This window comes from Lysinibacillus sp. FSL M8-0216, assembly GCF_038595555.1.
Lineage (GTDB): Bacteria > Bacillota > Bacilli > Bacillales_A > Planococcaceae > Lysinibacillus > Lysinibacillus fusiformis.
Genome location: NZ_CP152007.1, coordinates 576715 through 634385 on the forward strand (window position 1 = coordinate 576715; position 57671 = coordinate 634385).

A 57671-nucleotide genomic window follows, 5' to 3' on the forward strand; every position below is an offset into this window, starting at 1 on the left:
AGCACCATACATCAAAGGTGGTAAAATCGGTCTCTTCGGTGGTGCCGGCGTAGGTAAAACAGTATTAATCCAAGAATTAATCAATAACATCGCACAAGAGCACTCTGGTATCTCTGTATTCGCTGGTGTAGGTGAGCGTACTCGTGAAGGGAACGACTTATTCTTCGAGATGAGCGATTCAGGCGTTATCAAGCAAACAGCGATGGTATTCGGTCAAATGAACGAGCCACCAGGTGCACGTATGCGTGTAGCTTTAACTGGTCTTACAATGGCAGAGTACTTCCGTGATGAGCAAGGTGCTGACGTACTTTTATTCATCGACAATATCTTCCGTTTCACGCAAGCAGGTTCTGAGGTTTCTGCCCTATTAGGTCGTATGCCTTCAGCGGTAGGTTACCAACCAACACTTGCTACAGAAATGGGTAAACTACAAGAGCGTATTACGTCTACGAACAAAGGATCTGTAACTTCTATCCAAGCGATCTATGTACCAGCCGATGACTATACTGACCCGGCTCCAGCTACAACTTTCGCCCACTTAGATGCAACTACTAACCTTGAGCGTAAATTATCAGAAATGGGTATCTACCCTGCGGTTGACCCATTAGCTTCGACTTCACGTGCATTATCACCTGAAATCGTAGGCGCTGAGCACTATGCAATTGCTACTGGTGTACAACGTACAATCCAACGTTACCGTGAATTACAAGATATCATTGCCATTTTAGGTATGGATGAGTTATCTGATGAAGATAAACAAACAGTAGAACGTGCTCGTCGTATTCAATTCTTCTTATCACAAAACTTCCACGTAGCGGAACAATTCACTGGTCAAAAAGGTTCTTATGTACCTGTAAAAGAAACTGTTCGTTCATTCAAGGAAATCCTTGATGGCAAATGGGATCACCTACCAGAAGATGCTTTCCGTCTAGTTGGTTCAATTGATGAAGTAGTTGAAAAAGCGAAAAGCATGGGCGTAGAGGTTTAATACTAGGGACGAGGAGGAAAAAATATGAAGACAGTTCTAGTCAATATTGTCACTCCCGACGGCCCGGTATACGATTCTGAAGTATCAATGGTAATCGCTAAAACAACTTCAGGAGAAATCGGTGTTCTTGCAGGCCATATTCCAATGGTTGCTCCACTTGCAATTGGTGCAGTGAAGCTTAAAAAAGCAGACGGTTCTACTGACATTGTTGCTGTTAGCGGTGGTTTCATTGAAGTTCGTCCAGAAAAGATCTCTATTTTAGCGCCTTCTGCTGAAGTTGCTGTAAATATTGATGTTCAACGTGCAAAAGAAGCCGTTAAACGTGCTGAAGGACGTCTTCAAGGTAAACAAGACAACATTGATTTCAAACGTGCTGACCTAGCATTAAAACGTGCGTTGAATCGTATCAACGTTCATGAGGGTAATATCTAATTCATTTTTAACGGGCAGATATAGCATCTGCCCGTTTTTTAAAGTGCTTAAATTATAGGACAGTTGGAGGGGGAAAAATGGAGCTTTATGAAGCAATAGGACAAGAAGCTTTATTAGGCATATTATCGCATTTGTTTTTTATAGCTATTACATTTTACGCATTACAGGCTTTTATGACAGAAAAATTATTCAAGAAGAATAGAGTATTTCAGATTCAACTTATTTATATTTTATTGAGTATTACAATTGGTTCTGCGGTATCCAATTTCTTTCTACAAATATCTAACTGGTCTGGGAAACTTCCATACTTATTTTAAAGCCTCGACAATATCAATTCGAATCTTGCACCTTAACACTACATACTTCAAAGGACTTTATAATAACATTTATGTGGCCCTTTGAACTATGTATAAAAAAACTTCTAAAAGTTGTTTTTTGTTCATACATCTTTGGGTATGTATTAGAAGCGAACTGGTTATTGGTCATTCACAAAAAAAAATTGATAGCGTACAATAAATAAATAGCAAAATATCTAATAATGCCTTAAAATAGTGATTTGGACGCTTGAATGGGCGTTAAAAAAGTTGTACTATAGAGTTGTTTGTTTACTGATTATGACATTATACTTCTTTATTAAAATAAAAATTCGGTAGGTTAATAGATTGAATTCGGAGGGACATAGGGTGGATAAAATAATAGTGACTGGCGGCCAAAAACTACAGGGAAAAGTACGTGTAGAGGGCGCAAAAAATGCAGTGTTACCAATCCTGGCAGCAGCTTTACTTGCTTCAAAGGGAGAAAATGTAATTAAAGAAGTCCCTAACTTAGCAGACGTCTTTACAATAAACGAAGTACTTAAAAGTTTAAACGCAGCAGTTACATATATACCTGAAGATAATGCCGTATATATAGATGCAACAAAAGAACTTTCTAGTGAAGCACAGTTTGAGTTTGTTAGTAAAATGCGTGCATCTATTTTAGTAATGGGATCATTGCTTGCGCGTAATGGCTATGCTCGTGTTGCGTTACCAGGAGGATGTGCAATCGGTTCTCGCCCAATTGAATTACACTTAAAAGGTTTCGAAGCAATGGGGGCGAAGATTTCATTTGGTCATGGCTATGTAGAGGCAAAGACAGAGGGTCGTTTAAAAGGAGCAAATGTATATTTAGACTTCCCAAGTGTTGGGGCAACTGAAAATATTATGACAGCAGCATCTCTAGCAGAAGGGACAACTGTGATCGAAAATGCTGCAAAGGAGCCTGAAATCGTTGACCTTGCTAACTTCATTAATAGTATGGGTGGTCGTGTAATTGGTGCTGGTACAAATACGATTCGTATCGAAGGAGTCGATACATTATATGGAGTAGAGCATCATATTATTCCCGACCGCATTGAGGCTGGTACATTTATGGTAGCAGCAGCTATTACTAAGGGTGATGTGGTCATCGAAAACGCAGTTCCAGAGCATATGACAGCTTTGATTGCGAAGATGCGCGAAATGGGCGTAGAAATTATAGAATTGGATGAAGGTATTCGTGTACGTGTTCCTCAGACATTAAAAGCTGTGGATATTAAAACAATGCCACATCCAGGCTTCCCGACAGATATGCAATCACAAATGATGGCCTTAATGTTGACTGCAGAAGGTACGAGTATCATTACAGAGACAGTATTTGAAAATCGTTTTATGCATGTTGAGGAGTTCCGTCGCATGAATGCGGGTGCTAAAATAGAAGGACGCTCTGTGTTTATTGAGGGGCCAGTACAGCTTCAGGGGGCTGAAGTAATGGCAACGGATTTACGAGCTGCGGCTGCACTGATTTTAGCAGGTTTAGTATCAGAAGGAATTACACGTGTTACAAAGCTTCACCATTTAGATCGTGGATATGTTGATTTCCATGGTAAATTGGCTTCTCTTGGGGCAAATATTGAACGTATTACGGATGAAGAAGTTGTGACGACTGAAGACATTTCTGTTGAATTACCTACAAACTAATATGATGTTAAAACCCTTTGCTTACAGAAGCAGAGGGTTTTTTATTTCTCATAACTAAATAGTATTAAGCATATTATTCCTTATGAAAAAATGGATGATTAGTATAGGTGTCCTTTGTTTATTGGGGGCGTTATATGTGCTTCCTGTTTTAGGATTAAGCGAAAGACGGGAGGAAGTGCAACCTCCAACAGCAGATGAAAAAGCTTGTGAACTATTTATAGAAGTGGAGGGACAAAAGGAAAAAATTCCTTTAGAGACGTATATAACCGGGGTAGTAGCGGCAGAAATGCCTGTTTCTTTTAAAAAGGAGGCATTGAAGGCACAGGCTATTGCAGCACGTACTTATGCGTTAAAAACGACAAATTACGGTAAAAAAGCAATCGCACCGACTGTAGCAAAGCAAGTTTTCTATGATGAGAGTCAAAGAAAAGCGAATTGGGCTAGCAATTTCCTGGGAAATGAAAAGAAAATTGTCGAAGCCATCAATGAAACGAAAGGACAAGTTCTTCTTTATAATAATGATTTAATTACAGCTATGTTTCATTCAACAAGTAATGGACAAACAGAAAGTGCCTACGGCTATAGTGGAAATAATATTCCATATTTGCAAAGTGTTGCAAGTGTTTCAGATCAAACATCTCCGAAATTTGAGGCAGAGCAAGAGTGGTCACTAGCACAATGGAATAAATTATGGCCAATACAATGGCAAGCTAGTGATTTTAATCGTATACAGCTATTTTACAATGACTCAGGGCGTGTGGAGCGTCTACAGTTAGGGAATAATGTTTGGACAGGGAGAGAGGTTCGAACGTTTCTTGGAATACCATCCACTGACTTTTCAATTGTTTATAATGATAATACTAGAAAGGTTCATGTGAAAACTAAAGGATATGGTCATGGAGTAGGAATGAGTCAATATGGAGCAGAGGCTATGGCAAATGAAGGGAAAACGGCTGCTGAAATTTTACACTATTATTATAAAGATATTGAAATAAAAAAAATAGATGCATGTTTAAAATAACTTCTAGTTGTTCACACTGCAACTAGAGGTGATGAAAATGAGAGAGGATAAAAATAATAAAGCTTCTCAAAACCAGAATCCAAATCAAAAGGAAAATGGTCAGTTACAAAAGAAACCATGGTTTTGGCCAGTAGTTTACACAGGTGGTGCACTGGTTCTAGCAGGATTGTTATTTGGTTACAATAGTCTCGTATCTAAAGTAGAAGATGCACCGTTACCAGATTTAGCAGAAGTTGATTCAGGTCCTGTTGTAGAAACAAATGCACGTACTGAAAACATGATGTATCCATTCAAAGAAGAGAGCCTTAGTAAAGTACAAATCTTACAAGAGTTTTATGAGCTAGAAGCGAATGAAGAGTCTCGTGAAAATGCACTAATGGTATTTAATCAAACATTTACAACGTCTTCTGGTATCTCTATTGCTATGAATGGTGAAGAATTTGAAGTACTAGCTGCTATGACTGGTAAAGTACTAGAAGTAAAACTAGACGCATTTACAGGCAATAAAATTGTCATCGAGCATCCAAATGGCATGCAAACACATTATAGCTCTGTAAAAGATATCGCTGTAAAAGAAGGCGATGAGGTTACTCAAGGTCAAGCTTTAGGAAAAGCGACTGATAACGAGTGGAATCAAGCGGCTGGCGTCCACATGCATTTCGAAGTAGTTGAAGACGGAAAATATATTAATCCGAAAAAATTACTAGCTTTTTAATTCTAAAAGCTAGTAACGCATAAAAAATCAGCATTTTATTAGGAAAATGCAAAACGTGTTCTGAATAGCTTTGTCCTCACATAAGGTGAAGAAATGCGCAAATGTGCATCTGATTGCCAAAGCATTTTGTGAAATTGTGTGGAAAGGACGAAGAACGTGCATGAGCACATTCGGAAGCGCTGCATACGCCTCGGTGAATTACTGATTGAGACGCGTGAGACTGTGCGAGTCCTCGCGAAAATGACTGGTTATTCAAAAAGTACGGTGCACAAGGATTTAACAGAGCGATTACCAACAATTCATGAAGGATTAGCTGACCAAGTGAAAGAAATACTCGCCTACCATAAGGCCGTACGTCATATTCGCGGAGGAGAAGCAACGAAAAACAAGTGGAAAGAAAGAGCGAGTCAAGATTGATTCGTTCTTTTTTGTTGTGTGAACAGGCATATAATAAGTTTGTTTAAGGTAAAGTAATACTATATTATTGCCGTTCAGAACGTGAAAAGAAAACAGTCTTAATCATTAAATACAGGGTGAAATTACCAATAGAATATGATAAAATATTCTAGATAAAGAGATAAAATGAACGTTATGTAGTTTGAACTGGCGGGAAGGAGAAATTATAAAATGTTTTCGAAAGATATCGGCATTGACTTAGGTACTGCGAACGTATTAATCCACGTTAAAGGTAAGGGGATTGTCCTTAATGAACCATCTGTAGTGGCTATTGATAAAAAGACAAATAAAGTATTAGCGGTAGGGGAAGAAGCTCGCCAAATGGTAGGGAGAACGCCAGGTAATATTACAGCAATTCGCCCACTTAGAGATGGAGTCATTGCAGATTTTGATGTGACTGAAGCGATGTTAAGACATTTCATCAATAAATTAAATGTCAAAGGATTTTTAGCAAAGCCACGTATTCTAATTTGTTGTCCAACGAATATTACAAGTGTTGAGCAAAAGGCAATTCGTGAAGCGGCAGAGAAATCAGGCGGTAAAAAAGTATATTTAGAGGAAGAGCCAAAAGTAGCAGCGATTGGTGCAGGCATGGACATCTTCCAACCAAGCGGGAATATGGTAGTTGATATCGGCGGTGGAACAACAGATATTGCTGTTCTTTCAATGGGTGATATTGTCACAAGTGAATCCATTAAAGTGGCAGGAGATGTGTTTGATAACGATATTTTACAATATATTAAAAAAGAATATAAATTGCTAATTGGTGAACGCACAGCAGAAGCCATCAAAATGACAATCGGAACAGTTTTCAAAGGTAGTCGTAATGATACAATGGATATCCGAGGTCGTGACATGGTGACAGGTTTACCACGTACAATTTCTATTCATTCTGAAGAGATCGAACGTGCATTACACGAATCTGTAGCAATGATCGTTCAATCTGCAAAAAATGTTTTAGAAAAAACACCACCGGAGCTATCGGCTGATATCATCGATCGCGGCGTTATTATTACTGGTGGCGGAGCACTTTTACATGGTATGGACCAACTATTAATTGAAGAATTAAAGGTACCTGTCTTCATTGCTGAAAGACCAATGGATTGTGTAGCTATTGGAACAGGCATTATGCTTGAAAATATAGATCGTGTACCAGCGTCCTTATAAAATTAAAATGAGGTGATCTCTTTGTTTAAAGGTTTTTATACAGTTGCAACCGGTATGATCACGCAACAAAGAAGAACAGAATTACTATCCAACAATTTAGCTAATGCGAATACACCGGGATTTAAGGCAGACCAATCAACGATTCGTTCATTCCCAGATATGCTGATGTCTAGCATCGGAAAAACAAATGCGCCTGCCAATCAACAAGCAGGTGCCGAATATATGAATCAAGTAGGCGCTTTAAATACGGGGACATATTTACAAGAAACATTACCAAATTACATACAGGGCCAAATCTATAGCACTGATTTTACAACAGATATGGCATTGATTGATGGAAACTTACCACAAAATGAAGATGGTGTATCTGGCTCAATATTCTTCAGACTCGCACATCCAGATGGTGGAGAAGCCTATACACGTAATGGTAATTTTACTTTGGATGGCCAAGGTTATTTAGTAAATGGGCAAGGCCTTTACGTGTTAAATGATGCTGGACAACGAATCCAGTTACCTAATGATGATTTTCGCCTCGATGAAAGTGGCGCCATTTACGTTAATAATCAGCAAGTAGCGCGAGTAGGCGTATCGTATGCTGCCAATCCGAATATGCTACAGAAACAAGATAACGGTCTTATTCGGACAGAAAATGGCGTAAACCTGCCATCAGCCTATGGGGCGAATGGTGTTTCCTTTACACTACGTCAAAACTTCTTAGAGGGATCAAACGTAGATTCTGGTCGTGCCATGACAGATTTAATGACAGCGTACCGAGCATTTGAAGCCAATCAAAAAGTATTACAAGCTTATGATCGCAGCATGGAAAAGGCTGTTAATGAAATCGGTAAAATTTAATGGACGAAACAGAACAGGAGGCTTTTTATAAATGCTACGTACAATGATTACAGCAACTAATACAATGGGCCAATTACAAAATAAACTTGATACGATTAGTAATAACATCGCCAATAGCAATACGACAGGCTTTAAAGCGAAGGAAGCATCTTTCAATGAGTTACTCTATCAACAGTTTAATAATGACAAACTGGATCGTGCTGAGCGACAAACGCCTGTTGGTATTCGCTATGGATCAGGCGCAATGCTTGGTCAAATTAAATCCAATCAAAAGCAAGGTTCTTTGCAAACGACTAATCGAGATTTGGACTTAGCCTTTACAACAGCAAAACAATATTTCAATATTTTAATGCCAAATGGTGAAAATGGGACTGAAACAGTGTATACTCGACAAGGTGACTTTTATTTATCGCCGCTAAATAATGGAACAGTTATGCTAGTAACTGCTGAGGGATACCCAGTGGCAAATGCTGCTGGACAAGCTATTACATTACCAGATAATGTGCAAGGATTTTCAGTACGAGATGGTGGTATACTAGAAGCATCTTATCCAAATGGCGATATCATTCGTACGGATTTAGCGGTTACTGAATTCCAAAAACCGCAACTAATGGAACATGTTTCAGGTTCTTATGTTGGATTACCAGACAACCTTGCTGAACTTGGCTTTACACAAGCTGAGGTTCTAACAGAGCTAGTAGGTGCTAATCGTCAGCAAATTGGCATGCAAGGTGGTACTTTAGAAATGTCCAACGTTAACCTTTCGAAGGAAATGACAGAACTAATTCAAACACAACGTTCCTATCAATTCAATGCAAGAACGGTTACATTAGCAGACCAAATGCTTGGTCTTATTAATGGTATTCGATAGGAAGTCATCCTAAAAAGCAAGGAATGAAGAGGAGTACAATTTATGACAAACGATTCACGTCGACGTTCTGTGCCGACACAAGAAACCGATACGCAACCAGAAAAGAAAGAACGCCGCTCAAATGGAGAGCAACGCGAGGTTCGATGGGTGCAAATCCGACTGATTCCGATTTGGTTACGCATTGTAATTGTTCTCATCTTAGTTGTTGCTGCCGCAACATTAGGCGCAATGGTTGGCTTTAGTGTTATTGGAGAAGGAAATGCTATGGATATTTTCAAAAGAGAAACATGGCAACATATATTTGATATTATGCATGGTAAAGAATAATTTTATTCTTTACCTTACTTTGTGTATACATACTTTATTTTGAGGGGGATATGACATGTTAACAGCAGAGCAAATTCAAGCAATTTTACCACACCGCTATCCATTTTTATTTGTAGATCGCATTATTGAATTAGAAGAAGGAAAACGTGCAGTAGGCTTAAAGAATGTTTCTATGAATGAGGATTTCTTTAATGGGCACTTCCCAGGATATCCAGTAATGCCAGGTGTGCTAATTGTAGAGGCATTAGCACAAGTAGGTGGAGTAGCTCTTTTAAATGCAGAAGAATTTAAAGGGCGTTTGGCATTTTTAACGGGTGTTGATAACTGTCGTTTCAAACGTCAAGTAGTACCTGGAGACCAACTTAAATTGGAAGTGGAGTTTGTAAAACTTCGTGGTTCGATGGGTAAAGGACATGGAATAGCAACTGTAGATGGAGAACTTGTATGTGAAGCCGATATTCTATTTGCAATTGGACCTGAGCAGCCAAAGCAAGCATAATTTGCATTTATAGACCACAAGATATAAAATAGATAAAGTCAAGTCAAAAAAATTGAGACTAGTAGGTTCTTAAATTGCGATGGCGATTAAGCGATTGTGAATTGAAATAGATGTAATTTTTAGGTTTTACAAACGTAGGAGGATTATTAAGATGTATAAGGAATTGTCTTCAGGTATTAAAATTAGCATTACTCGTTCTATTTCAACATCTTTTGAAACATACTTAGCAAGTATTGGTTGGGATGAAGAGCGCTTTTCTATGGAAGACTTCATTGCAAGCTGGCAGACTTATTTCCAAGAGAATGCAGCATGGATCGAAAAAATTCCAGCCGAAATATTGATGAGTGCAGAGTTTCATGAAGAGATGGCACAAAAAATTGATGAGGTCATTGCCAAAATTTTAAATGAAGAACCAACAGCACAGCAAGTTGAAACAATCGAGGCATTGCAAAAAGAGCTAGGCACAGACTATAGCTATGACTGTAAAGCAGAAGCAGCATATATTGAACAGTTATTAAAAGAAAAACAAAAATAGTTTGATCAAAAATCGGATAGTTCCCTCCTTTCTCGGGCAATCTATGTTAGATCACAAATACACATGATGTATTTGATGACATAGTACCAAGAAAGGAGGTTTTTTGCTATGTGGAAAATGTCATTTTTAACCATTATTCTTGCTACTGTATTCCTTGGAGGATGTAACTGGGGAAATAAAGCAGTTGAAGATCATCCTGTGAGAAACGCAGAGACTGATGTTCGTAATGGTGTTGATCGTGTCGAGGATGCATTAGATCCGAATAGACGAGACGATGCATACGATCGAAATGTAAATGGTGTTGAACGAGGTACTGTAAATGAAAATACAACATTACCTGAAGCAACAACACCTGGTTCAAATGCTGATATTAACGGCACAAATGGCTATGACAACGTACCAAATGCGAATGGCGTAAACGGTGTTGAGCGTAATGACAACATGGTGGATGAAAAAGCCAACGACACTGAGAAGTATCGTGACGGTATGAACAACCGATAATATCAAAAGAGTGTTTCCTACATGGAAAACACTCTTTTTTTATGAGTCAGGGAAGCGGAGTAACTATAGAAATATAATATTTTACGCTATTCATGATCTTGCTCACTAAAGACTGGTGTCTACAAGCCCTCATCTAACAGAAAAATCTCCAAGATATTGCAATTGTTTCTTATAAAAAACGATGCAAAAATTTTGCATCGTCAGTCATTCTTTAATTTTGGTCGCTGTTTCATATCTTTTGTAAAGCGTTCCAGTAAATGTTCTAAAGAAACACCTTCAGCTAGTAGTTCAGAAAGCAATTGTTCAGCATATTTAGAGCGTTTTATCTTGAGTGTACCTTTTAAAAGTACGGATACATGGTCACCGATTTCTTGAACAGTATGTACGATTACCTGGAAAGGAGCGGGTTCATTATCGGGAAATGAAATAACGGCACGTACATTAAAAATAGTAGCATTCGCTAAGAGCTCATCAAAGGTTGAGCGATATTGTTTTTCCATAAACAATTCGAGTACCCAAGACTGATGGCTATTTTCCTGATTAATAATAATGCCATCGACTAAAGGGAATGGTTGCACGCCATCTTTTGTGACAAGGTCAAAGGAAAGCATTTTAAATGTTTTCATTATGTATATTCCTCCTAAGTCTGTCATTCTTTTAGTATAACACATACGGCTACGGTTGTTGGTCATACGCACCTGCTCGTTAATTTCAATAAATGCGAAATTACTGATTTCATGAAATAGCATTTGCCATTACTGCCTAAAGCATTCTGGTGAAAAAATAAGAAATAAAAGAAAAATAAAACAGGTTATTTACCTATTTTATGCTGAAGAATTGATGCAAATTATCACTTTCTGATTTTGCTAATATTGGAGTCGTTTTGTAAGATGAGAGCAATCCAAAGCAAAGGAGGTGAATGAATGAATCAAGTCGGACTGGTCGGAAGGTTTACGAAAGATCCGGTATTACGCTACTTATCTGGAAATCGTGTGCAGACTCATTTTTCACTTGCCATTAATCGCAATTTCAAAAATAGTCATGGGGAAGTAGATACAGATTTCATATTCTGTACAGTTTGGGGAAGGCTTGCAGAACATATTGTCAAGTATTGCGGGAAAGGCTCATTAATTGGTGCAAACGGCCGTATTCAAACAAGGTCATTTGTAAATGAAGAAAACACTAAAATTTTTATGACAGAGGTAGTGGTCGAAGATGTTCGATTTTATCAGCTTAAACAAAGGGACAGTGACGAAGCTTCTATTGTGACGCCACCTCCTCCGAATGAACAGGAAGACTTAAAAGACTTTGTATTACCATAGCATGCTACATACGGCGCAGGAAAAATTATTGTCTGATCCGCCATTCTCCTTAATCTTCTTGCACCGTTGTAACAGAAAGGAATGATGTGGACTAACATTTACTGAAGAGTTGCTGTAGACCGCACAGCAATGAAATTTTTAACACAACTGAATATGTTTATGAAGTAAGTAGGGAAGAGAAGAGAAGTAAACATGGTTCCACTGAAAAGCGCCAAGAACTTTTGCCCTTGGCGCTTGTCATTAATATATATCTAATGAAATGAGGTCACGAAGTTCTTGATCCTCTAATTCAGTCAACCACTGGCTTGATTGAATAAGTTCTTCTGATAGTGCTGATTTTTGCGCTAGCATTTTATCTATCTTTTCTTCAATTGTGCCAAGTGTTACAAATTTATGGACTTGCACAAATTGTGTTTGCCCGATGCGATAAGCACGATCGGTTGCTTGATTTTCGACAGCTGGATTCCACCAGCGATCTGCATGTAAGACATGATTAGCAGCTGTTAAATTAAGTCCTGTTCCACCTGCTTTTAAGGAGAGAATAAATATCGGGAAATCTCCTGCCTGAAACGCCTCTACTAAGCGGTCTCGTTGCTGCTTAGGCATGGCACCGGTTAAAAAAGGTGCATCTACATTGTATAATTCACTTAAGCAATGCTGTAGCAATTGTCCCATTCCAATATACTGTGTAAAAATCAGACATTGCTCGCCATTGTCCACAATTTCAGCCGCCATTTGCACAATGCGCTCTAGCTTTGCCGAACGTGCAAGCATTGTTTCGGCATCCTCGAAAGGTTCCTTTAAATATAGGGCAGGATGATTACATAGTTGCTTTAATTTACTGAGCATTTTTAAGACGCGTCCCTTTTTTTGAAAGCCTGTTAACTCTTCTAGCTGATCAAGCGTCTCTAAAATATAACCTTCATAAAGAGAAGCTTGCTCGGCTGTTAATGGGCAATACTCATTTGATTCTAGCTTATCTGGCAAGTTCAGCTGCAAATGCGGATCACGTTTTGTCCTACGTAATAAGAACGGTTGAATTTTCGTACGTAGCTTTTGTTTATGGGATTCAGATTCATCTCGTTCAATGGGCAATATAAATTCTTCATTAAAGCGACCAAAGCTGCCTAAATAGCCTTTATGAATAAAATCAAAGATAGCCCAAAGCTCAGATAGACGGTTTTCTACAGGCGTGCCAGTCAGGGCAATGTGATGATCACCCAGTAATTTACGAATGGCTTTTGATTGTAAGGTCTGCATGTTTTTAATATTTTGAGCTTCATCTAATACAACAGTTGCCCAATCAATATCCTGTAAAAATTCAGTATCCTGTGACACAGTACCATAGGTTGATAAAATGACATGTGGCTTATCAATCGATATCATTTTTTTGAAATCATCATCTTTTGCACGGTTAGTTTGGTAATGAGTATGGACAATTAGTGAAGGAGCGAATCGAGCAAGCTCCTTCTGCCAGTTACCAAGCACTGAGGTTGGGCAAATAATAATGGATGGTTTTGTATAATCAGCTACTGCTTCATATATATGAAGTAAATAGGCTATCATCTGTACCGTTTTACCAAGACCCATATCATCGGCTAGGCACGCACCGAAACCTTGCTGACGCATAAAGACTAGCCATTCAAAGCCTTCAATTTGATAAGGACGTAATTCTGTTTGTAATGACTCTGGAATTGGCACAGTAGGTAAACCCTTTTTATCTAAGAGTTGTTCCATATAAGCCTTTAACGATTGTTGTATCTCCAATGCAAAGATAGGATCATCCCTAAGCGCATCGTCAGCATCCTCTTCTTCAAGAGGTGCAGATAAATCTTCGGGCAATTCTCTGAATAATAATTCTCGGACAGTCCAGCTCTCATCTTCTGCCTGCTGCATTAGAGCACGCATTTCTTGCATCCAGTTAGCGTCAACACGGAACCATTCTGTTCCTATTCGAATAAATTCACGCTTTTCTTCCACCAACTTTTTAAATTGCTCAGGTGAAATCATCTGTCCATTCATCGAAAATTGCCACTTGAACGTTAAAATATCATCTAATCCAGCGACTTTTTTTGTGGATGCATTACTAGTTGTGACACGGACACGGAATTTGGATTGTTTTAAATCCTTTAGCCAGGCAGGAAGTACCACATCAAAGCCAAGTGCCTGTAATCTGGCAAGATCCTCACGTAAAAAAGATCGTACCTCCATGTCTTCAAGTGTCATACGAATAAAGGTTTCGCTACTGATCGCATCTTTAGATAGTAGATCGACTATTTGTTGTTGTTGCTGCTCAATCTCAGTTGCAAACATTCGCCATTTTGTAGGTAGAGCATCTTCGATAAGTAATGACTGCTTACGAATGGCAGGTGTCCAGTAATTTTTTGTAGTAGGGGTACTAAGGACCGTTTCTAATAGCCAAACATCTGAATCTTCTTCTGGTTCACTTAATCGTAAAGAGACTGTAATGGCACCAATTTGGCGAGCTTGATCTAATGGCCAGCCACCTCGCAAGAAAAAGGGCAATAGCTTTGGTAAATCAGAAAGTATTAGGCCTACTTGTGAAAGCTTTTGCTGCACCGCCATTTCTAATAATGCAGAATCTATATCATCTATAGGAAAGGATAGTGAAGAAAAATCCTCTGCAATGACAGCATGTGACCAAAGAGAGGGCTCCTGCCAATAATCTTGTAACGCCAATACTTTACCTAGCCATTCTTTACTATCTTCATTTACACCAACCCAGCTGATAAAGGGATGTTGATAGCTTGTTGAAAAAATATCAAGAAGCTCAGCAGTGGACACCTCAATTGTTAAATCAGCCTGGTTGGTTAGTAAGCCGTAGATATTTGCCTCATACGTAAAGAACAATGAAGATTTGAATGTTTCTACGTCGATTGTTGTACCATTTGCAGTATAGCCCCGCAACGTAAAATATCCTTCCCGAGCTACATCAATACGAAGCTGTTGAGTTTTAGAAAAAGGGGAAGGAGCATTGGTATTTATTGTCATCATACTAAGTTTCCTTTCTCGATTTCTTCCTGTAACGCACGGAGTCGCTTATATTCTGAACGAATTGTTTGTATATACGTTTCAAAATAAGGCATTTTACCAGCGCGTTTTGCGGCACTACGCATACTTTTCCAAATGCGCACCGCCTGTTTATAATTCATGCGTGATTTTTGGGCAATTTCCGCCATTGCATATACATGATATAAAGGTAAAACCGTAGCTGGTTCAACTTGTAACACATCCTTTAATCCACACATCTCTAAATAAGATAGTGAAGAAGGATTTAATTGATGAAGAGCTGCCCAATCTCGATAACGTCCTTTTTTAATTAAGAACGAAGAGAATGGTTGAAGGCCGTAAACTCCAAAGGCGCTGTATAGAATAGCTTCCTCTTCCTCGGTAAGCTGTATTTCATCAAATAAAAGCTGAAATTGACGAACATACTGAGCCCGTTGTACAACTGGTACGACTTCCTGTAAAAAGGCCTCTGTCATTGGCAGTATTGCTCGTAAAATAATAGCCATCGCATGTGATTCGCCAGCACGTTGAGCAAAAGTAGCGAGTTCAAATAGATCTTGGATATGTTGCAATTTAATATGTTTCAAATTTTCAAGCAGTAAGTCCTCTTTTTGTAAGAGTACATAAAATAATAACCTTAATGATTCTAAGGATATTTCTGCTGAAGGGTTTTCAAGATTATTTATATAATCTAATTCCTGCTCACGTCGAGGCTTTTCATAAAAAAGCACCGCCCAAAGTAGCATGTACAGGCGAAGTCGATTTTGAAATAATCCATGTCGTTCTAATAAAAACGTCCGTACTTCCTCTTGAAGAGCATCATAAAACGGGTCAGTCGCGAAAAGTCGAGACCGATTAGTCAGCTCTGTAAGTATGGTTTCAAAAGATTGACTGCTTTGATCAATAAAGTATTTCATATAAGGTGAATCCAATGAATGACCAGGTGTTTCATTTAAATGTCGCCAAATTGTATTGAAAATAGCTAACTCCATATACAGTTTATAAAGAGGTTGCCATTCACGCTCAAAGGGCATATGTCGACGAAGACGCTCCAAGGCATCAGTCCTTATAGCAGAAAGGCCATAGCCTTCTAAAACCCGACCTGGTGGCAATAATCGTTTCATTACTTCCTCAACCATCATGGACCAACTTTGTGGGCTACGTTCATCAGCTAATGATTTTAACTGGACAGATTTTTGAGCACGCCAAGCACTCGACCAATTTTGAACTGAATCAAAGTACTGGTAGAGAGCAAGTAAAGTCCCTACCTGATGTCGACACCATTTTTGCTGAGGACAGCTACAGCGTAGCTCTTCCTTGGCGAAATCAATTTCAACAGAAGCGGGTCTGACATCCTGGACAGTTGCATATAATATAGAACTGGCTCCATTAAAACGGTCAAAAATAATGGACTTATTTCTAACCGAAAAGACAGCACGACGGACTAGTTCTTCATCTTCCGTAGAGGAAGGATGTAAATCATGTTCAGCTTCTTTTAATTTAGTTAACACGAATTCTTGATGTTCTTTAGCCAATTGCGATATTGACAATGCCATCACCTCACTCCTTTCTTCATATATGGCTATGTTTAATATGGATTAATTGTAGTAAAGGAAAAAAGACTGTCCTTCCATTATACGATTAAAATGCGGCAATGATAAGCTGAATGATCAGAAAGAAAGAAATTGATTCAAAGATAGTTAACAAGACTTTTGATTTATGTTAAAATCTGAATAATCAGATAATCGGGAGGGATGAAGGATGATGCAAGTTCAATACATGAAGCCGTTTTATACAAAGATTACTGGAGACAAATTACGTCTCGTATTTGCTTATCAATATTTCTCTATTTTAAAAGAGAATGAGATTTTCCATTTCATTCCCATAGAAGGTAAAGAGATGATTATCAACATGAAGACACAGCAAATTGAAAATTTATCTGAGGTGTTTGTTTTCCAAAAGGGCAATCGATTTATTCGATTACCACTTTATCAGCTACTCCTTATTACGAATGTCCATGATCATCTGGCACCTATACTTGAAAGCGCAACACCGAAGCAACAACTTCCGCTTGTTTCGACTGTGACTGTAGGCGAAATTGATCAACTTATTGCAGAGATTGAAAATAAAAATCTAGATAACTTAATCGATCAAGCATTATTAGAGAACAATAAATTACTCTTTTTTAATCTATTACAGCAAAAGAACCATCAACTTGGAGGTTTCAAAATTGAATAGATGGTATGCCCATTAAGCACCCACTTTTCTTACTAGAAAAAGGGGTGCTTTTATTATCCCGGATAGGTCAAAAGTATAGGGGGAGAAATAACTTTTCTACAAATAGTTAATAAATCCTGATATATTGGAAACTATTCCTAAACCAAATATTAAAAAAATGGAGGATAGACCGATATAAGTGACAGAAGGTGGTGAGTAAATGCTAGGTAATTGGTCGGCTACGGGTATGTCGATTTTGAATAATATGAATCGACATTATGGTGCTATGAGTAAAGCAATGCTACGAATTTCTACAGGTTACCGAATTAATAGTGCAGCAGATGATCCAGCGGGTCTTGCCATTTCTGAAAAAATGCGTGCTCAAATTCGCGGATTGAATATGGGGGCAAAGAATATTCAGGATGGCATCTCATTAGTGCAGACAGCAGAGGGTGCATTAAATGAGACACATGCGATGATTCAGCGTATGCGAGAACTGGCAGTGGAGGCAGCTAATGATACATTAACGGATGAGGATCGGAAACAACTGGATTTGGAGTTCCAAGAGCTGAAGAAGGAAATTCAGCGTATATCAACCGATACTGAATTTAATACAAAAACATTACTGAATGGCGATTATGAAACAAATGGGATTAAAATTCAGGCAGGTGCCAATGCAGGGCAGAGCATTGAACTGTTGATCAATGGCGTCGGTTCAGAAGCACTCGGTTTGAAAGATGTTTCGATTGCTACGAGGGATGAGGCAGATAAGGCTATTTCTTCTATGGAAGACGCTTTAAAACGAGTATCCAATGAACGTTCTCGTCTTGGTGCCTATCAAAACCGTTTGGAACATGCCTATAATGCCAATGTGAACACTGCAGAAAATTTACAAGCAGCAGAGTCGCGAATTCGAGACGCTGATATTGCAAAAGAGATGATGAATATGGTAAAAGCCCAGATTTTAATGCAGGCCAGTCAATATGTTTTGGCGATGCATATGCAGCAGGCACAGTCCGTTTTAAAATTATTAGAAGTCGGAAAAAAATGATGAATTTCAATTAATATTGAAATTCATCATTTTTAATGTTTATTTAGAAAAAGTCTCAATCGCTAATTTAGCTGTTGCCGTAGCTTCGTGCTGTAATGGCAGCACAGCCTGACGCATATTTTCTTGAACGGTCGTATACGATTCTAGAATGGCGATAGCTCGTTCGAACAATGTGACACCGTTCCAATCATCCTTCTCGACATGCCCAATTACCGGTTGATCAACAATATCAGCAAATGCATCAATTTTCGGATCATACGAAATGGCGATAAAGGGTGTAGCATAAATGGCAGAAAAGATTAGGGAATGTAATCGCATCCCAATTAATAATTGAGATTGTCCAATAACCGCGATTTTTTCCTCAATGGATAAATCGGAAGGAGCAATTAAGCTTTTTTCCTGCATGAGTGCTGCCACTTCCTGAGAAGTTTTTAAATCATGCTCACCATGCATGGGTAAGAAAACAATTTGCTCACCCTGACGCACTAATTGGTCTAGGCTATGTGCAATTTTTTCTTTATACGCTATTGTAGATGGCCAGTCACGAACACTAACTGAAATATAGCTTTCGGCTGTTAGAGATTCATGTTCTAACCATTCACAATGAAAGTCGCCACCGTTTAGCCCCATCACAGGATCCGGCACGATTTTAGCCTCTTTGCGTACACCAATTTCTGTTAAAAGAGTTTGAGAAGCTTTATCTCTAATGGTAATTTGATCGACCTTGTTAAAGGTTTTTCGTACGATAAATTTACTAAGAGTGTGGTTGATTGGACCCATACCTTGGGCGTAAACAAATACTGGCTTCTTCAGCCATTTTGCAATTTGAATAACGCCAGCATAGTAAGGAATAGTTTTCATGCCTGTTTGATCCTGCATTAAACTGCCGCCGCCACTAATGAGTCCATCAGCAGTTTTAAGCAATTGGTGGATTTCTTTCATTTTCCAACGATTCACGGCTTTCACGCCATATGTTTGCTCTGTAGCAGAAGGGTTATTCGACAATACAGTGATTTCTATATCATGTTGCCATTTCTTCAAACCTTGAATAATGGACAGCAGAATAGCATCATCGCCGACATTATCGAAACCATAATAGCCAGATAAAACAATGTGCATTATGACCACCTCGCGATTGCCTTAGAAACCCAACGATAACCTACTTTGAAAATTAGGATAAAGACCAGTCCTATAATAAAACCAAGAGACACACTGTATAGGGTACGCAATACAGAAACAGCTACTGGGATGTGTAAATGTGTAAAGGTATTAACGATTGATAAGAATCCGATCACACCTGGAACGAGTAAGATACTACCCCATTTGCGATTAATGCCCATTACGTATAATGCTAAAACAAAGAATGGGAAACCAATTAAGAATTCCTTCGTTCTTGGTCGTACATATAAGGTATTTTCTAGCCATTGTCTAAACGCTAATTCTAAATCGCTAACTGAGCCAGAGTTACCAGTTCGGCTAATGTAGAATAAACCAATACCCGCCACGACAATTAGTAGAAGCACATGCCAATATTTTAATTCTTTGTTTAACAATGTTACGGTATTTGATAAAGATTTTTTAATATTTTGATCAGCTAGTCGGTTGATCTCAATTAATGTAAATAGAAGGACGCCCATAATTGGAATCAGATAAACTAACTTCACGCCTTTGAACGTAGCAAAGCCTGTCATAAAGGCATTGCCATTTAATAGGCCAATGACAATAACAATCCCGATAAGGCTAATCGCTACTGCCTTCAAGTATTGCACAAGAATTTTAGACATTTTCGTAGAACCTTGAGCCGATTTAATTACGGCATAGGTAGGTGCAAGGACGGCAATAATTAATGCAAATGCCTGTAAGAATAGAGTACTTTTCAGGATAAAGTACGCAATAGCTAATACTGTCATAAATCCAGCTGCCGCAAAGCGTAGAGGCATCCATTTGACTAATTCTGAAACGATAAAGGTAAATAAAATACCTGCTAATAATACAGCCGCTGTAACCCAGGCTGGTACAGCTACCTTATCAAACAGCTTTGGCTCGCCAGGTTGGAAATGATCTGGCATTGCATCATGTACTCCATTTAAGTAGTCAATTGTTTGCTCCACATTTTCCTTGGCATTTCCAGTTGTTTTAATATGGTAGAAGATAGAGCGGATATTACGCTCTTTTACAGCTCTTGTTGTACGGTCAATACTTTCATTTAACTTTAATTTCGTTTGTCTGTTGATGTTAATACTATGCAAGCGAATCATCTTGTAATCGGTCTTTTGGGCGATTTTACTTTCGCCCTTCAATGGATTACTTTCAATTGTATAGAAGTAATAGCCAGCATCACTTAATTTTTCTACTAATTGATGGCCGTCTTCTTGTCCAAAGCCAATCGCTTCATCGCCTTGCCCAAGCAAGCGACCTGATGAACCATCTTTTAAAGCTAGTAATTGATTCACCAATTTATCGTTAGCCACTTCATTATCGGCATTTTCCACTTTAAAGACATAGCCTAATCCATGCTTACTAATGACATCCATAGCAGGTTGATCGTAGCCAATTGGTGTTTTTAAGTCAAAGTTATGGTTAGAAGTAGGGAGGAAATAAAAAGCTTCTTCTCCTATTTGAACTTCTTCAGGCTCTACGCTATTTTTGATGAGTTTTTGGTAGTCAGCATTTTCAGGTACTCGAATATAGTAACCACTCTTTGAACGATCAACAGCATCTTTATAAGGTGTAAATAATAATTGTGCTGCTAGGTCGTTTTCTTTATAAACAGTAATTAAATTTTGTTTTTCCATTTCCTTTAACGTTAAAGGCTCTAGACTAACAGTTGTCAGCCCAGCTTCCTTTAAGGAGGAAAGGATTTCATCCATTGTTAAATCACTGTTTTTATCTGCAGTTTGTATTTCATCAAAGGGAATCACAATTTCATAAGAATCATTCGATTGCTCCGCATTCCACCTCATCATAATACCTGTGGAGGAAACGACGAGTAAAAGAACAATAATTCCCCAAAGCCATTTCTGTTTCGACATAAGTGTCCTACCTTTCTTATTTATGAAAATCTTTTTCCGATAACAGGGATTTTCTTTAAATCTTGCTTATGAATAGCTTTCATTACCCAAAGTAAAAGGAAGTATATAGCTCCTCCAACGATGATGGCAATAGTCAGATAGCCCATTGCCCACATACGAGACCAATGTGTAAAATCAAGCCAAAGCGTTGGTAAACCAACGGCTGCTCCCATTACGATCGAAGACACAATCATTTTCACCGTATCTTTTCCAAGAACAGTAAAGCGAATCATACGATATATAAAGACAGTATTCACAATAAATAACACAAAGTACACCAATAAAGTTGCATAGGCAGCACCATCTAGACCAAATGCTTGAATGAAGAAGATGTTCGCAAACACCTTCAGAACAACGCCACTTAAAATAATAAGAGCGCCTGTTTTAGCAGCATTCATTCCCTGTAAAACACCAGTTCCGAGAAGAGTCAGAGATGTAAAGACCGAGCTAAGGTTAATCATCGCTAACATTAAGCTTCCCTCTAAGTCCTTGAAAAGAGCCAGATTTAAAGGCAAGGTTAAGGCTAGCAGTCCAATAGCAGCCGGCCATGATATTAGATGAGTCATACGATGTGTTCGCTCAATAATGCTGCGTGTTTCATCCATTTTACGTTCTGCAATCTTAGTAGTAATGAGTGGCACAAGCGGTAAAATAATCGAAGACGCAAATACAGTCGTAATTTGAACTAATGTCAGCCCGCGACCATATATTCCGTAAAGGAAGCTAATTTCACTTGCGTCAGCTCCTGCATTTCTCAAGCCATATGTGACTGTAAATGAATCCACAAAGTTAAAAAGAGCCATTGTAACAGAACCAATTGCAATTGGAATGGAGATCTTTAAAATAGTCTTACTATATGTGGAGAAATCCTTGCTAGAATATTTATCCTTGCTCGTTACTTTTACCGAAGAACGGAAATATTTATAGAGTAAATAAACAAGTGAACCAAGTGCCCCAAGGACAGAACCAGCCATAATTCCACCAGCTACGATATCATTTGAATAATCCATCGCAACTAGGAAGTACGCAACAATTAGAATTAATGCAACTCGAACTAACTGTTCAATTACTTGAGAGATAGCAGTAGGTCGCATATCTCCAAAGCCTTGGAAAAAGCCACGATAGACGGCCATATAAGGGGCCACAAGTAATGTCAGTGCCACAATAATTAACGCAATTTCTGTTGATGGTCCACCAAGTGCATTCGCTATCTGTGCTGAAAAACCGTAAATGATTGTAAAACTAATGACGCCAAATGATAGGGCAAGGATTCTTGCGGTCACATAAATTTTCTTTATTTTGGCAGTATCCTTACTTGAGTTGGCCTCCGCAATCAATTTAGAAATAGCAATAGGGATACCCGCAACAGATAAATACAAAGCTACCATATAGACAGGATAGACAAGACTGAAAATACCCAGTACTTCGTCACCAGCAATATTTTGAAGGGGTATACGGAAAATACTTCCGATTACCTTAGAAAGTAATGTCGCGATGGTTAAGACGAGTGTACTTTTGACAAATGTTGATTGACTCATTTTGCTGTGCCCTGCCCTCTAAGCTTTAATGAGAAAACCTTTAAAGCAAAACGTGGAAGAACAAGCATTCTTATAAAACGACTTGGCTGGCGTAGTAATCGATAAAGCCACTCAAGATTTAACTTTTGCCAAATGACTGGTGCACGCTTCACGGTGCCAGCGATGACATCGAAGGAGCCACCTACACCAATAAATACTCCTTTTGAAAACTTGTCCAGATTTTCAGTAATCCATTTTTCCTGTCTCGGTACTCCTAAAGCAACAAACACCAAATCAGGTTGTAATGCTGCGATATCGTCGGCAATATGATTGTTATTCCAATCAAAGAAGCCATCATGATAGCCGACAACTTCAACATTTGGATAATTCTTATGAATATTGGCAATGGTCTTTTCAATTGTTTCTTTTTGTGCGCCCAATAAATAAATTTTAAAGCGCTTTTGTTGACCAACCTCCAACAGTTTCACCATGGTATCATAGCCTGTCACACGCTCTGGAAGTGAATCTCCAAGGATTTGAGCAGCCTTAACCACACCGATGCCATCCGCACAAATGTAGGTTGCCTGATTTAAATATCCCTTCACAGTAGGATTTTCATTTGCCTGCATGACAACTTCAGGATTGGCTGTCACAACGAAAGTTTTTTCTTGCTGTTCAATACGATTAACAAGTAAATCTACAAACCCCTGCTGACTAATATGTAAAAAGGGTACGCCCATAATCGTTACATGCCTCATATAGTGTTCAAACCTTTCTGTAATTCCTTTTTCACTGCAATCTATCATACCATAAAAGCAATATTGACAGGAAATTTTCGATAATAGTTCACCTATTGATATAGGCTGCATAAAAGGGGATTCATCGTTATAAAAAGGATAATCCCATTGCACAATACAAGAAAATTAAACTAAAAAATGCACTGATTTTTAGGAGGAAAAGGTGTTGATCCTAAAAGGGCGATTTGAGTTTCTTCTATTATATAGTGTTTTATATTATTGCAATGAAGACAACAAAAAGAGTGCGAAACAATATCGCACTCTTTTTTAGATGATCGTAGAAAATCATTTTTTTACAATATAATCGCCGTGCACCCAGCCGGTTTTGCCATTATAGATAACCTGATACCAGGCACCATTCTTTATGAATTCGCCTTTATCATCTACTGCACCAATAATAAAGCCGTTTGGTTTAACTGTACCTAGTATAGCAGCTGTTGTTGACGGTTCGCTTCGAACATTGAGCGTGATGTTCATGTTAACAATCTGTAAACCATTTTCTAGCTGAACATAATCATCAAACACCCAGCCCTCTTGTCCATTTACACTTATTTTGAACCAACCACCATTTTCTCCAAGTACTTTGAAGGATGTATCTTTAGGTAAATTCGTCATAATGGATGCAGCATCTGCAGTATTTGGATACGTTCTCATATTGAGATTAGTAGTAGCCTTTCCGATTGCCCCAGCTATATAGGAATCTAAAGCATATTGCTTCGTAGGGCTTGGTAAAGATGGAGCGGAAGGCTGACCCTGATAAGCAGGAACATCAAACACTAAATTCGTTGTCGTATGTGCACCAACTAATTCATAAATATCATAAATCTTTTTCGCCTGAATAACTGCCCACATTACATGTGTAGCATATTGATGGACGGTTGGATTATCAGGGTTCCAGCGCATTTTATATAACGTGTCTTGTCCTTTACTAATATACTGATCCTTGACAAATTGAGCTCCACCGATAATTGCATCCTGCACGGTAAACCACCCATTTGTATAAGCACGCTCAGCACCAAATTTATTAGCATCTGCATCAATAGCACCAATACCATAAGCATTATACGTTTTCTTAATAGCGGTTAAATTGTCTCTATTTTCAGGAGTGACCATCACTGGCTTTCCACCCGTATCTAAGCCTACCTCAATTCCATTCATAAGCGCAGAGGCACCATTAGCTGTTTCATGTAAAGCATGTGATACCAAATAGATAGCATTTACATTGTTATCGACACCCGCCTTAATAAAGGCATCAGCCATACCTGCTAAGCTTCCTTTATTAGCAAGTACCTTGTCATTTAGTTCCTTGGCATTCAGATTATTGACCACAGTGGATAATTTTAAAAATTGATAAAAAGATGGGCTTTCCTGCATAACGCTCTTTGGGTGTACATAGTATGACACTAGTGCGTCGCTAGCAGTAAAAATGCCAGCACCGTCGACCTTTGGATTATTGGCAGTTTGTTTATTAACCACCGAGGAATAGTCAGATGAGTAATTCGTCGTTATATATTCCTTTCCACCAGTTTCTGGTGCTTCTAAATGAATTAAACGATAGAGAACGGTCGCTGCTTCAGCACGAGTTGTTTGTGCAAGCGGTGCAAATTGATTACTTGGCTTCCCTACAAGTAGCCCTGATGATACGACAGCTTGTACATCAGCATAGGCCCATTTGGCGATACGAGCATTGTCACTAAAGTTAATAGGGGAGGAAGATGTAAGGATGTTTTGATAATTGAGAGCTCTTTTTAACATAGCCGCCATTTCCTGACGATTAATATGTGCGTTCGGGTTGAATTTACCCTGCTCGTCACCTTTAATCAGACCATGATAGCTCGCTTGCTCGATTACTCCGTAGTACCAGTCGCCTTTCTTTACATCTGAGAAGGTTGCTTGACTAGAAGCAGCTGGCAAGTTAAGCGTTCTGACTAGAAATGCTGCGAATTCAGCTCGAGTAACAGCATCGTTTGGACGATAATTGCCAAACTCGTCACCCTTCATTAAATCGTTCGTAATAAGATAGTTCATTTCATGATAGGCCCAGTGCTTCGAAATATCTTCTGCTGAAGCGGTAGTAGGCGCAAGATAGAGCATTCCTGCAAGCACTGCCCCGTAAAGAGGAAATTTTCGTTTCATGTTTCAAGCTCCCTTCAATAGCTGATAATTGTTCTATCAAACTACCAAAAGTGTAACACAAAAAAAGGTAATCTATTATTACAACATAGGGACAGATAGAGTTAACTAGCATTTAATAATGAAGAAACTCTTAAAAAGAGAAGGAAAGAGGTGGAATTCGCTAAAAAACTCTACCTATGTTTCTGTTTCTTTACAAATATAACTAAAATATTACGGGAATCTTTAATTTTTGACAATTTAGTAACCATTCCAGAAAATGCTTGGTTATTATGGAGAGTCAGGTATAATAGGAAATGGAACTATATGTTACCAATACAATTGAGGGTAAAATTAGTTGGAAGAAAATAGCCGTCTAGTAAATACCATGGTAAAAAAATCTTCTATATCTAAATTTATGTCCCAATGCTTGAATTTCGGAAAAGATAATGTTATATTATTGTAGAAAGTGAATAAGCTTACTAGAATGGTATTCTACTACTCTTTTTCTAGTAACTTTACTAAGAAAATTTGCTTTAGTTTTGAATTATTCGAGAAAGCTATAATACATAAATTTAGGCAACTAATTATGGTGATACTATAGTTTTCATCGGAATAATATCAATTTTTAGGAATATTAGGGAGGAATAAATTAATGGCAAAGCAAAACAAAGGCCGTAAGTTCTTCGCGGCATCAGCAACAGCTGCATTAGTTGCATCAGCAATCGTACCTGTAGCATCTGCTGCACAATTAAACGACTTCAACAAAATCTCTGGCTACGCTAAAGAAGCAGTACAATCTTTAGTAGACGCTGGTGTAATCCAAGGGGATGCTAACGGCAACTTCAACCCACTTAAAACTATCTCACGTGCGGAAGCTGCTACAATCTTCACTAATGCTCTAGAATTAGAAGCAGAAGGTGATGTAAACTTCAAAGACGTTAAAGCTGATGCTTGGTACTACGATGCTATCGCAGCAACTGTAGAAAACGGAATTTTTGAAGGTGTAAGTGCTACTGAATTCGCACCAAACAAACAATTAACTCGTTCTGAAGCTGCTAAAATTTTAGTAGATGCTTTCGAATTAGAGGGTGAAGGCGATCTAAGCGAATTCGCTGACGCTTCTACTGTTAAACCATGGGCTAAATCTTACCTAGAAATCGCAGTTGCAAACGGCGTTATCAAAGGTTCTGAAGCAAATGGTAAAACAAACTTAAACCCAAATGCTCCAATTACTCGCCAAGACTTCGCAGTGGTATTCTCACGTACTATTGAAAACGTAGATGCTACTCCAAAAGTTGACAAAATCGAAGTAGTTGACGCTAAAACTTTAAACGTTACTTTATCTGACGGTACTAAAGAAACTGTTACTTTAGAAAAAGCTTTAGAGCCTAACAAAGAAACAGAAGTTACTTTCAAAATTAAGGATGTTGAATACAAAGCTAAAGTTACTTATGTTGTAACTACAGCTACTGCAGTTAAATCTGTATCTGCAACTAACCTTAAACAAGTAGTAGTAGAGTTCGACGGTAAAGTTGATCCAGCTACAGCTGCTGAAGCAGGTAACTATTCTCTTACTGGTGCTAACGATCCTGTAGTTGATACTGCAGTAGTTTCTGAAGATGGTAGCACTGTAACTTTAACTGTTGTTGACAAACTTGAGAACCAATCTGAGTATAAATTAGCTGTAAACAACATTAAAGCTGGCGATAAAGTTATCAATGCTAAAGATTTAAAATTCAAGCCACTTGATAATACAGTGCCAACTGTAGCTAAAGTAGAAGCTTTAGGTAACAAAACTATTCGCGTACACTTCAGCGAGCCAGTAAAAGCTGCTCAAACTTCACAATTCCAAATTGATGGTAAAGTAGTTGTTGGTTCAATTCAAACTAACTTAAACACTGTTATCATTAAATTATCTTCTACTTTAACAGATGGAGAACACACTCTAACTGCTGAAGGTACTGAAGATTACAACAACTTCAAAACAGTGAAAGCTGACACTAAATTCAACGTTGTTGAAGATAAAACTGCTCCAACTGTATCAGTTGTAAGTGCTTCATTTGAGAAAGTAGTTCTTAAATTCTCTGAGCCAGTTGAACAAGTATTTGCTTCTAACATTTATTGGATGCAAGGTGGATCTAAAAAGCAAGCTGCATCTGTAAAACAACTTGCTGATGATAAATATGAATTCACATTTACTGGTGACAATAAACTTGTTTATACAACAGATTTATTTGTTACTAACGTAAAAGACTACTCTGGTAACGTAATTGATAAAGATACTAAAGTTCAAGTAACTCCTGTAATCGATCAAACTCGTCCAGAAGTAATTAGCTCTACATTTGTTAAAGATTCTAACAACAAACAAATCACTATCAAATTCACAAAATCATTAGATACAGATATCGCTAAAAAAGCTGCTAACTATGTGATTAAAGATAAAGATGGTAAAGTACAACCAATTTCTAGTACTGTAAATGTATCAAAAGATAAAGAAGTTACAATTACATTACTAGGTTCTTTAAAAGATAATACTGATTACACTTTAAGTGTAAATGGTGTAGCTGATAACACTACATTGAAAAATGTAATGCTTCCATACACTACAACTTTATCTGTAAAAGATGTAACTGCTCCTAAATTAGTATCTGTTACTCAATTAAACAATAAACAAATTTATGTTGCATTCAATGAAGCAATGGCTACAAGTGGAGACGGTTCAATCGTTGATATTGATAAATATACTGTAACTGGTCCAGATAATAAAAAAATAACAATTGCATCATTTAATGTGACTCAAGATTCAAAAGGAGTTATTCTTAACTTCAGTAATCCAATTCCTGAAGTTACAACACCTCTTAACCCTAACTACAAAGTAAAAGTACAACTAGTTAAAGATTTAGCTGGAAATTACTTAGAGGGATTACAGGGAGAATTAGTTGTTGATAGACAACAAACTACTATTATTAACTCAGTTGAAGCTACTGCAAAAAATAAAGTAGAAGTAGAATTCTCTAACCCAATTCAATCACTAGTACAAGGTGATTTCACTATTACTGGTTCTGAAATTGCTCATAATGAAATTTCTGCTGATGGTAAAACAGTAACATTCACTTTAAAAACAGATTTAGCTGAAGATGCTAAAAAAGATGGTAATGCAGTTACATTAGCTGTTAAAGCATCTCCTTCAACTGTTGATGTTTTAGGTAAAAATATCACAGGTGGTGTATCACCAACTGTTGTTGACAAAATTGCAGCTACTGTTGATACTGAAAAAATTACTGCTGTTCAAAACAGAGACGATCAAATTAAAATTACTTTCAATGAAGCTGTTAAACTTACAGCTGGTGGTAAACCAGAGTCAGATTTCATTGTAAAAGATGGTCTAAAATCATCAGGTAATAACGTTAAAGTAGATAAAGTTGAAGTAGATACAACAGATGCTACTAATAAAACTCTTATCTTAACTCTAGAGAAAAGTTTAGTTGCTGCTACAGTTGAAGTTACTAACCCACGTTTTGTTGAAGATTTAGCAGGTAATATCATTGCTAAAATTGAAGCAACTTCTGTGGAATTAGATTCAAAAGGTGCTGCAACAACACTTGAAGCTGCAAAAACAGCTTTAAACACTTCAATTGCTACTGCAGATACAACTGCAGCTGCTCCTGCTACTGAAGGTAAAGCAGTAGGTAACAAAGTTGAAGGTTCTAAAGCAGCTTTAACAACTGCTATTACTACTGCAAAAGCAGTTAATCCAGCGACAGCTACATTAAAACAATTAACTGATGCAAAAGCAGATTTAGATGCAGCTGTTACAAAGTATAATAATGCTGTAGTTGTAGCTATTACACCTGCACTAGGTAATGTAACATTAGCAGCAGTTAATGACACAGACTCAAATACTACAGTTGCACTTGCTACAGGTGAAACTCTTGAAGTTATTTCTGCTGATTCAACTAAAGTGAATGCTGTAGTTGATTCAGGAAATAAAGTTAAAGTAACACACGTAGCTGCTGGTACTTCAGTAATCACTGTTAATGTACTAAATGCTGAAGGTAAAGTAGTTAAAACTGGTACTTTCACAGTTACAGCTTCTTAATAAAACTAAACGAAACGTTACTCTATAAGCTAATTCATTCAGTGAAATGAGTGGAAGTGAAAACCCCATGTTTTGCATTAAGCAATAAATATGGGGTTTTCTTTCTAACTATTACTTCCAGTTAACAGGTGAAAGTCCTGTTCTTGTAAAACAGTCAGTCTACAAGTACCTAATCCTCCTGCATCCAGTGCTGTGCTGAATCACACAAAAGGGATGAAGTCAGGTGAAGTCGTACCCGGTGGTACCGGGGCGGGGTTCTTTAAAAGATTTCTATGGTTAGGCAGACGAATCCATGTAGGCAGGGTAAGCTAGTGTATGGTGCGAAATAAAGCTAGGAGCTCACTGTACATCCCTATAGTCGAAATACTATAGTGGCGATCGATGAATTGACTGTTAAACCGGTCGTTCTTATTCCTGGATAGTGGAAACCTAAGGAAATCAAAATAAGGGATGGAAGTAGTGGAACGTTTGAAGTCTTGTTAGAAGAGGTGTGTCAGCACTAGTGAGGCTAATAAGATGGCAGCGGGTTTGTAGTAGTGTAGATTGCTAGCCGTTTGGACTTGTATGGTAACATATGAGAAGGGTAAAACTAGCAGGAGCGAAGAAACCCAGTCAGTGGTAAATCTATAAGAAACTTATTTCCCCAAATTTGTTTCTTTAAAAGTTAAATTCAGAGGCAATCATATTATATGATTGTCTCTTTTTTATTTTGTATCTATTCTATGTAAGAAAGTAGAAAGTAGAAAGTAGAAAAATCCTAATTTTATTTAGTATAGAGAAATTCCTTGTAGTATTTATTTTAATTTCTTATCTTACCCAATGTTATTTGCTTTTTTAGTACAATTCTTGTCTTAATAGACTAATAACTATGCAATAGAAAACTCTTGAAAATTTAACTCATAAAAATGCTTGAATAACTTTAATGAAAAAAGGAGATGAATAAGTAAAAATCATTAGGTAGGTTAAATATGGAATTTTATAAAGAAAAAGAAATCTTTTGCTACAGTTGTCGTAAAAAAACTATATTTACTTATAGAGATACGTATAGAAAGAACGGGGTAGACAGTCATTGTAGTGAATGTTCAGGGATTTGGTTTGAATGGCAAAATAGAGCAGTTGAGAGGGAAATGGAAAAGTGGATTGAATATAATAAACAGCTTATCAAATGACTGATAGGTTGTTTATCAATATTTAATCGAGAAGTTTATATTAGAGGCTCTGTAAAGAAAGTGCGTTGCTTTGAAATGTAATTTGAACAAAAATGCCTTGCAATCCTTTATTTTGCGTTAAATAAGAAGAATCCCTTTTGAAAAAAGATTGATCAAAAGGGATTCTTCTTTAGCAGTTTTAAGTTAGGTTTTATAAGTTTGATTATTTCTACCTGTGTTGCTCCAAAATCGCGCCCTTTAATGGAATAACTAAACTTCATTTTGAGGTTTTTAAGTGCGTTTCCAAACATTCATTTGAGAGCGTTCTTGAGGGTTAATTTGTATTGTTTATACATCTTTTTCACACTAAAAGAATAAACCTATTTTTGCTTACTTTCTTTTTCAGTAGAGCAATTCATAAGAAAGGACTTACCTTCGGGTGGGTCCTTTTCTTTTTTCTATCACTTTCCTGTGTGATTCTTTTTTAGTTTATTTAGAAACTGCATATATTCCCATCCAAAGAAGAACCTCCTAAACTACTTTCATTTAGGAGGTTCTTCTTTTATTGATCTATTTTACCGGCAGCATGTTGGAACTGTAAACCTATTTATAATATTTTTTAAAATTTATCAAATTTTCTATGATAGCTGTTACATTACTAATATTACAATTTATTTACATACTATAGATACTATAAAAATAGTGCATTAACATTACTATGTTTACATATATATTGTAGTGGGGAAATAAGTTTTGAATATTTAGACTATTGATGGCACGCCGTATGCGATGAAAGTCGCCTGTACGGTGTAGGCCCAAACCGAAAGCCCAGATAGAGAGATGTGGTATAAGGTGGGAATGGCAATGAACAGTTTATTTTGTCGTTAATGCATTCGAACGACACGCATGCTAATCTAGCGAATATCGCTAGAAAGGTAACCGCTGTGAAGGAGGTTAGAGCTAAAAAACCAAACGCAATACTATTAGATGCTGGTGATGTTTTCTCGGGAACTTTATATTTTAACGAATTTAAAGGACAAGCTGATTTAGCGTTTATGAATTTAATGAAGTATGATGTCATGACTTTCGGGAACCATGAATTTGATTTAGGCGCTACTCCTGAGGGACATCAAGCCTTAGTTGATTTCATTAAAGGCTCGCAATTCCCATTCGTTTCTTCTAACATTGATTTTTCAAAGGACACAAAGTTCACAGGTTTATTTACGGACCTTATCTCTAGTGAGCCTCAAAACGGAAAAATCTACAATGGAATTATTAAAGAAGTGAATGGAGAGAAAGTAGGTATTTTCGGATTAACAACGGTTGAAACGAAAGATATATCGTCTCCAGGCAGTATTGCGTTTGAAGATTATATTACAGAAGCCAAAAAAGCAGTCAAAGCCTTTGAAGATAAAGGTGTTAATAAAATTATTGCCTTAACGCATATTGGTTATGATGATAATCCAGCGTATGATAATGATCAAATTTTAGCAAAATCTGTTGAAGGAATTGATGTGATTGTAGGCGGGCATAGTCATACCCAGCTAGATAAACCTGTTGTGGTAGATAAAAATATTGCTGGACAAGCAAAGGATGCTACATTGATTGTTCAAGCCTATCAGTACAATGATTATTTAGGAACTTTAGATGTTACCTTTAATAACAAAGGGGTTGTCGTTGCGCATAATGGGGCTTTGTTAAAAGTAGCTGATTATGTAGAGGATGGGCAGGCGCTTGCAACATTAAAACCATTTAAAGATAAAGTTGAAGAGCTTTCTAATACAGAGACTGGGGCAACTGCAATTATTGCCTTAGATAATCCTCGAACAGGTGGAGATAATATAAAACCAAGTGTTCGAAAAAATGAAACTCCATTAGGCAATTTAATTACAGATGGAATGCTAAAGAAGGCTAAACAGTATAACAATGATGTCATTATGGCACTTCAAAATGGTGGGGGTATTCGAGCTGGTATTAATCAGGGGCCCATTACAGTGGGTGAAGTCATAACGGTACTTCCTTTCGGTAATACTTTAGCGACGATGAGCCTAACTGGCAAAGAATTAAAAGAAGCTTTAGAAGTGAGTGTTGGACAATACCCAGCTGAAAATGGTGGTTTCTTACATGTTTCAGGTGCAAAGGTTGAGTTCGATTCAACTAAAGCAAAAGGTCAACGAATTGTTAAAGTTTCATATATGGATGGACAAGGGAAATATGTAGAGATTCAGGATAATGTCACGTATACAATAGCTACAAATGCGTTTACAGCTAAAGGTGGAGATGGCTATGATGTCTTCAAAAAAGCATACGAAGAGGGCCGTGTGACCGATTTAGGTTTATCAGATTGGGAAAACCTTGCTGAGCATATTACGTCTCTTGGCACAGTCAATCCAAAAGTTGAGGGAAGAGTTGTAGACGTTTCCAACAGTCAAGTACCTGACGAAAATATTGCTGAAACTGAATTCTCCGGCACAGTTACTACCCCAAAAGTATATGAAGGCAATGTAACAGTTGATATTAACAATATTTCAATCTTAGAAAATGCTGTAGTGAAGGGTCATTTAATCATAACAGGTACTGTCATAAATGAATTATCATTTGTAAATGTAAAAGTAGAAGGAAATCTAGATCTTTCCAAAATAGATGTTGATAAAGTGGATTTCGATGGAATCACAGTGAATGGAGAAACAATTCTATAAGTTGATTTGCAAAGCCTTCTATTCAGAGAGTAGAGGCTTTGCTATTAATTTTTACAAAAAACCTTCCTAAAATTGAAAGGAGAATTGACTTGATGTCCAAGAAGAATTGGAAAAAACCTGTAAATGTCTTTTTAGCAACCACACTAGTAGCAGGCGTTGTCGCACCAGTAGCACCACTTACAGTAAAAGCTGAAACATTTGCAAAGGATTTAATTATTTCAGAGTATATTGAGGGAAGTTCATTTAATAAGGCAATTGAAATTTACAATGGTACGGGCTCACCGGTGGATTTAAGTAATTATACATTAGAGCTTCATACAAATGGTGCAGAGGCCGCTGATAAAACAATGAGTCTATCAGGTGTTTTAGATAATGGAGCAACGTATGTTGTCTATCATAAAGATGCTGATGCTACTATAAAAGCAAAAGGGAATCTTGAAAATTCGATTGTTATCAACTTTAATGGCAATGATCCAATCGTCTTAAAGAAGTCCTCGGAAATAATTGACTCAATTGGACAGGTTGGCTCTTCAGCAGATTTTGCAAAGGACGTCACATTAGTAAGAAAAAGCTCAGTCCTTTTTGGCGATACGAATATCTCTGACACGTTTAATTCAGGTTCAGAATGGACGACATTCCCCAATAATGATTTTTCAAATCTAGGACAGCATACAATGGATACAAATGTTGACCCCGAAAATCCAGGGCCAGTCGACCCAACGGACCCTGAAGTACCGGTTACTCTGTCGATTGGTGAGGCAAGAGCGAAAGGTATTGGGGAAACAGTAACGATTAAAGGTAAAGTAGCAGCGACCTTGAAAAATACAATCTCTGTTCAAGATGAAACCGGTGGTATCGCTGTTCGACCTACTAGTCTAGCTATGACAGTTGGGGACGAAGTAACGCTTACAGGTAAATTAGCCGACTATAGAGGGTTATTACAATTAGATAGTGCTACAATTATTGAAAAGGTTGAAAATACCGGTGCACCCATACCCAAATTAGTAACAGGTGCTCAAGTAAGTGAAGAGAATGAATCACAGTTAGTAACAGTAAAGAATGTAACGCTAACAGATGTGAATCAACAACCAGGCTTTGCTAATTTTACGGCAAGTGATGGTACTAATTTTATTGTGCGTGATGAAACAAATACTCTTGGATTGACTAAAGATACTATCTATGAATCCATAACGGGGATTGTTCAAGAGTTCGATAAAGCTTATCAAGTGATTCCAAGATCAAAAGCGGATATCGTCGCTGATAGCTCTACTTTAAAACCTGCTATCGCATCACCTGGAAGCGGGACATTTATTGGAAAAACTAGCGTTACGTTGACTACAACTACGGCAGAAGCGGAAATTTATTACACAGTAGATGGTTCTGATCCAACTGTTGAAAGTCAAAAATATGAGGCACCGATTGATATTACTGAAACTACTATATTAAAAGCAGTGGTCAAAGCGAAAGACGGTACTTTAAGTGAAGTGGCTACGTATGAATATACGCTTACTGATAAATTACAAATTCATGATATTCAAGGTGCTAGTCATACCTCTTCGTTCAATGGTAAAACTGTTGAAGGAATTGAGGGAATCGTAACCTACTCCTTTGCATTAGGAGGAAACAATTATTATACAATTCAAACTCCTGATGAATGGATAGATGATGACCCGAATACATCGGAGGGAATTCTTCTATATAGCGGAAACAAGAAATTACCACTCAGCGTCGGTAACTTAGTTTCCGTGAAAGGACAAGTAAGTGAGTATGCTTATGATGGATACGATGATAGGCAGCAAACAGATTTAAAAACAACACAAATTAATGTTCGGGACGATCAGGGTGGAAAAGTAGATGTTATAAAAACTAGTGTTGCCTTACCAGAACCTATTAAAATCGATCCATTAAAAATGTCTTTCAGTAACATTGACAGCGATCATCTGCAAACGTTCAACCCAACCATCGACGCCATTGATTTTTGGGAAAGTATTGAAGGTATGCGTGTTGAAGTAGGGGATGTAAAAGCTGTTTCACCACAAGAGCATGGTGATTTAGTAACGGTACTAAAAGATGAGCAAACAAATACTCTCCATGGTGGTGTTCGGTTTGAAGAGGGTAATGCAAATCCAAATAGAATACAATTTCGTCTAGAACCTAATGGCACTGCACGTGATTTTGAAGTAGCGACAGGTGATACCTTTAAGGGTCCTATTACAGGTATTGTCGGTTATTCCTATCAAAACTTTAAAATTTATGTTCCATTAGATGAAATGAAAGCAGCTCATCAAAAAGGATCTACATCACCGGAGAAAACAAAAATTGTAAAAGCTGATGATAAACTAACGATTGCTTCATACAATCTAGAAAATTTCTCCAATAATAAATCGTCCACAACTGACGATAAGGCGAGAAAACTAGCAAGAGCTATCGGGATTGATATGAAAAGCCCAGATATTGTTGGTGTAACAGAGGTACAAGATAATAACGGGGCAACTGTAGGTGATTCGAAGGCAGATCAAAGCTATAAAAGATTAATTGACGCTATTAAAGCAGCAGGTGGCGTCGACTATCAGTATGTTAATATCGATCCAATTAACAATCAGGATGGTGGCGCACCTAACGCAAATATACGCGTGGGCTTCCTTTATAACCCAGATCGTGTGAAGCTGAAGGAGGGCTTGCCAACAGGTAATGCTACTACAGCAGTGGGCTATCAAGATGGAAAATTAACATTGAATCCAGGACGTATTGATCCAACAAATGCAGCGTTTAATAGTAGCCGTAAACCATTAGCTGCTCAATTTGAATTCCAAGGGGAAGATGTAGTAGTCATCGCAAACCATTGGAATTCAAAATCAGGTGACACACCATTGTTTGGTGCAATACAGCCACCTCAAAATGGTAGTGAGGTACAACGCAAAAAAATTGCAGAAATTGTTTATGATTTTGTCAAAGACATTAAAACAAACAATAAGGATGCAAATATTGTCTCTTTAGGTGACTTTAACGACTATCAATTTGCAGAGGCTCTTAAAATTCATGAAGGTCAATTAATGACCAATATGATTAATAAAGTAGACGACTCTGATCGTTACACATATGTGTATCAAGGGAATTCACAAGTATTAGACCATATTTTAGTATCCAATAATTTAGTCAATAAAACTGAGATTGATATCTTGCACATAAATGCAGACTTTACAGATATGGCTGGACGTGCAAGTGATCATGATCCAGTCATGGTTCAAATTGATTTGAAAAACGGTTCAAGTGTTGAACCAATACAGCCTGAAACAATCTATAATTTTAAGAACTTTAAAACTGATAAATTGACGATTACGAAACCGAGTGTGGCAGTACATTTAGATGCTCAATCTGTTATTACAAAGGGTATATTCTTAAAAGGCAACTATGCTGAATTACATGGTGAAGGATTTAAGACAACGGATGTAATCATAAATCCTGATAAAGCAGGAGCAATTATTGATCTAAAAGGTAATGCTATGAAATCTATAACGATTGACGGTTCAAATGTGAAAGAAATTAGAGGGGCTGACAAAATTGATATCCCATCAATAAAATTTATAAATGGTGCGGCTCCTGAGAAAATCAAATTTACGAATTCAAAAGGGGATCCCATTGTGGATCCTTCTTTACCGTCTGAAAATAAGCAACCTACTATTAAAAAGCCTATTACAAACAAAGCGGTAGCAGTTGGAGAAGTCATTAATATTCAATTAACAGATCATTTCTCTGATCCAGATGGTGATGAATTATCGTTTACGGCTACAAAAGGTTCTATAAAAGGAAAGATCCTCACGCTCAATTTAACAGAGGGCAGTCATATTGTTGGGGTGACGGCTTCAGATGGCAAAAAAAGTGTGACTACAAATTTCAGTGTGACAGTATCTGCAGCCAATGATTATTATGCTGGTGCATTGAATAAAGATGGACAGGCATTAAAAAGTGCGCTTCATGACATCATTTCGAAGCAAAAAGTACTTTCTTATAATGAAGTTTGGAACGCCATAAAATATACAGATGAAGATCCAAATAATACAAGTAATGTCATCTTATTTTACTCTGGAAAATCTAGCTCCAAAACAAATAGCGGCGGAAATGTAGGGAACTGGAATAGAGAGCATACTTGGGCAAAATCCCATGGTAATTTCGGAACTAGTAATGGACCTGGAACAGATATTCATCATTTACGCCCAACGGATGTGCAGGTTAATAGCTCTAGGGGTAATTTAGACTTCGATAATGGCGGAAGTCCAGTGACTGGTTGTACGGGTTGTCTGAGGGATTCCGATTCGTTCGAACCACCGAAACGTGTAAAAGGTGATGTTGCTCGAATACTGTTTTACATGGCTACGCGTTATGAGCCAGGAGATAAGGTTGATCTTGAATTAAATGATAAAGTAAATAATGGATCGGCACCTTACCACGGCAAACTTTCTGTCTTATTGCAGTGGCACAAGGATGATCCAGTAGACGACTATGAAAGAAAAAGAAACAATCGAATTTATGAAATCCAAGGTAATCGTAATCCATTTATCGACCATCCGGAATGGGTAGAAATGATATGGAAATTAAAATAATTCATATGATGCTATATATTTTTCTATGTTTTAAGTCAAAACATGCAATCAATGAAATCAATAACTATTATAAGCACTCTCAGTTGAGGGTGCTTTCCTTATATCGCCATCGTCCACCCCGGTTAAGCTTTATTCCATATTCTAGGAATAAAGCTTTTTTTAATACAAAACACGAGAATAATCCACCATTTTCTCCAGGCTATGTAACTTTTTTAAATAAAAAGAGTCTACTTAATAAAATAGTTTACTAGTTGTTCTAATAATATCGGCCAATCTAGTTACCTATCAAATACTATCTATATATATCGGTATGAATTGCATAGAAAGCAGCTACATCTTTGCTTTAAAATTTGCTTCAAGGGAGGGTATATATAAGGATCTATTAAGGAAGAAAATAGTTTGCAAGAAAATATACTGGCATTTTGGAATAACATTTACTTCATATGAAGCTTTTGAAGGAGAGAGGTTAGAACTCTAGTACCGAATTCTACTTTTTTCGATAAGAATCCCACATTTTGGGGTTTTTTCATGTTAAGATGATAAAGACAATTGAATGTGAAAAAAAGGAGATTAGCATGTTTAAGAAACTAAGGAATACATGTATTGTATCAGCGGTTGCTTTGGCTACAATTTTACCTGGACAAGCATCTGCAACAGCAATTAGTAACAATGGAATTCAGATAAAAAACAATGTTTCGATTACAATTAATGGAGAGACGATTAGTGTCTATGATCCTATTTTAAATAAATCGGATTTCTTATTATTGCCAATGCGTGCTTTATATGAAGCGATTGGTGCGAATGTGGATTGGAATAAAGAAACACAGACAGCGTCAGCTACTCGTAACGGGAAGATTGTGGATTTAAAGATTGATTCGATGACGGCTTTAGTAGATGGACAAGAAGTGGCGATGGATGTCGCACCGTTCATGCATCAAGATCGTACTTATATGCCACTGCGTTTCGTTAGTGAAAACTTTGATGGTAATGTTCATTGGGACCCAGAAACACAATCGGTAGATATTACGATGTCAGATGATCTGCCTGAAACGCCTCAGGAAGACCCTTATATTTTACATATCAATAACAAACGTATCGTGATGAAAGATCCTATTATTATGAAGGATTCAAGATCTTATTTACCTGCTAGCTATATCCATGATTATTTAGATGATTCTGCGGGTGCATGGCTCCCAGACAATTCCTTTGAATTACAAATTGCTGGGATGAGCTTTGTTTTCAAAGATAATAGCAATGAGGTTCTTGTGAATAACGAAACGGTAACATTAACAGAAAAACCGTTTATTCAAAAAGGAAAAATGTATGTGCCTATTACGTTTCTTGTGAATGCGTTAGGCGGAAATTTACGTTATATCAGTGATAAAAAAGAAATGTATATTTACGTTTACCGTTATATGTACACAAGTTCATTCCTTGAAAAATCTTATGGCTCTACATCATCGCCAGCAGCTGTACCTTCTGCTCGTTTAGAGGGAGATCGTGATTTATTTATTAGTGATAATCCTGAAACGTTAACGCGTAAGCTTGTCCCAAAGAACAATGTGACGCTTTCGCAATATGACGTGAACTCAACGGCAGTAACGAATAAGCATCGTGTCTTTGGTTGGCATTACAATACACTAGGCACAGATGTCAATATTGGGATTACGGTTCAAAACAAATCTACGACAGAGAGTATTAAAGTTGTAAATTCAAGAGGTATTAATCAAAAGACAGGTAATAGCTGGGTAGGGCATGATATTGGTTTGACAATTGCTGATGCTACCTTAAATAACAAGCTTAAAAAATCAGAAAGTAGCGGAATTGTCATTGCACCAGGAGAAACAAAGGTCATTGAAACATACGATCTACACCATGAATATATTATTGGTTTTTTACATGATTTAGATATTCAAGCGGTCAATGGTGGAAAACCAGAGTATATGATTCGCACAGTGCTTACAAAAGACAATAGTGATTTAACAACGATTCAATCGGAGCAGGTTGCCATCGATGAGTATGCGAAACATCCAAGAGGTGCTTGGCCAAGCGCTACAATTCTAGCAGAGCTACCAGCCTATACAGTAGATTCGCCAGAAGTCGGCTATAACATTTCGAATGGCCGTACTGACCATTTACAAACAGCTGAAAATTCATTTTCACAAATTAATGGAGCAGTCGGAAATCCAGGTCATTTCGGTATGAACTACAAGGTGTCAATCCCTGTTGTAAATCCAACTGGGTCTACAAAAACGATTAAGCTGAAACTTGCTGGTCGCGGAGGCTTATACAGTGGTGCAATTAAGGTGAATGGTAAGGTCCATTTAGTGCCTTCTTTACGAGTAGGAGAAGAATATGTGGAGTTGCCTGATTACGAAATGAAAGGTTCATCAGGTACGATTGAATTAGAACTAATGCATGCTGGTGGTGTCAATCTTCCAGTAGCAATCTATGTAGAAACAAAATAAAGAAGTCACTGGCACGGGTCATACGACATGACTTCGTGCCATACTTTGATTAATTCGGAGTGAAGAAATTGGCAAGAAAATTAGTCTCAATTGTTGTAGTTATGTTCGTGCTTATGTTAACTGTTAGCCCCCTCAACGGGCAAGCAGCCGGTTTTGGTAATAAAGTGAGTGAAGTGAAAACAGAGGTATCCCCACAAGTAAATCACTTACAGCAAACCTATACTTCAGGCTCTATCCGTCAGTTTGTAAATGTTTTAGATGTAAATTTAAATAATACATATACAAAACTAGAAATTGGGATGCCCAATCCTATTAATTCCCTAAAAACGACATCAGCTATGGCGAAGCAAAACACGTATGATGGCCATCGTGTTGTTGGAGCTGTTAACGCTTCATACTTTTTAGGAAATGGTATGCCCGCGAACTTGTTAGCGGAAAAGAATGAAATTGTCAATTATGGTATTTTGGGAGATACGTATGAAAGCCCGACTCAAAAGCCAGTTGCATTTGGCTTATCTAAGTCAGGGAAAGCGATAGCAGATTATTATACAACGAATCTCTCCTTTCAAGTAAATGGAAAAACATATCCTATTGATCTCATTAATAGTGAACGAGGAACAAATAAAAACGTTTTATATACGCCAGAAAAAAAGACAACTGGTACAAATGCATGGGGGTTAGAACTAGTAGTGTCAGGTGCTAGCCAAGATACAAATACTTTGCATTTCGGTGATCAATTCTCAGGCACAGTTTCTCATGTAACGACGTATGGTGCAGAAGGAAACTCATCTGTACCAGCGGATGGTTTTGTTATTTCAGTACAAAATAAAGAATTAGCCGCTGAATTAAGCAATATTTCGGCAGGTACAAATATCGATGTCAGCCTGTCGATTGATCAAAAATGGATGGATGCTCAATTCATTTTAGCTGCAGGACCAATGCTTGTGCGCAATGGTCAAGTTGATATTTCGATGCCAACAAATTCTGGCTTTGCTTCGACACGCAGTCCTCGTACAGCAGTAGCGGTAGATGCTACAGGTACAAAGGTGTCACTTATTACAATTGATGGTCGTTTAAGTGGCCATAGTAATGGTGTTAACTTATCAGATTTAGCTTCACATTTAATTTCAATGGGGGCTACTTCGGCTATTAACTTAGATGGTGGCGGTTCTACAGCGATGGTCGCGCGCAATCCAGGAGGGTATTTCGCCAATCTTGTGAACAAACCGTCTGAGGGAAGTGAGCGTCGTGTATCGGCTATTTTACAGGTCGTTAATACAGCACCACCAGGGAATGTAAAATCTATTACGCTAAATAGTGTTGGTCAAGTCATGAAAGGTTCATCTGTAGATATGCAGGTAGCGACTGCTTATGATCAATACTTAAATCCGATGACCATCAATCCGACAAGTATGAAGTGGTCAGTTGAAGGAAATATTGGCAAGATGGAGGGTGCAACCTTTACAGCTACTCAAAAGGGTGAAGGGAAAATTATTGGAGAATATGGAGGTATTCGTACGTCCATAGCTGTTTCTGTAATAGATTTAGCAGAAAAGCCTATTGTGCTAGATAGCTTTGATAGTGTGTCTTCTTGGACAACGGAAGTAGCAAAGGCGAATGCTTCATTAGCAAACTCAAAAGAGTATGCGAGACAGGGAACAGCTAGCATGCAATTAAACTATGATTTTACAGTAGCGGGCACAGGAACAAAGGCTGCCTATATGGTTGCTAAAACACCTATTGCTATGTCAGGTCAGCCTAAAAATATCGGTGTTTGGGTATTTGGCGATGCAGGTAAGCATTGGCTAAGAGGCGTTGTCGTAGATGGATCAGGAACTAAGCACACGATTGATTTCACAAGTCAGGGCGGTCTAGACTGGAATGGCTGGAAATACGTAACGGCTGATATTCCAAGTAATCTAGCAACACCATTGAAATTCGAACGTTTATATGTTGCTCAACCAACAGCTTCTCTTCAAAAGAAAGGTCAGCTGTACTTCGATCAATTACAGGCTGTCTACAAAGATAATCATGAAGAATTAGTTTATACGGATGTGAACAAAGGACATTGGGCGTTCTCTGAAATCCAAAGCTTATACAATAAATCGCTGATTAAAGGTTACTCAAATGGTACTTTTAAGCCAGAAGCGTCCATTACACGTGCAGAGGCAGCTACAATCATTGCCAGAGCACTGAATCTATCAACAACAAAGGATTCTAGCTTTAAAGATGTAAGTAAAGGTCATTATGCATATAGTGCCATTGCAGCAGTCGAGCAGGCTGGCATTATTAAAGGACAAGAAGCAGGGAAGTTCAATCCAAACGGACAGCTTTCACGTGCAGAGATGGCAGCGATTTTAACAAGAGCCTACAAATTAACAGGTACAAGTAAAGTTTCCTTCACAGATGTTAAATCAACACACTGGGCATACAGCAATATCCAAGCACTTGTGGCGAATGATTTAACAGGAGGTTTCCCAGATAATACATTTAGACCAGATGCACAAATTACTCGTGCTCAATTTGCAAGCTTCTTAAATAGATGCTTATCACTAAAATAAACATGAAATACCCCCTGTAATAGCTACAAGGGATATTTTCATAAAAAAAGTCCGCCCATCTCTAGAGAGAGTGAGGCGGATTTTGCATTTAGAAAACAATGTATTTCATATATTGCTTCCAAGTTAACTCTTTAAACTGCTTCCAATGCAATTTCTCAATAGGTAAAGTACGGAAGGTGTAGGCTTCTATATTGCGCTTCTCATTAGAGAGCATTGGTGTTCCTTCATCGAGATAGTCCGAGAAAATAGCTGATTGAGTCGTATTAAATTGGACATTAATATCTATCAATTGGATTTTCCCATCCTGATTAATGATATGGAGCTTTTTATTTCCTCTTTTTGTTGTCGCTAACCACGATTTATCGACTTTATAAGAATCGAACGCTTCATTGACAATAATGGAGGCTTTACCAGTTGTTGAAAACGGTACTTCCTCTATTGGCGCATCTTGTTGCAGTACTACTTCATAATTTGTTGGATGCGGAAGGTTTGTTGTTTTAGCTAATTCATTTGCCCAAAATGTTTCATCATTTGTAGCAATCATTTGCTTGTCTAAAACGATACCAGATAATGCATCTTTGACATGTTTCACTTTAAAATCAACCGTTTGGCCTTCCTGTACTTTTTGCCATTCTTTTTCTGACAAATAAGCATACATGGCTTTTTCATTCGAATAGATTTCGAAGGTTAAGGCACCAGCTTCTTCTTTCACTACTGACACTACACCATCTATAGGACTGACAATGCCTTGACGAGACTCTATTTGTGTAATTTGCGCTTCAATGAGTGCAATTTGACGATTTGTTTCAGCAATATGTCGATTTAACAGGGCAACTGCTGTCGATAGCGAATTTTGTTGAGCAAGCTCTAATTTTAATGTAACAGACAATCTATCATTGATTTGATCGGTATTAATAGAGCTTTTTGGATTCGAATCGTCGTATTCGTCTTCAATTTGATCAAGTGCATTTTGTAAATCATTTAATTCTGTTTCATAGGCAGTGCGTTCCGATTCAAGCTTTGTAAGCTCCTCGTCTACTTCATCTGTTTTAAAGGTAGCGAGTAAATCATTCATCATCACTTCCTGGCCACGTTTTACATTGACAGCGGATAACTTTGTTGCATCAGCTGTAATCGTATATGTCTCGGCGGGTGCCACAATGGTATCCTTATTGACACGCTCCGTATTCGTACCTATATAAGCTTTCTGAAATTCATCAATAAAGTAGGATCGTGTCACGGTGCTATCTTCTTTGAAAACAAAATAAGCATTTATACCGATTATGAGCATCGCCACCACAATACCTATACTTGTCCATGGTCTTGCCTTGATAAATGCCATTATCCTAACCCCCTAGCAATCCATTCTTTAATGGGTAGCACACTAATCATGCCCACAAATAAGGCCATAAATAGTTGTAAGCCAATCAATTTGACTACTAACATTTTTCTACTAGCTTCTTCCTCCCATTTCGACAGGAATAGATACTGCACAATAATGATTAAAACGGTCGTTACCGTCAATTGATTGATTGTAAATAACACGAAGTCAGTTTTAATGACCTGTAAGGCAGCGGGAGCCAAAGAAAAGAATGAAAACATCGTTGTATAGCCCACCCCATAAAAAACAGCAAAGAGAATTGCTTTTTCAATGAGCAGAAAGGCAACAACGTAAAGCTGGACTTTTTTTATCCAAGTATAAGGAATGTCCGTTAATAGATGTAATAGATAGGTAACACCGTAATAATGGAAGCAAAAATAAATGATCGCCCATAAAATGGCACCGAGCATGGAAAGTACGCGTGCCACATAGTATTCATTTTGTAAATCCATTGCAAATAAGGACGTTAAATTTTCTGTCCCCATTCCCCAATATTCGCGAGTAGCAAACAATAGGATGAAAAGGATGAACACCGTTAATGCACGTTTTTTATATCCGATGATCTCACCTTTTTCTACGATGTTTGTAAAGTAGGTAGGGTTTTTTAAGCTATGCCAAAACTTATAATGGTAAAACATAAACAGCGTCCTTTCTTCCAAAATAGGATATCAAAGATGTAGTATACACCTTGTAAAGACATTATGACATATGAAAATAGCTGTTTTTTTCCAATAATTTCGTTGAAAAAACGTATTTCGTCATTACATGTCGATGGATGAAAAACATTCCTAATATCAATTACACCTCGGCGGATTTGTGTCACATTTTTTCACAATTACTCGTCAAAAATCTGTAGTATCTGCCAGAGGACTTCTTATGATTCAATAGACGTTGGAAATCCGAAGAATCAAGATAAATCTATTGTATAGTATAATTGAAATAACTTCCTGTTTTTCTAGCTAGTAATTTTGAAAAACTACTTTTGACGTCCATTATTTTGTAAATATAATAGAATGGCTTGAAAACGTGTAATTTACACCGATACTAAAGTAATGATTAATTATTTACGTCTCTGCGTATTTATGTCCAGATTTTTTCGATTTTGCTCGAAATAAATCTCAATGATCTTCGGATGCTTTATCTTGATTACGCACTCTCTTAAAAAGAGGTATCCTATGCCATTTCAGGATAAATGAAAATGAACATCATCATTTTCTTATACATAAAAAATGAAAGGGTGATTCGATTGAATCGAAAATTGACAGCAGGTGTTATAACAAGTCTTTTATTAGCACCTACAGCTATAGCAAATGCACAGGAAAATGATGCACAATCTCGTGTCACAGCACAAACGGAGCAAGTTTCCTATGTCAACGCTGTGGCAGCTGCAACGACAAAGGAACAGCTCATTGCCCAATTCGGTAAATTATCGGAGAATTCGACTGCTAATGAGATGGTGATAGCAGATGGTGATATTAAAGTTGTACAAAATTCGAATGACCTTGGATTTGACAACAATGAAAAGGCACTGATTCAAGCAAAGTACGACTATGTAGTGGAACAACGTCGCCTATTAAATGAACTACAAGCAATTTGGAAGAAAATTAGTGCAATCTCTAATACTAGTAAGACATTTATAGACGATGTAAATGCTGTAGAAACAGAATATCAAAGTTTTTTAGGTAATGAAACGGCAGACAAATCATATTTATTCGTACAAAAGCAATTTGAGAAAGCGGTCGATGCAGCGTTTGCCAATAGTGCTAGCAGCATTACTAATACCATTCGAGGAACAGTCTTACAATATGGCTATAAAGAAGCTGATCGCAATAACTATTTTAAAGGCAAAGGAGTAGATATTGCGAAACTTGGAAAATTAGTTGATGATGCAGCAGCAGTCAAAACTACTGCAACAGAGCTTGACGCTTTAGTGGATGTATTAAAGCAAAGCCCAACGGATTATCCAGCTATTTCTTCAGCATTAGATAAAGTTACAGCAGCTTATAACCTACTAACGGCGGATCAAAAGAAAGTGGCTGAGGCCTATAATCCAAACAATGATACAGTAACACCTTTTAAAAAATATAAGGATGCTTTAACGGGTCTGTCAGCCATAGATAAAGTTTCACTAAGTATTACTCAATTAATAGCTAAAAAACCAGCAGACTTTTCGTCAGCAACAAGCTTTATTAGTGCTGTAACGGCTATTGAAAAATCCTACAACGCTTTAGATGAAGCTTCACAAAAGTTAGTGGCAAACTATTCTACATTTGAACAATATAAAAAGGCTGCTGATATTTCCAAACAAATTACAGCACTGCGTGTATCCAATGAGGCGGCATATCGTACAGAAGTAAACGCGATTAAAGTGATGTATGATTCATTAACAATTGATAAAGAACTTGTAAAAAATACAACGGATCTAAATGTAGCAGTAGCAAATATTGCTTCTGCTGAAAAAATCGAAGGACTTATTTTGGCAATTGCAAGTGCTCCAGATAAAGTGGAGGCTATCAAAGCTGCTCGTACTGCTTATGATGTGCCACCAGCAACAACTGGCACAGCTATTAACGCGGCAAATGTCAAAAAAATTGTCAATAATCTTGCTGAGCTAACAAAGTGGGAAAAGGTTTACAATGCATCTATAAGCGTGGACAAATTAATTGACGGTATTGATCCTAAAGCTTCTACATTTGAGAGCAAAACATTTGCTGCTCAGTCGGCCTTTGACAAATTGGCTATGGAAGAAAAGGAATTTGTGCAAAATAAAGATCGCTTAAATCTTCTATACCAATATGCGACTTTATCGAAACAAGTCAATGCCCTTAAACCGACAATGCCAGATTACAAGACCCAAATTACGGAACTGCAATCAAAGGTGACGGCGTTAAATGCTGGGAATGGTAATGACGCGGCTCCATTGGCTGAAATGAAAAGTAAACTTGAAGAGAAATTATCCAATCTTTTAAATGAAGATTTAGTAATAGCAGGTGTGATTCAGCAAATATCAAAGCTAAGTCAATCAAATGATATGATCACGGAGATTTTAGCTGCTCGAGCTGCCTATGATAAACTCCCTTCTTCGGCAAAAAGCCGTGTAACGAATATTAAAGTTTTAACTGATTTAGAGAAATCATATAAAACGGTTGTGAATGTTATTTCACAATTTGAAAAGCTTGATCCATCCTCTAAGAGCTATATTTCTAAAGCCAAATCAGCTTATACAGCCTACGCTAAGCTAGATGATAAAAATAAAACCTATGTCAAAAATTATAAGAATTTAAAAGAGGTTGTACCTGTAATAGACGTAATTGTGAAAATTAATGCATTAAATCCTTCTAGAAAAACGTATAAGGATGATGTGAAAGCAGCAACAGATGCATATACAGCATTAACAGATCAAGCCCAGGTTATTAATTATCCTGATCTTATAAAAGCACAAGCCTATATCGAAATGGCAAAGGCATTCGATGAACGTGTTCTTGCATTAGCGAATGAAAATCCGGACACATTTGTCCAAAAGGTAGCGGAGCTAACTACAGCCTATAAAGCATTAGATAAAAATGCGCAGAAGCTTGTGGAGCAGGCAAAAACTTTAAGTAATTATGAAAAGAGCAATAAAGCCGTTATCAAGGTTATTCAAATGATCAATGCATTGGACCCAACGAGTAAGGATTATACAAAAAAGGTACTTGCCGCACGGAAGGCTTATAATGCCCTTGATGAAGTTTCAAAAAAACATGTGACGAACTATACGAATCTTACAGCTGTCGAGGATGTGGCTTCATTAATTGGCCTGATTGCTTCGTTAAAGCCAACAAGTAAAACATTCTACCAAGATATGAAAACGGCACGTGAGCTTTACGATGCATTATCTGAGGAGAAGAAGCAAGCCATTATCAACTATGATGCACTTGTAGCTGCTGAAAATGAACAGGGGTTAGCTGAGGGCGTAATTGAGCTAATCAAATTAACAGAAGTGCAGGATGGAGACTATTTAACAAAGCTGATGAATGCACGTGTTGCCTATGATAAGCTGTCATCGAACCAAAAGAAATTAGTGACGAATATTAAAGATTTAACAACGCGTGAAAAAGAGGTTAAGCCTATTTTAACTGTGATGGTACAAATTAATGAACTTGATCCAGAATCGAAAAGCTTTGTTAGTAAGGTTAACTCTGTCCGTAAGGCATATGACAAACTATCGAAAGATCAGAAGAAATACATCGACAATATTGATGTACTCTTAAAATATGAGCCTGTATCCAATGTTGTTGAATTGATTAGCAAACTAAAATCTTCAAGTAATACATTCCTTCAAGATACAGCAAGAGCCCGTTCACTATATGATGCATTACCTGCTGATTTGCAGCAATATGTGACAAACTACTATTTATTGCAGGCTGCTGAGTCAAGTATTCTAGGAGCTGGCAATGTAATGCAAATGATTGATGCATTACCATCTGTTGATCCGAAGCAGTATGTAAAACGTATTCAAGAAATTCGTGCTGCTTATAATGCTTTACCAAAGGATCAGCAACGAGCTGTGGAAAACTACAGAGTATTACAAGACCAAGAAAAGCTGATTAAGCCCGTTATAAGTATTGTGGAGGATATTGATCGTCTCTTAACTGCTAAGGATATGGATAGTCAATATCAAAAGATTTTAAAAGCTTACGACAAGCTAAATGCTGACCAAAGACGCTATGTGTATAACGACCAATTGTTACTATCCTTAGACAACGTGATAAAGGTCTATAATAACATTGCAAAATTAAATCCTAAGGATAAATTCTACTTTGGTATGGTTGAAGCTGTACGTAAAGAATACGATAGTTTGAATACGACAGATAAACAGCGTATCTCCAATTATTCAATTCTATTAGAGGCGGAGAAAAGTATGGCCGATGTCAAGAAGGTCGTTGAAATGATTGCAGGACTTTCTCCAAGTTCACCAACGTATATAGAGGATGTGGCCAATGCCGTAGCTGCTTATCAGGCATTGGATTCTAAAGTACGGGGGCAAGTCATCAATGAAGACTTACTCAAACAGGCTGAAAAAGATGTGGCTGCCGTTCTCAAGGTCGTTCAAGCGATTGGCAATATCGATCCAGATAGCTCATCATTCGAGAAAAAAGTATTAGCAGCTCAAAAAGACTACAGCTCATTGTCGATAGAGCAACAGGGATTAGTGTATAACTATCGTATTTTAGAAGAATATCTTAAAATGATTCAATAGTATGAGAAAAAAGGAGTTTTCCCAACGAATATTAAGGGAAAACTCCTTTTATAATGATAAATGATGAATCAATGTATTATTTTCCAAAAAAAGTGAAACTATCTTATTCAAATTTCGTATCATATAGTATGTATGGTGAATTTTCGTTTCTCCACTTCAGTGATGAAAAAGCGCCGTTTGCTACATATTTGACATATTGAGGAGGTAGCCCTGTTGAAAAAAATTCTGAGTATCATCATCCTTTCAATAGCTGCAACCGTAGGAAGTTTAACAAGTTTAAGTCAGGTAGAAGCGGCATCTGCCAAAGTTGTGGATGTTTCGAATGCATATTGGGCAAATGCTTCGATACAACATATGCTAACAAAGCAATATATGACTACATATAGCGATAACAAATTTAAACCGGAGCAGGCAATTACAAGGGCAGAGGCTGCTGCTGCCATTGCTCGATCTATTCAGACCAATGTAGACATAGCAAATACGACAAAATTTAAGGATGTCCCTGCTAGTCATCCCTATTACAAAGAGATTTGTCAGCTTGTTAAACTGGGGGTTATCCAAAAAGGGGAAGACTTTCATCCTGAGGAGCCTTTAAAGCGAATGCAGGTGGCAAAAATGCTAGCATTAGCGTATCAATTTAAGGTTGATAACAAAAATAATACCCAATTCGCAGATATTCCTCAGACGCATTGGGCACATAATTATATTGAATCGCTTGCTGATATAGGCATTATCAGTGGGGTAGACACTAAACACTTTGCACCTGATCAGTTAGTGACACGCGCCCAATTTGCTGTGTTCGTTGAACGAAGTATTTATTTTCAGCAAAAAATAAACAAATTAGAAGTGGCTTATGATTATTTGGCAAAGGATTATATTCCAACAGTCAACCTTTCTACCGAATGGTCGAAAAAGGTTATTCAGTTAATTAATGTTGAAAGACAAAAGAAAAAGCTAGAACCTGTTGTGTATGATCCAAAATTGACACAAATCGCAATCATTAAAGCGCGGGATATGGTGAACCGCCATTATTTTGAACACGTTTCGCCGTTTTATGGTGCCCCATGGGATTTAGCGACTTTATTTGATTATGATTATACGAGCTTTGGAGAAAATATCGCCAGAAATATTCAAACGCCCGAGATTGCTGTAAAGGCATGGATGGCTTCACCTAGTCATCGCGATAACATTTTGAAAGAACATTATACGAATACAGGTGTTGCAATAGCGCAGGATAGCAAAGAAAATTACTATTGGGTTCAAATGTTTTCTAGTCAATAAGTTGTTGTGTAACAAAGGAGCTCTAATATTACAGTAATGTTACGAAAGCTTCAAAATATGATAAAAAAATCCCTCTTTTAACGCTGGAAATACCACCAAACGTTGGTATTACAGCGTTTTTTTGCTGTCTAAAACCGTTACACAAATGAAAAATAACAAGAGCTTCTTTTATGATAGTCTATTTATAGGCAAAAAAGTTTTGAGAGGGGTATAACAAAAGTATGAATAAGAAATGGTTATTACCGATTTTTGCATCTTTCATGTTATTTTCAACAACTCATATAAATACTGCTGAAGCAGCGACAAAAGACGATGTCACTGACACAGCTTCTAAATATTTAGGTATTCCATATAAATACGGTGGTACAACAACAAGTGGTTTTGATTGCTCTGGATTCACTTCTAAAGTATTTTCAGACTTAGGTATTCAATTAAATCGTACATCAGGCTCTCAATACCAACAAGGTAATGCAGTAGCAAAGAGTGATCTACAAGTTGGCGATTTAGTATTTTTCAATACAAGTGGTAGTGGTATTTCACATGTGGGTATATACATAGGTAATGGTAATATGATCCACTCTCAAACAGGTCAAGGCGTTAGCTACTCAAGTGTTAATGATCCATATTATTGGGCTTCTCGTTATGTAGGGGCTAAACGTGTGGCAACATTTGATGCGCAACAACAAGCTGAAGTTAAAAAAGCTGCAATTGACTTTTCAGTATATGCTTCTCGTGCAGAAGTTGCTGTACAAATTGCAAAAGCTTTAAACTTAGATACTTCTAATACAACTACTAATTTTGTAGATGTGAAACCAACAAACGCAAATGCAGGTGCTATTGCCGCTGTTGAAAAATTGGGGATCTTTGAAGGCGATGCGAACGGTAAGTTCAACCCGTCGTCACCAATTACACGTGCACAAATCGCTAAAGTTTTAGTACTAGCTTTCGGTCTTGAAAACCAAGGAGAAACAGTAGCATTCAATGATGTTCCTCAAAATAACTGGGCTAGTAATTATGTTTCTATCCTCGCTTCTAATGGTGTTACAAATGGCGATGGAGATGGAAGCTTTGGCACTGATGAATTACTAAAAATCAAACAACTTAAAGTTTTCATTGAAAGAATTCAACAATAAATTTCTTGAATTTTACAAGTTAATTTTGTCATAGATTGCAAGAATTGATCTTTTGAATAGCGTATAATGGAAGAAGGGTTTGCAATCGCAGACTCTTCTATTTTTATGATAACTACTTAGGAGAGGAAGTGATATGGAAAATATAATTTAACAGTTCTATTGTATGATGCATTATTTAGCTAATTTTGTTAAAATGGACACGTTAAGAGAACAAGAAGGGAGGAAATAAGACATTGAACATCAAAAAAATTAGTCTTATCTTGTGCGTCTTATTCATTTCGGCTTCTATGTTTACGATACATAGTGCAAGTGTCAGTGCAGCTACCAACTCAAATATTACATTTGAAGATGTCACTAAAAATCACCCAGCCTATGAAGAAATTAATTATTTAGTAAGTTTGGGTGTTATCCAAGGCTATTTTGTGAATGGTAAAAGAGTTTTTGGCCCAAATAACAATGTAACGAGAGGACAAGCAGCCAAAATGGTTGTCGTTGCCTCCGGAAACAAACCATTAATCGTAAATAAATCTAGCTTTTCAGATGTTACAGTAGGCACTGAAATGTCAGGTTATATAGAACGTGCTGTACAATTAGGTTTCTTCGACAAAAATATAAAAGGTGAATTTCTGCCAAACAAAGCTCTAACTCGTGGAGAAATGAGTTATGTCTTAACAAAGGCATTTAATTTAGATACAAGTGAGTATGAGGGAATCGATTCACCATTTACAGATGTAGGAATCACACACGAATATGTGAAGTACATCAATACAATCTATTATAATGGTATTACTAACGGAACAGGTAAAACGTATTTACCAAACAGCACGGTGACACGTTCACAATTCTCATTATTTGTGGCACGTGCAAAAAGTGAGAAATATCGTTTAGAATTGCCTGTAAAAGGTGTAACGGTACCTGATACATCTCAGGTTATTGGCTTAGTAAAAGTTACGACAGATGGTTTAAATATTCGTAAATCAACGGATAGCGCTTCAACTACGAACATTGTAGGTAAAGTCAATACAGGCGGTAAATTATCAGTATATGCAGTTGAAGGTAATTGGTTAAAAGTATCTTATAAAGGTGCTTATGCTTATATTTTTAAACAATATGCTGAATTTTTAGATGCAGATGGCAATGCGTTAGGAGCAGTCGAAAAAGAAGTAACGACAAAAAATGCTGTTAACCTATATGTAAAGCCAACTTCTTCAGCAAAAGTAATTTCAACGATTAAAGCAAATGTTAAATTACCAGTATATAAAACAGTAGGCGGCTACTATTTAACACAAGTGAATGGTTTACCAGGTTATGTGGTAGCTAATAGTACAACGGATACGGTTGAAGAAGAGAAGCCTAATCCTAATCCAGATCCAGGAACACCACCTGTTACTTCAGGAGATGTACTAGGAAGAGTAACGGTTGCTAACCTAAATGTGCGCAGTCAAAGTAATTCAACGTCAGCAGTACTTTTCAAGCTGAATAAAGGAGAGTATGTCCAAGTTAATAGCATAAGCGGTTACTGGGCAGAAATCACATACAATGGACAAACAGGTTATGTTCATAAATCTTATTTAAAACTATTAAATCAGTCAGCTAAACCTTTACAAAATCGCGTTATCATCCTTGACCCAGGTCACGGTGGTAAAGATCCAGGGACAGTAAAAGGTTCTGTTTCTGAAAAGAGCATTACATTAAAGGTCAGCACGCAAGTAAAGCAATTACTAGAGAATGCTGGTGCCAAAGTGTATATGACACGTACTGGTGATACGTACCCATCATTACAAGATCGAGTAGATTTCACACAAGCAAACTACGGTGAGATTTTTGTTAGTGTCCATGTCAATTCTGCTGCCAATTCGTCAGCACAAGGTACTGAAACATATTATGCTATATCTACAGGAGATATGTATCAGGAAGACATAGATTTAGCCACATTTGTAAATAACCAAATTGTTAACAATTTAAATATGAAAAATCGTGGTGTTAAACAAGAACAGTACTACGTAATTCGCAATATGGTCATTCCATCTATTCTAGTGGAGCTTGGTTTCTTAACAAATACTGAGGATCACAATAAAATGACAAATGATCAATATGTAAATCTATTTGCAGAATCAATTTATAATGGTATTTTGCAATACTATAAAAAACAATAAAAGTTGAAGAGACGATGCCAAAGTTTTACTAGCTTTGGGGTCGTTTTTTCTCTTTACTTATTAAGTACCCGGTTTCCAAAAAAACAAACAAGGCTACCTCCATTATTAGAGAGGTAGCCTTTTAGTTTTACTTTACAGTAGTGATGAATTTAATATAATCCTTACTAATATAAGCAGGTTCTGAGTGAGATCTATCTGAAATTACTTGATACCAACCATTAGCACCTGTATCTGTGACGATAACAGGCATATTACTTTTATTAAAGGTGAATAGTGGACTTTGTTGTGTGGATGCATCAGCACGAACGTTTAGACCAGCTGTTGTTGTTAGTGCAATTTTATATGGGTTACTAGCATCTTTATAGCCTAATGCTTTTTCGGCACGATAGTAGTGTCCAGCAATTTTGGCACCCCAGAAAGGGTCAGAGGCGTATTTTACGTTAAACCCAATTGCTTTAGAGCCAACGACTGAACCATTTGTATAACGTCCTCCAGGCGTAATGTAATTAGGCTGTAAGAACTTTTCAACAAGCTCATTAATGTTTGCGCCAACACTATCAAATTTTTTGTTTAATGGATTTGTATCATATACATATAAACCAAATAGGTTATTCAAATTTTGAGCATGATCACTCATCCCGTAGGCACTTTCATGCTGTGCCAGTGCTAAAATAAGCATGGCGTTAATATGGGCATTCGCTTCGACATCTTTTAACACGGTACCTAAACCAATTAGTTTACTTTTTGTCGTAGCGCCTTTGTAAATAGAAGCACCTGAGCTCTCAACTTCAGCTAGTTTTTTCATAATATATTGATCAATTTCTTCAGCTGTATATTGTGTTGTAGCACGAGCAGGTAAGAATTGATAGTAATTATAGCCTTCTCCCTTTGAAGAGCCGTTACCATTCGTAAAATTAATACCATCCCAGCTAAAGTACTTCTCACCTTGCTTCATAAAGCTAGGAGCCTTGCCGTAGACGTAACTAGATGAGTACTTATTGGCTTTATAATCATATAAGGTATGTTTAATTTCACCATTTTCATTTGTATAATAAGCGCGTCCCTTTACTAAAGCAGAAGGGATTAAAGTAACGTCTGCTTGTTTTAAAGAACCAACTTGTCCAGCTAAGCGTACTCTTACTTGAGTGGCATCACTACCCAGATACTCCATTTCTGTATTAGCAGCAACGGCAATTTGATCTTTAATCGTTTCGGAATTTAATGCGACATAATTATTTGTAACAATAATACCGGAAGACATTTTTATAATCTTATTATTTTGAGTAACCACTAAAGAACTGTTTGTCATCGCTTTTTCAGCAGCTTCAAAACTAGCATAAGACTGCTTGTCTACAAGATTACCATTTGAGATTTCTTTAACAATAAATGCATTGGTATTATTATTATTACCTGAATTATTGTCGTTATCAGAGTTCCCATTATTATTGGAATTACCACTATTGTTTTCACTATTCCCATTATTATTTTCAACAGTATCAGCAAGGAGAATTAAGCGAAGTATAAATGTTGATGCTTCAGCAATTGTAGCATTGTCTCTAGGTAAAAACATGCCGTTAGAGCTTCCTTTAATAAGCCCTAATTGAGCACCTATGGCAATGTCCTGACGGAAATCTTTGAAAATGGTAGCATTGTCTGTAAATGTAATAGAGGAAGTACCTTTTGGAATTTTTAAATAATCAACCGCTCTAATTAACATAACGGCCATATGCTCTCTTGAAATACGTGCATCTGGCTTAAATGTGCCATCTGTGTAGCCGGTAATTATGCCAGCAGTAGCGGCAAGCTTGATTTCATTGGCAAATAAATATGTGTCAGAGACATCTGTAAACGTACTATTATCCTTTGTCTCTAAGTTTAAAGCCTTTGCTATGTATGTGGCGAATTCACCGCGTGTAACAGTATCATTCGGACGATAGCTGCCAGTAGCATCTTTCAGCAAGGCTCCTTTGGAAATCAAATAACGCAGACCACTTTCATGCATATGTCCTGATAGCTCATCAGCATAGGCCTTTTGGGGTTGCGAAATGATTACGCTAATAAGCATCATGAATAACATAAAAATTGATAGTTTTTTCATAGTTTTACCCTCCTAAACTGATATCATTTTAACAAAGTTCCACAATCAAGTTAAGGGTCAAATGTTAGAAATACCATAAAATATACCAGAGTATTATAGGAGAAAAGTATCCTTTTGGCGCATGTAGAGAAAGTAAAAGAGGAATCTATGAGGGAAGTGAATCGATATTCACATGAGTTTCTTCTATTATATATACGTTTGAGATAAACGATGAAAAAATGCCGTACATAAGAAAACATGTACGGCATTTATAATGGGAAATATTATAGCATTTCTGAAGTTGTTTTTGCTTGCATGTGAAGTTGTAGGTAGTCTGGGCCACCAGCTTTTGAGTCTGTACCTGACATGTTGAAACCACCAAATGGTTGGTAGCCAACAATCGCACCTGTACAGCCACGGTTGAAGTAAAGGTTTCCAACATGGAATTCTTCACGTGCTTTTTCTAAGTTTACGCGGTTTGTCGTAATGACAGCACCTGTTAAACCGTATTCTGTATCGTTAGCAATTTCAATCGCTTGATCGAAATCTTTTGCTTTTGCGATCGCTACTACTGGTCCGAAGATCTCTTCTTTCATAATACGTGCAGAAGGCTCTACGTCAGCGAATACGGTTGGTTGTACGAAGTAACCTACTGAATCATCCGCTGTACCACCAGCTACTAGACGACCTTCGCCTTTACCGATTTCGATGTATTCCGTAATTTTATTGAATGCTGCTTGGTCAATAACCGTTGCCATGAAGTTGCTGAAATCTGTTGGATCTCCAACTGTTAAAGCGTTTGTTAACTCTTCTACACGGTTTACCACTTGGTCATACACATCTTCTACGATAACAGCACGAGAACATGCTGAACATTTTTGACCAGAGAAACCAAAGGCTGATTTCACGATTGATTGTGCAGCTAATTCAAGATCTGCTTCTTTATCAACAACGATTGTATCTTTACCGCCCATTTCAGCGATTACGCGTTTGATCCAAATTTGACCATCATTTAGGACAGATGCACGTTGGTTAATACGTAAGCCAACATCACGTGAACCTGTGAAGCTGATGAAACGAGTTTTTGGGTGATCAACTAAATAGTCACCCACTTCAGCACCAGAACCTGGTACAAAGTTAACAGCTCCTGCTGGAAGACCTGCTTCTTCTAATACTTCGATAAATTTATACGCCACTACTGGTGTTGTAGAAGCTGGTTTTAGTAATACTGTGTTACCTGTTACTAAAGCAGCTACTGTTGTACCAGCCATGATCGCAAATGGGAAGTTCCAAGGTGAGATGACGATACCAATTCCTAGTGGAATATAGTCATAACGGTTGTAT

38 protein-coding genes (2 of these 38 only partly in view) are annotated in these 57671 nt (G+C 37.4%); 26 read left to right on the forward strand and 12 right to left on the reverse strand.

The genetic code is table 11. From position 1 onward, the window contains the following. The 14 genes from atpD to MKX57_RS02810 form a co-directional block, all read left to right on the forward strand. Nucleotides 1–988, forward strand: partial view of a F0F1 ATP synthase subunit beta gene (gene atpD / locus MKX57_RS02745; RefSeq protein ID WP_008180540.1) — the 3' portion only. 428 nt of this gene lie to the left of the window's left edge; the window shows 988 of its 1416 coding nt (coding positions 429–1416); its start codon lies beyond the left edge, outside the window; the stop codon is at nucleotides 986–988. Between the two features lie 24 nt (nucleotides 989–1012). Further along, a complete protein-coding gene (locus MKX57_RS02750) occupies nucleotides 1013–1420 on the forward strand; it encodes a F0F1 ATP synthase subunit epsilon (RefSeq protein WP_025114765.1) in 408 nt (135 codons plus the stop codon). Between the two features lie 77 nt (nucleotides 1421–1497). Then, entirely contained in the window at nucleotides 1498–1737 is a 240-nt protein-coding gene (locus MKX57_RS02755; RefSeq protein WP_008180537.1) for a DUF1146 family protein, read from the forward strand. Nucleotides 1738–2103: 366 nt separating this feature from the next. Continuing rightward, nucleotides 2104–3417, forward strand: a complete 1314-nt coding sequence (gene murA, locus MKX57_RS02760; RefSeq protein WP_069480000.1) for a UDP-N-acetylglucosamine 1-carboxyvinyltransferase — start codon at nucleotides 2104–2106, stop codon at nucleotides 3415–3417. 136 nt (nucleotides 3418–3553) lie between these two features. Continuing rightward, nucleotides 3554–4438 (forward strand): stage II sporulation protein D, encoded by an 885-nt coding sequence (spoIID, locus tag MKX57_RS02765; RefSeq protein ID WP_237068733.1) that lies wholly within the window; start codon nucleotides 3554–3556, stop codon nucleotides 4436–4438. Nucleotides 4439–4475: 37 nt separating this feature from the next. Further along, nucleotides 4476–5153, forward strand: coding sequence for a M23 family metallopeptidase (locus tag MKX57_RS02770; RefSeq protein ID WP_089986953.1), 678 nt, complete (start codon nucleotides 4476–4478; stop codon nucleotides 5151–5153). A gap of 156 nt (nucleotides 5154–5309) precedes the next feature. Beyond that, nucleotides 5310–5570 (forward strand): sporulation transcriptional regulator SpoIIID, encoded by a 261-nt coding sequence (locus MKX57_RS02775; RefSeq protein ID WP_025114760.1) that lies wholly within the window; start codon nucleotides 5310–5312, stop codon nucleotides 5568–5570. Between the two features lie 210 nt (nucleotides 5571–5780). Continuing rightward, nucleotides 5781–6776 carry a rod shape-determining protein gene (locus MKX57_RS02780; RefSeq protein ID WP_008180529.1) on the forward strand — a complete coding sequence of 332 codons (996 nt, stop codon included), beginning with the start codon at nucleotides 5781–5783 and terminating at the stop codon, nucleotides 6774–6776. Between the two features lie 21 nt (nucleotides 6777–6797). After that, nucleotides 6798–7631 (forward strand): flagellar hook-basal body protein, encoded by an 834-nt coding sequence (locus MKX57_RS02785; protein ID WP_089986954.1) that lies wholly within the window; start codon nucleotides 6798–6800, stop codon nucleotides 7629–7631. 31 nt (nucleotides 7632–7662) lie between these two features. After that, on the forward strand, nucleotides 7663–8502 hold the full coding sequence (locus MKX57_RS02790) for a flagellar hook-basal body protein (protein WP_036123074.1): 840 nt from the start codon (nucleotides 7663–7665) through the stop codon (nucleotides 8500–8502). 42 nt (nucleotides 8503–8544) lie between these two features. Then, nucleotides 8545–8829, forward strand: a complete 285-nt coding sequence (locus MKX57_RS02795; protein ID WP_025114757.1) for a DNA-directed RNA polymerase subunit beta — start codon at nucleotides 8545–8547, stop codon at nucleotides 8827–8829. 55 nt (nucleotides 8830–8884) lie between these two features. Beyond that, complete coding sequence (gene fabZ / locus MKX57_RS02800; RefSeq protein WP_036123078.1) at nucleotides 8885–9328, forward strand: 3-hydroxyacyl-ACP dehydratase FabZ; 444 nt, start codon at nucleotides 8885–8887, stop codon at nucleotides 9326–9328. Nucleotides 9329–9479: 151 nt separating this feature from the next. Further along, complete coding sequence (locus MKX57_RS02805) at nucleotides 9480–9863, forward strand: hypothetical protein (protein ID WP_008181355.1); 384 nt, start codon at nucleotides 9480–9482, stop codon at nucleotides 9861–9863. A 108-nt stretch (nucleotides 9864–9971) separates the two neighbouring features. Next, on the forward strand, nucleotides 9972–10364 hold the full coding sequence (locus MKX57_RS02810) for a hypothetical protein (RefSeq protein WP_089986955.1): 393 nt from the start codon (nucleotides 9972–9974) through the stop codon (nucleotides 10362–10364). Between the two features lie 200 nt (nucleotides 10365–10564). Here the strand turns inward: MKX57_RS02810 and MKX57_RS02815 are convergent, their stop codons facing one another. Further along, nucleotides 10565–10990, reverse strand: coding sequence for a YwpF family protein (locus tag MKX57_RS02815; protein ID WP_025114753.1), 426 nt, complete (start codon nucleotides 10988–10990; stop codon nucleotides 10565–10567). 297 nt (nucleotides 10991–11287) lie between these two features. On the opposite strand from MKX57_RS02815, the gene ssb reads away from it, so the two are divergent. Further along, on the forward strand, nucleotides 11288–11686 hold the full coding sequence (gene ssb, locus MKX57_RS02820; RefSeq protein WP_008181361.1) for a single-stranded DNA-binding protein: 399 nt from the start codon (nucleotides 11288–11290) through the stop codon (nucleotides 11684–11686). 240 nt (nucleotides 11687–11926) lie between these two features. Here the strand turns inward: ssb and MKX57_RS02825 are convergent, their stop codons facing one another. Beyond that, nucleotides 11927–14701: a DEAD/DEAH box helicase gene (locus MKX57_RS02825; protein WP_107921616.1), complete on the reverse strand. Its 2775-nt coding sequence runs from the start codon at nucleotides 14699–14701 to the stop codon at nucleotides 11927–11929. Then, nucleotides 14698–16272: a hypothetical protein gene (locus MKX57_RS02830; RefSeq protein ID WP_107921615.1), complete on the reverse strand. Its 1575-nt coding sequence runs from the start codon at nucleotides 16270–16272 to the stop codon at nucleotides 14698–14700. Before MKX57_RS02830 ends, MKX57_RS02825 begins: the two co-directional genes overlap by 4 nt. A gap of 205 nt (nucleotides 16273–16477) precedes the next feature. Here MKX57_RS02830 and MKX57_RS02835 point away from each other — a divergent pair, with 205 nt between their 5' ends. Further along, a complete protein-coding gene (locus MKX57_RS02835) occupies nucleotides 16478–16954 on the forward strand; it encodes a hypothetical protein (RefSeq protein WP_008181368.1) in 477 nt (158 codons plus the stop codon). Nucleotides 16955–17153: 199 nt separating this feature from the next. Next, nucleotides 17154–17984 carry a flagellin gene (locus MKX57_RS02840; RefSeq protein ID WP_008181370.1) on the forward strand — a complete coding sequence of 277 codons (831 nt, stop codon included), beginning with the start codon at nucleotides 17154–17156 and terminating at the stop codon, nucleotides 17982–17984. Nucleotides 17985–18023: 39 nt separating this feature from the next. Here the strand turns inward: MKX57_RS02840 and csaB are convergent, their stop codons facing one another. From csaB to MKX57_RS02865, 5 genes are all read right to left on the reverse strand, one after another. Next, nucleotides 18024–19103 carry a polysaccharide pyruvyl transferase CsaB gene (gene csaB, locus MKX57_RS02845; protein WP_342550733.1) on the reverse strand — a complete coding sequence of 360 codons (1080 nt, stop codon included), beginning with the start codon at nucleotides 19101–19103 and terminating at the stop codon, nucleotides 18024–18026. After that, a complete protein-coding gene (locus MKX57_RS02850; protein ID WP_107921613.1) occupies nucleotides 19103–21016 on the reverse strand; it encodes a DUF5693 family protein in 1914 nt (637 codons plus the stop codon). Before MKX57_RS02850 ends, csaB begins: the two co-directional genes overlap by 1 nt. A gap of 20 nt (nucleotides 21017–21036) precedes the next feature. Next, complete coding sequence (locus MKX57_RS02855; protein ID WP_008181376.1) at nucleotides 21037–22593, reverse strand: polysaccharide biosynthesis protein; 1557 nt, start codon at nucleotides 22591–22593, stop codon at nucleotides 21037–21039. Next, nucleotides 22590–23330, reverse strand: coding sequence for a WecB/TagA/CpsF family glycosyltransferase (locus MKX57_RS02860; RefSeq protein ID WP_036127576.1), 741 nt, complete (start codon nucleotides 23328–23330; stop codon nucleotides 22590–22592). The genes MKX57_RS02855 and MKX57_RS02860 overlap by 4 nt, the downstream gene beginning before the upstream one ends. A gap of 324 nt (nucleotides 23331–23654) precedes the next feature. Continuing rightward, entirely contained in the window at nucleotides 23655–25505 is a 1851-nt protein-coding gene (locus MKX57_RS02865; RefSeq protein ID WP_089986963.1) for an S-layer homology domain-containing protein, read from the reverse strand. A 631-nt stretch (nucleotides 25506–26136) separates the two neighbouring features. Between MKX57_RS02865 and MKX57_RS02870 the strand changes: the two genes are divergently transcribed. The 5 genes from MKX57_RS02870 (at nucleotide 26137) to MKX57_RS02890 (ending at nucleotide 43060) form a co-directional block, all read left to right on the forward strand. After that, on the forward strand, nucleotides 26137–29583 hold the full coding sequence (locus MKX57_RS02870) for an S-layer homology domain-containing protein (protein WP_342531890.1): 3447 nt from the start codon (nucleotides 26137–26139) through the stop codon (nucleotides 29581–29583). 2035 nt (nucleotides 29584–31618) lie between these two features. Continuing rightward, on the forward strand, nucleotides 31619–33430 hold the full coding sequence (locus MKX57_RS02875; RefSeq protein ID WP_342551107.1) for a 5'-nucleotidase C-terminal domain-containing protein: 1812 nt from the start codon (nucleotides 31619–31621) through the stop codon (nucleotides 33428–33430). Between the two features lie 92 nt (nucleotides 33431–33522). Continuing rightward, nucleotides 33523–38031, forward strand: coding sequence for an endonuclease (locus MKX57_RS02880; RefSeq protein WP_342550734.1), 4509 nt, complete (start codon nucleotides 33523–33525; stop codon nucleotides 38029–38031). Between the two features lie 575 nt (nucleotides 38032–38606). Further along, nucleotides 38607–40499, forward strand: a complete 1893-nt coding sequence (locus MKX57_RS02885; RefSeq protein ID WP_043990767.1) for a stalk domain-containing protein — start codon at nucleotides 38607–38609, stop codon at nucleotides 40497–40499. Between the two features lie 59 nt (nucleotides 40500–40558). After that, on the forward strand, nucleotides 40559–43060 hold the full coding sequence (locus MKX57_RS02890; RefSeq protein ID WP_255250261.1) for an S-layer homology domain-containing protein: 2502 nt from the start codon (nucleotides 40559–40561) through the stop codon (nucleotides 43058–43060). An 88-nt stretch (nucleotides 43061–43148) separates the two neighbouring features. On the opposite strand, the gene MKX57_RS02895 is transcribed toward MKX57_RS02890, so the two are convergent. Together MKX57_RS02895 and MKX57_RS02900 are read right to left on the reverse strand one after the other, a co-directional pair. Then, the gene (locus MKX57_RS02895; protein WP_342531900.1) at nucleotides 43149–44402 is read right to left on the reverse strand and encodes an HlyD family secretion protein; all 1254 of its coding nucleotides are present in this window, start codon (nucleotides 44400–44402) and stop codon (nucleotides 43149–43151) included. Beyond that, complete coding sequence (locus tag MKX57_RS02900; RefSeq protein WP_008180873.1) at nucleotides 44402–45079, reverse strand: hypothetical protein; 678 nt, start codon at nucleotides 45077–45079, stop codon at nucleotides 44402–44404. The genes MKX57_RS02895 and MKX57_RS02900 overlap by 1 nt, the downstream gene beginning before the upstream one ends. A gap of 599 nt (nucleotides 45080–45678) precedes the next feature. On the opposite strand from MKX57_RS02900, the gene MKX57_RS02905 reads away from it, so the two are divergent. From MKX57_RS02905 to MKX57_RS02920, 4 genes are all read left to right on the forward strand, one after another. Next, nucleotides 45679–49680 (forward strand): cell wall-binding protein, encoded by a 4002-nt coding sequence (locus MKX57_RS02905; RefSeq protein ID WP_239354301.1) that lies wholly within the window; start codon nucleotides 45679–45681, stop codon nucleotides 49678–49680. Between the two features lie 213 nt (nucleotides 49681–49893). Further along, the gene (locus tag MKX57_RS02910; protein WP_342531903.1) at nucleotides 49894–50961 is read left to right on the forward strand and encodes an S-layer homology domain-containing protein; all 1068 of its coding nucleotides are present in this window, start codon (nucleotides 49894–49896) and stop codon (nucleotides 50959–50961) included. A gap of 221 nt (nucleotides 50962–51182) precedes the next feature. Beyond that, a complete protein-coding gene (locus MKX57_RS02915) occupies nucleotides 51183–52094 on the forward strand; it encodes a C40 family peptidase (RefSeq protein WP_008180868.1) in 912 nt (303 codons plus the stop codon). A gap of 233 nt (nucleotides 52095–52327) precedes the next feature. Then, complete coding sequence (locus MKX57_RS02920; RefSeq protein WP_170844175.1) at nucleotides 52328–54250, forward strand: N-acetylmuramoyl-L-alanine amidase; 1923 nt, start codon at nucleotides 52328–52330, stop codon at nucleotides 54248–54250. A gap of 127 nt (nucleotides 54251–54377) precedes the next feature. Here MKX57_RS02920 and MKX57_RS02925 read toward each other — a convergent pair whose 3' ends face one another. Together MKX57_RS02925 and pruA are read right to left on the reverse strand one after the other, a co-directional pair. Further along, entirely contained in the window at nucleotides 54378–56348 is a 1971-nt protein-coding gene (locus MKX57_RS02925; protein ID WP_107921604.1) for an S-layer homology domain-containing protein, read from the reverse strand. Nucleotides 56349–56611: 263 nt separating this feature from the next. Further along, on the reverse strand, nucleotides 56612–57671 hold the 3' portion of the coding sequence (pruA, locus tag MKX57_RS02930; protein WP_036123130.1) for an L-glutamate gamma-semialdehyde dehydrogenase. It continues 485 nt past the right edge of the window; only the last 1060 of its 1545 coding nucleotides appear in the window; its start codon lies beyond the right edge, outside the window; the stop codon is at nucleotides 56612–56614.

What these genes read in the sequence shown, in the direction of transcription:
- MKX57_RS02750 (WP_025114765.1), top strand. Translation starts at nt 1,013, where the DNA reads ATGAAGACAGTTCTAGTCAATATTGTCACTCCCGACGGCCCGGTATAC.
- MKX57_RS02755 (WP_008180537.1), top strand. Translation starts at nt 1,498, where the DNA reads ATGGAGCTTTATGAAGCAATAGGACAAGAAGCTTTATTAGGCATATTA.
- MKX57_RS02770 (WP_089986953.1), top strand. Translation starts at nt 4,476, where the DNA reads ATGAGAGAGGATAAAAATAATAAAGCTTCTCAAAACCAGAATCCAAAT.
- MKX57_RS02780 (WP_008180529.1), top strand. Translation starts at nt 5,781, where the DNA reads ATGTTTTCGAAAGATATCGGCATTGACTTAGGTACTGCGAACGTATTA.
- MKX57_RS02790 (WP_036123074.1), top strand. Translation starts at nt 7,663, where the DNA reads ATGCTACGTACAATGATTACAGCAACTAATACAATGGGCCAATTACAA.
- MKX57_RS02795 (WP_025114757.1), top strand. Translation starts at nt 8,545, where the DNA reads ATGACAAACGATTCACGTCGACGTTCTGTGCCGACACAAGAAACCGAT.
- fabZ (WP_036123078.1), top strand. Translation starts at nt 8,885, where the DNA reads ATGTTAACAGCAGAGCAAATTCAAGCAATTTTACCACACCGCTATCCA.
- MKX57_RS02805 (WP_008181355.1), top strand. Translation starts at nt 9,480, where the DNA reads ATGTATAAGGAATTGTCTTCAGGTATTAAAATTAGCATTACTCGTTCT.
- MKX57_RS02810 (WP_089986955.1), top strand. Translation starts at nt 9,972, where the DNA reads ATGTGGAAAATGTCATTTTTAACCATTATTCTTGCTACTGTATTCCTT.
- MKX57_RS02815 (WP_025114753.1), bottom strand. Translation starts at nt 10,990, where the DNA reads ATGAAAACATTTAAAATGCTTTCCTTTGACCTTGTCACAAAAGATGGC.
- ssb (WP_008181361.1), top strand. Translation starts at nt 11,288, where the DNA reads ATGAATCAAGTCGGACTGGTCGGAAGGTTTACGAAAGATCCGGTATTA.
- MKX57_RS02825 (WP_107921616.1), bottom strand. Translation starts at nt 14,701, where the DNA reads ATGATGACAATAAATACCAATGCTCCTTCCCCTTTTTCTAAAACTCAA.
- MKX57_RS02830 (WP_107921615.1), bottom strand. Translation starts at nt 16,272, where the DNA reads ATGGCATTGTCAATATCGCAATTGGCTAAAGAACATCAAGAATTCGTG.
- MKX57_RS02835 (WP_008181368.1), top strand. Translation starts at nt 16,478, where the DNA reads ATGATGCAAGTTCAATACATGAAGCCGTTTTATACAAAGATTACTGGA.
- MKX57_RS02840 (WP_008181370.1), top strand. Translation starts at nt 17,154, where the DNA reads ATGCTAGGTAATTGGTCGGCTACGGGTATGTCGATTTTGAATAATATG.
- csaB (WP_342550733.1), bottom strand. Translation starts at nt 19,103, where the DNA reads ATGCACATTGTTTTATCTGGCTATTATGGTTTCGATAATGTCGGCGAT.
- MKX57_RS02850 (WP_107921613.1), bottom strand. Translation starts at nt 21,016, where the DNA reads ATGTCGAAACAGAAATGGCTTTGGGGAATTATTGTTCTTTTACTCGTC.
- MKX57_RS02855 (WP_008181376.1), bottom strand. Translation starts at nt 22,593, where the DNA reads ATGAGTCAATCAACATTTGTCAAAAGTACACTCGTCTTAACCATCGCG.
- MKX57_RS02860 (WP_036127576.1), bottom strand. Translation starts at nt 23,330, where the DNA reads ATGAGGCATGTAACGATTATGGGCGTACCCTTTTTACATATTAGTCAG.
- MKX57_RS02865 (WP_089986963.1), bottom strand. Translation starts at nt 25,505, where the DNA reads ATGAAACGAAAATTTCCTCTTTACGGGGCAGTGCTTGCAGGAATGCTC.
- MKX57_RS02870 (WP_342531890.1), top strand. Translation starts at nt 26,137, where the DNA reads ATGGCAAAGCAAAACAAAGGCCGTAAGTTCTTCGCGGCATCAGCAACA.
- MKX57_RS02875 (WP_342551107.1), top strand. Translation starts at nt 31,619, where the DNA reads ATGCATTCGAACGACACGCATGCTAATCTAGCGAATATCGCTAGAAAG.
- MKX57_RS02880 (WP_342550734.1), top strand. Translation starts at nt 33,523, where the DNA reads ATGTCCAAGAAGAATTGGAAAAAACCTGTAAATGTCTTTTTAGCAACC.
- MKX57_RS02885 (WP_043990767.1), top strand. Translation starts at nt 38,607, where the DNA reads ATGTTTAAGAAACTAAGGAATACATGTATTGTATCAGCGGTTGCTTTG.
- MKX57_RS02895 (WP_342531900.1), bottom strand. Translation starts at nt 44,402, where the DNA reads ATGGCATTTATCAAGGCAAGACCATGGACAAGTATAGGTATTGTGGTG.
- MKX57_RS02900 (WP_008180873.1), bottom strand. Translation starts at nt 45,079, where the DNA reads ATGTTTTACCATTATAAGTTTTGGCATAGCTTAAAAAACCCTACCTAC.
- MKX57_RS02915 (WP_008180868.1), top strand. Translation starts at nt 51,183, where the DNA reads ATGAATAAGAAATGGTTATTACCGATTTTTGCATCTTTCATGTTATTT.
- MKX57_RS02925 (WP_107921604.1), bottom strand. Translation starts at nt 56,348, where the DNA reads ATGAAAAAACTATCAATTTTTATGTTATTCATGATGCTTATTAGCGTA.